Consider the following 57671-nt stretch of genomic DNA (forward strand, 5'->3'; position numbering starts at 1 on the left):
TGCACGGCTTCCATACTGCCGGAAATCAACATGCCGCACAGGCTGGCGACGATAACGGCAAAGAAACCCGTGATCCTTGGAAACAGCGAATACACGATCAGCGCGCCCAGCGGGATGTAGCCGACGATATTCACGCCGACATCGAAGCCCGTCCAGTAACGGGGCATGCGCGTGTTTTCCAGGAAAGTCAGCGGCGACAGGCCATTGCTGTGCCAGCCCGTGAACGGAAACCAGCTCGCGTAGACGATCAGGAAGACGTAGGCGAGCAGGGTCGCGCGCGACACGGGCGAGGAACGGACGGGCGGCAGCGGCGCCGCCGGGCTGGCGGGGGATGCGGGGTCGGTCATTCTTTCGGAATATTCAGCGTGCCCAGCCAGGTGAGCAGGTCGGCGGCGATGGCATCCGAGGCCGCCGCCAGCGCCTGCGCGCCGCCTTGCGCATCGGCGCTGCCGGCCGGACCGCTACGGCTGAAGGTTTTCTGGTCGATCAGGCGGTGGCCGCGGAACAGCGAGGCGCGCAGCGACACATGGCCGCTGCTTTGCGTCTGCGTGTCAAACGCTTGCGAAAAATCATCGACGTCGATGCGCAGCAGCGGGATGCCGGCGGCCGCGTCCGTGGTCGACAGCACTTTCACGCCGCTTTGCGCCACGCGCGTTTTCAGGCGCTGGCTCAGCAGTTGCAGCGGCGGCGTGTTCCAGCGGTTGTAGGCGTACGGCCGCGATTGCTGCGCATCGGCGTACAGCAGGCGGTAATACATGCGCTGGCTGTCCAGCCACGAAGGGCCGTTGGCGTCGGCGATCACCAGCACGGGCACGGCTGGCGCGGCAGCCGGTGCCGCTGCCTGCGGTGCGGCCGGGCCGAAATCATAGAACGTGGGCACGGGGCCGCGGCTGGCGCAGCCGCCCAGCAAAAAAGCGCCGGCGACGATGAGTGCGGTGAGATGGCGAGGAATAGGCATGCGGTGTTCTCCTTATTTGCCGGGCGCCGAAAAACCGGGCTCGCCCGGGCCGGGCGGGATGTCTGGGGCGCCGAACAGGATGCTCTGCGGCTGTTCATTGAGCGTGCTCATGGTGGTTTTCAGGGCGCGCATCGAGGAGCGCGCCTCGCCGCTCAGCTCGATTACCTGCGGCAAGACTTCCAGGGACACGCCATTGGCCACCGTTTCCACGGAATTGCCGACCCGGTCGACCGTGCCATTGACCTTGTCGAGCACGCCGCCGGGCGCCTGGATGTCGCTGCCGAGCTTTTTCCACGTGGCCGTCAGGTCCGACACGTTCTTGCTGGCCGTGCTGACGGCCGTCAAGGTTTGCCGCGTCTGTTCCGTCAGTTGCGGCAATTGCGTCAGGGTCGGTTCCAGCTGCTGCGGGATGGCGCCAAAGGCCTTGGCCGCCTTGCCCACTTCAGTGAAGGCGCCCAGCATGGCCGCCTGGTTGTCGGGGCTGAGCAAATTATTCACTTTATTGGTGATCTGCTCGGCCTGGTCGAGGATGCGCTTGCCCCGTTTTTCCAGCTGGTCGAGCAAGCCCGCGCGCAGGGGGATCAGCGACGGCTTGTCCTTGCTGGTGCCCAGCAGTGTCGAGCCCACGTGCTCGTCGTCGAGCTGGATGTAGGCGATGCCCGTCACGCCCTGGTAGCCCAGGGTGGCAAAGGTGGTATTCGTGACGGGGGTATCGGGCGCCACGCTGATGTGCACGAGGATTTGCCCCGCCTTTTGCGTGTCGAAGTCGATGGCGTCGACCTTGCCCACTTCTAGGCCCCGGTAGCGCACGGTCGCCTGCGGGTTCAGGCCCGGCACGGACAGGGTGGTGGCGAGCAAATACGGGACTCTTTCCACGCGGTCGCGGTTGAACCAGACGCCGAACAGGATGGCGGCCACCAGCAAGGTCAGTGTAAAAAATCCCGTCATCAGGGCATGTGATCTGTTTTCCATTACTTCTCCGCTTTCTTGTCTGTGCCGGCGTCGTCGCCTGGCTGCGCCGCCTTGTCCGCCGCCTGTTTTTCATCGAGGACGGCCAGCGCGCGCTTGCCGCGGTCGCCGAGGAAAAATTGCTTGATGAACGGGTGGTCCACTTCGATCACCTCGCGCGTGGGGCCGATGGCGATCACGTGTTTTTCCGCCAGCACGGCGATACGCGTGGACAGGGCGAACAAAGTGTCGAGGTCATGCGTGACCATGACCACCGTCAAGCCCAGTTCGCGGTGCAGCGACTGGATCAGGGCGACAAAACTTTCCGACAAGTCCGGGTCCAGGCCCGCCGTCGGTTCGTCGAGGAACAGCAGCTTCGGTTCCAGCGCCAGGGCACGCGCCAGGGCCACGCGCTTGATCATGCCGCCAGACAAGTCCGACGGCATTTTCAGCGCATGTTCCGGACCCAGGCCCACCATGTTCATCTTTAATAATACCGCGTCGTGCACCAGCGCTTCGGGCAGCACGCGCAATTCGCGCATGGGCTGGGCCACGTTGTCGAACACGGTCAGGGCCGAATACAGCGCGCCTTGCTGGAACAGCATGCCCCAGTGGTTGCGCAACTGCTGCAGCTGGTCGGAACTTGCCTTGTTGATATCTTCGCCAAAGACTTTGACGCAGCCGCGCGCCGGATGTTCCAGGCCCAGCATCTGGCGCAGCAGCACCGTCTTGCCCGTGCCGGAACCGCCCACGATGGAAAGGATTTCGCCCCGCTCGATTTCCAGGTTCAAGTCCTGGTGCACGACGGTGCGGCCGAACTTGGTCCACAGATTGGTGATTTCCACCACGGGCGCGTCGCCATGCAGATCGAACTGGCCGTTCTGGCCCTCGCTCGCCTTGCAGGCGATATCGGTGTCGTTCGCCATCAGTAGCCCACTCCATTGAAGACGATGGCGAACACGGCGTCGGCCAGGATCACCACGGTGATGGCCGTGACGACGGCGGTGGTGGTGCCGCGCCCCAGGCTTTCCGTATTGGCCTTGATGCGCAGGCCGAAGTGGCAGGAGACGAGGGCGATCAGCATGCCGAAGATCACGCCCTTGCCCAGGCCGATCATGTAGTTGGCCAGCGGCACGGCATCGGGCAGCTTCTGGATGAAGTAGCGCGCCGACAGGTTCAGTTCCACCTTGGCCGCCACCATGCCGCCGATCAGCGCGGCCGTATCCGTCCAGATGACGAGCAGGGGCATGGAAATGGCCAGCGCCAGCACTTTCGGCATGATCAGGCGGAAACCGTGCGAAATGCCCATCACCAGCATGGCGTCGAGCTCTTCCGTGACGCGCATGACGCCCAGCTGCGCCGTGATGGACGAGCCGGAGCGGCCGGCCACGAGAATGGCAGCCAGGAGCGGCCCCAGTTCGCGGATGACGCTCATGCCCAGCAGGTTGACCAGGTAGATATCGCCGCCAAAGGCGCGCAGTTGCTGCGCAGAAAGATAGGACAGCACGACGCCGATCAGAAAGCCGACCAGGGCCGTGATGCCCAGCGCCTGGAAGCCCGCATGGAAGATATTGGCGGAAATTTCACGCCACGGCCCGCGCATGGGATGGCGCGCGAAGCGGCCGATATCCTGCGTCACCTGGCCGACAAGGGCAATAAAGCCCTTCAAATGTTCGAAAAACAGCAAAATGGCCATGCCCAGCTTCATCACGGGCGTGAGGCGGTTGGCGCGCGAGGGCGGCGTTTGCAGCGGCCCCGTCTCTTCGATGCGCCGGAAAAACTCTTCCTGCGACGGCGCCAGGGTCAGTTGCGCGGGGCGCTGCTTGCCCCAGGCATTCCAGAACAGCTGGGCGCCGATATGGTCCATGCTGTCGATGGCCGACAAATCCCATTGCGCCTTGGCATCGCCCTGCAGGGGCTTGAGCTGGGCCTCGATGGCCTTGATGGCATTGTCATGCGCCAGCGCGTGCACCTGCCAGGTGCCGCTGGCAGTGACAAGGGCTCCCTGTTGGGAGCTGGTCTGGGAGAGGGTCAGTTTCGGCGATTGTACAGTCGGCATCGTGCCAGTTTAAGGGAGAATGGCGCAGACCGCCACCGCTGTTCAATCGCCCGCCCCTCAGGACGCCAGGTGGCGCGCCTGCCGCTGCGGCAGGGCGACGTCCGGGCGCACCTTGGCGTTGCTAGTACTCACTTCGCTTGGCTTGGCATGTGCGGCCGCCTGCGCGCCGCCCGCATAGTCGCTGGCCAGCAGGGCGTTGGCCTCGGCCGCGCTCATGCCGCGCGTCTGCAGCCATTGCGCCACCAGCTTGGCCAGGCGTTCCATGGCGATGCGGTGGGTGGCGTCCGTGTGGGCGTACAGCCAGTTCGAAAAGTCCATGAAGTTTTCAAACGGCGCATCGCCCAGCATCCATTGCACGGTATTGGCGAAGCGGCCCGAGTTGGCCACCAGGTCCCAGTAGCGGGCGAAGCGCACGAGGCGCTGCATGCTCATGAAATCGAGCTGTTTATTGGCCAGGATGGTGTACGGCGGGTGCGGGTCGAACACCATGCCATAGTTTTCCGTATGCCGGATGATGGGCGTGCCGCGCAGCCGCTTCAAGATGCCGAACTGGATTTCATGCGGTTTCAGGGCCACCAGCTTGTTGAAGCCGGCCGCGAAGCTCGCTTCATCCTCGCCCGGCAAGCCGGCGATCAGGTCCACATGCAAGTGGGCGTTCGATTCTTCGCACAGCCAGCGGATGTTGTCGGCCGCCTTTTGGTTGTCCTGCTTGCGGCTGACCAGCGATTGCACGTCCGGATTGAAACTCTGGATGCCGATCTCGAACTGCAGCGCGCCGGGCGGGAATTTGCTGATGCCTTCTTTCAAGGCGTCGGGCAAGTGGTCGGGCACCAGCTCGAAGTGGGCGTAGATGGGATCGTCCGGATTCGCCTCGATCTTATCTAAGAAGAACTGCATGATCTTCAAACTGGTCTTGATGTTCAGGTTGAAGGTGCGGTCGACGAACTTGAACAGGCGCGCGCCGCGCGCATGCAGCGACTCCATCTCGGCCAGGAAGTTCTCCAGGGCGAAGGGCCAGGCCGTCTTGTCCAGCGCCGACAGGCAGAATTCGCACTTGAACGGGCAGCCGCGCGACGCTTCCACGTAAATCGTGCGGTGGCGGATATCGTCGTCTGTATACAAGGAGTAGGGCAGCTGCAGTTCCGCCAGCGGCGCTTGCACGCCCGCATGGATCTTCATCAGCGGCTTCGGGCCGTTGAGGATCTCGCCGCACAGCTTGGGAAAGGTGACATCGCCCCAGCCCGTGATCAGGTAATCGGCCAGTTTGACGATTTCCTGCTCGCCCGCCTCATGCGACACTTCCGGCCCGCCCAGCACGATGATGACTTCGGGCGCCACGCGCTTGAGCATGGCCACCAGTTTCGTCGTTTCCTCGACGTTCCAGATGTAGACGCCAAAACCGATGATACGGGGCTTGTTGACGAGGATGCGCTCGACCAGTTCCGTCGTCTTGGTGCCGATGACGAATTCCTGCAGCCGCGTCTGCGCCTGCAGCGGGCCCATATTGGCCAGCAGATAGCGCAATCCCAGCGAGGCGTGGGTATAGCGGGCGTTCAGGGTGGAGAGCAGGATGGTCATGGGAGACGATGGAAACGGCGAATCCGCTATTTTACGCTGTCGCGTCAGCTGTGCGCTGCGGCTGCCAATGCCATGTTACCATTTGTCAACAATTACTAACTTGTCAATGCTGCGGCAGGCTAAAAGGGATACAAGGTGCTGGCGAAAAAAGTACTCAATAAAAAAGTCCTGGTCGGGGCACTGGCCGGCGTGGCGCTGGTGGCGGCCGCGCTGGTCGGTTACCGGGTGTTCGGCTGGGGCACGCTGGGGCCGGTCAACGGCCTGAAGCTGGATTTATCGCGGCCCGACGCGCTGGTCCGCACGAAAAGCCTGTCGGCCTTGCCGCGCGACCTGCTGACGGTGCCGCTGGCGCGCGACGTGCTGCGCGAGGATTTCCTGTTCTATTACGAGCAGAGCGAAGACCGGCTGGGCCTGAAGGGCAGCCTGCGCCGCATCGCCTATGAGCATGAACTGGGCTGGGGCGACCAGCTGCTGCGCATGGTGCTGGACCAGCCGGCGGAAGTGGCCCTGTGGCGCGATGCCGACGGCTCGCTCAAGCATTTCGCCATCGCCGTCTCGCGCAGCCAGCTGACGCGCCTGCTCGAGGAAGCGGGCAAGATCGCCTTGAAGGATACGCAGATGCGCGTGGCCGGCAGCTTGCGCGTCGATGGCGGCCAAGTGCCCGTGTATGCGCTGAACTATGCCTACCAGCGCACCTTGCTGTTCGCCGCGCACGGCCAGCGCCTGGTCATCCTGTCCCATCCCGGCATGCTGTACGGCGGCAGCGACGGCAAGGATGGCGATGGCACGGCCGAGAAAACCGTGGCCAGCCTGCTGGCGCCGGAGCCGGCGAAACAAAACGTCTTTCATGCGCAATTTCATCTCGATCCAGCCGCGCCCGAGGGCCACAGCATCGCCGTCAAGGCCGACTTCCTGTCGTTCGGCTACCAGCCCTTCTTTGGCTCGCTCGAAGCGCTGCGCTTCGATTTTCAACAGGGCGCCTGGCAATCGAAGGTGCTGCTCAATGCCGATAAACTGAAAAACGGTGCGTATGATAGCAGCGCCCTGTGGCCGCAGCTGCCGCATAATCCCAGCGCCTGTTTCAGCGTGCCGGTGGACTGGGCCGCGCTGCAGCCCGTGCTCAAGCGCCTGGGCAGCAAGACATCGGAGCCGGTGGTGCCGCTGGCCGGGCACTTGCAAGGCCCCGCCGCCGCCTGCTGGTACGGCAGTTCGCGCCTGCATACGCCCGTGTTTGTCGCCACGCGCAGTGCGCAGGCCGGCGACGACGCTGTCTATGGCAGCCTGTTCGCGGCGGCCATCGGCGGCAAGGACCCCGTGCGCAAGACCACGGGCAAGGATGCTAAAGGTGAGTTCGTTCGCTGGGAGCGCGGCGTCGCCACGGCCCTCGGTCAGTCCACGCCGGCGCTGGCCGTGGCCGGCAATACGGTTGTCTTCTCGGCCGACGGCAAGCTGGTGGACCAGGTGCTGGCCGTGCGCCGCAAGCAGGCACCGGCCGCCAGCGACCTGCTGCCCGATGGCGCGCACACGATCGGCCTGATCGCGCCGGCCTCGCTGGCCCGCCTGATCCAGCTGGAAGCCTTTGATACCCTGCCTGCGAATAACGAACCGGTCTTGCGCGCGGCCGCCAACGAACACCTGGTGCCGCGCCTGAACGCCCTGAAAAAATATCCGCCGCTGCGCATGGTGCTCAAGCGGCAGCCAGCCAGCGGCACGTCGTGGGAAACGCTGGAATGGCAGGAGACGGCGCGATGACGGTGTCGCATGGACGGCGCGCTGCGCTGGCGGTGTGCGTCGCTGCTGTCGCCGCACCCGCTTGGGCACTGCACGCGGCCGCCGGGGGGCAAGTGCAGCTGTCGCAAGCCCAGAGCCGCGCGTTTCAGGCCTGGATGCTGCGCATCGTCAACGCGCAGATCGAACGGGGACCGTCGCCGCGCTGGACGCACCGCGATTGCGCCGGCCTGGTGCGCTTTGCCGTCAACGAAGCGCTCACCGTGCATGACGCGAAATGGCTGCACGCGAACGGCATCGCCAGCGACCGGCGCTTGCCGCCCGAGCTGGAACTGGACGCGAACCAGGCAGCCCTGCGCAACCGCTGGGTGCAGACGGATGGCAAGGTCGGCCACTTCGTCACGGCGCTGGCGCTGGTGCAGCACAACAGCCGCTTCGTCGCCCGCGAGATCAGCCAGGCACTGCCCGGCGACCTGCTGTTTTTCGACCAGGGCGACGAACAGCACCTGATGGTCTGGATGGGCGCGCGCATCGCCTATCACACCGGCACCGTCACCCCCGACGACAATGGTCTGCGGACCGTCGATATCAAAGAACTCACGAGCTGGAAGGACACGCGGTGGCAACCTGTGGTCAACAATCCGAATTTCGCCGGCGTGTTCCGGCTGGCGTTTTTATCATGAAGCCGATTTTTGTCATGAAGCTGTTCCTTGCCAGCCTGCTGGCCTTGGTCCTCATTGGCGGCGCCTCTGCGCAGCAGCGCGAACCGAGCAACTACAGCACCTTCAAGGGCGAGCCCTTCTTTTTGCTGTCCGACGCCAGCTACGGCAGTCTGGATGAAGCGCGCGTGCGGCTCGAGGTGCCCGGGCGCGACATGGGGCGCATGAACCTGGAAGCGTATTCGGGCGCCGACATCATCGTCTACCGCGTGCCCGAGCCGATGGAATTCCTGAAAAAGCAGCGTAATCTGCACCGCATCCAGGTCGAGGGCAATTACCAGGGCGAGGGCCTGGCCAATACCTTGAGCTTTCTGTGGGGTAGCTGGTGGAAGCAGTCGCGCCTGGCCTGGCGCAAGCTGTTTTCCGGCGAAGCGCGCCTCGCGGTCACGAAAGAACAGCCGCAACTGGCGACGAAGGACGCGATCCGCAAGCCGACCGTGTTCGCCAATCATCCGCAGTACAAGCCGATCAAGGGCATGGAGCTGGTCGACAGCTTCCGCTATCCGATCTGGCAGGCCAAGGCCATCGCGCCGCCGAAAGGCGTCAAGCTCGATGGATCGAGCAGCGACTTCATCGTCGCTGGCGCCGGCAACGTGATGATCCCGCTGGGCAAACGCAAGCCGGGCCTGTACCTGGTCGAAGCGATCATCGGCGAGCACCGCGCCACCACCCTGGTGTTCGTGTCGGACACGGTGGCCGTCACCAAGGTCTCTTCCGGCCAGATGCTGGTATGGACGGCGCGGCGCGACAACAGCGCCGCCGTGGCCGGCGCCAGCGTGGCGTGGACGGACGGTACCGGCGTGCTGCAGTCGGCTGTCACCGGCGCAGACGGCGTCGCCTCGCTCGAACGCGGCAGCCCTGAACACACGTATGTGCTGGGCCAGGACGGCGCCGGCGGCGTGTTCGTGTCCGAGAATTTTTACTATGACAGCGAAATCTATAACACCAAGATTTATGCGGTGACCGACCGGCCCCTGTACCGTCCTGGCGACGAGGTCAACGTCAAGTTCCTGGGCCGCGAATTCACCTCGGCGCGCGCCTCGCAGGCAGCAAGCGCTGCACCGATCAGCTTGAGCGTGCTCAATCCGAACGGCACGCCGCTGCTGACGCAAACGCTGCAGCTGTCCGGCGATACGGGTGCCGACACGCGCTTCCGCCTGCCCACGGAAGCCACCGCCGGCGGCTATGAACTGCGCTTCAATTACAAGGATGGCGTGTATGGCGCGGCCTTCCGCGTGGCCGAATACGTCAAGCCGCATTTTGAAATCAACGTCCAGCCATCGAAACCGGAATTCAAGACGGGCGAGGCGGTCAAAGGCAGCATCGCGCTGCGCTACCCCGATGGCAAACCCGTAAAAAACGCGAAGATGACCTTGTCCTTGCGCGGCCAGCAAAACACCATGGTCGAGGGGGAGCTGCGCTACAGCGGCCTGTTCCCGGTGGCCTTGAAGACCGAGGAAGTGACGAGCGACGGCAGCGGCAATGTGGACTTCACCTTGCCGCCCGCCGCCGATCCGTCGCGCTACATCTTGACCGTGCTGGCAACCGATGGCGCGGCCTACCGCGTCAAGACGACGCGCGAGCTGATGATAGAGCGCTCGAGCAGCAGCTACCAGCTGAAAGCCGTGCGCCAGTTTTCCGATCCGGGACAAAACGTGCATTTCGATTTGCTGGCCGATGGCCAGGGCGCGGCGAAGCCCGTGCGCTGGGAGATGGTGCAGCTGGAAAAACAGAGCAAGACCGAAGGCGCCTTCGATCCGGCTGCCAAGGGCTGGGACGTGACATTCCCGGTCTCCGGCTCGTATCAGCTGGCGCTGCGCGACGAACGGGGCAACCTGCTGGCCGCCGCCAGCCACTGGGTGTCGGGTGACGGCGTGCAGACGACGCCGGGCAGCATCGAGATCGTGCTGGACCGCGCCCGCTACCGTCCGGGCGACACGGCCGAGGCCTTGATCACCTTCTCCGACAAGGTCGACCAGGCCCTGCTGACGCTCGAGCGCGACAAGGTCGAACACCATGGCTTGATGGCCGGCGCCGCTGATTGGTACCAGGCGAAGCGCGTGGCGCCGCGCCAGTGGAGAGTGCGCATCCCGGTAAAAGAAGAGCATGGCCCGAACATGACGTTCTCGGTGGCGTACACGCGCAATGGCGATTTCGTGTTCGAGAACGCCGGCCTGCAAGTGATCGAGCCGCGCATCGCGCTGCAGTTCAAGAGCGACAAGGAGGTCTACCAGCCCGGCGAAAAGGTCACGCTGGACGTCAAGGCCACGCTGGACGGCAAGCCCTTGAGCACCCTGGTGGCGCTGGGCGTGGTCGATGAAATGATCTATGTGCTGCAGCCGGAAATAGCGCCCGACATCGGCGACTTCTTCTACCATCCGCGCCGCAACAACGTGCGCACCACGGCCAGCCTGTCCTTCATCAGCTACGACATGGCGCAGGGCCGCACGGCCGGTACGCCCGCGCGCCACAACTACAACGAGCGCGGCGTCAAGGTGCTTGAACGCCCGCGCCGCGACAATATCGATACGGCCTACTGGGCGCCGTCGTTGAAGACCGACGCCAATGGCAATGCGCGCGTGAGCTTCACCATGCCTGACGCGCTGACCCGCTGGAGGATCACCGGCCGCGCGATGGATGAGCAGGGGCGCGTGGGCCAGCGCACCGCCTATCTGCGTTCCGACAAAAACTTCTATGCCAAGTGGACGGCGCCCGACTGGATGCGTGCCGGCGATGCGCCGCGCGCCTCGGTGGCCGTGTTCAACCAGACGGGCAAGGAGCAGGCGCTCGACGTCGTCCTCTCGGGCGGGGCGCAGCCGAAGACGGAAAAGCTGTCCGCCAAACCGGGCGTCAACTACGTCGAGTTCCCGCTCGCTGCAGGCGCTAGCGTGCCGCTGCGCCTGGAGCTGAAACAGAACGGCAAGCTGGTCGACGCGTTGGAGGCGGCCATGCAAACCCTGCCCGCCGCCTGGAGCAGCCCGCGTTCGCTGGTGCTGCCGCTCGATGGCGCGACCGGTGATATGCCGCTCAAGCTGCCGGCCGACGCGCGCAATCTCCGCGTCTCGTTCGCTCAAGGAGCAGCCAGCCAGTTCGCGCGCATTGCCGACGACCTGATCGATTATCCGTATGGCTGCGTCGAGCAGACGGCGAGCCGTTTGATTCCGCTGGCGCTGGCCACGCAAAGCCTGGGGCCGGACGCCGGCGCCCTGCAAACGCTGCTCACGGCGCAGCGCCTGCGCCTGGTCTCGATGGCCGGTCCGAATGCCGTCTTCGGCTGGTGGGGCAATGCCACGGCCGGCAATGCGCTGATGACGGCGTACGCTTATTACGCCGACTGGTACGCGGCGCGCGCGCTGCACATCGAACTGCCGCCCGAGCACTGGAACAAGCTGCTGGCCGTCTACAGCGAGCATGGCTTGAAGGATGCGATGGGCGACCGCGCGCTGGTGCTGTGGATGGCGCGCGAGATGGGCTTGCCCACGCAGACATTGGCAGCGGGCCTGGTCGACGACAGCGCCATCGCCGTCCTGGGCGGCAAGCCGCGCCAGGCGGGCGACAGTAGCAGCCTGCTGCTGGGCGGAGCCCTTGATCGCGAAGCGCAAGCGATGAGCCTTGGCCTGGTGGCGCTGGTCGCCAGCCAGAATGGCGTCGCCTTGCCGCATGGGCTGCAACTGCAAGTAGCCAGCGCCTGGCAGGTGTTGCGCGAGTCCAAAGCGCCGGTGGCGCAAGCCTTGCTGATGCTGGCCGGCGAAATACCGCCATCGCAGGCGGACGCGGTGCTGGCCGGCGTGCGCGCCGAGATGCCGACCCTGGACCGCGCGATGACGTTGATATGGGTGCAGAAGAAGCTGGGCGGCGTATCGTTCGGCAAGGGGCCGGCCGTCGCGCTGGACGGCGCCTGGCAAAAACGCGACAGCCGCAGCGGCCAGCCGTTGTGGCGTTGGCTTGACGCCAAGGGCATGCCTGACAAACTGCGTCTCGCCGCCCCGGCGCCGGCCGGCACGGTGGCTGTGGTGCAGTACGACAGCTATGCCGCCGAAGCGCAGACCTTGCCGGTCACCGTCGAAAGGCGCATCCTGCGCATGAAGGCGGGTAAGGGCGGCTACACGACGGAGCTGGTCAAGCCGGGCGAGGCGCTCAGCACGGACGCGCTGTACCTCGATGAAATCACCTTGAAAGCGGCACCGGGTGCGAAGCACCGCTTTGGCTTGCTGGAAGTGGCGCTGCCGCCCGGTGCCATGGTGGAATCGACGACCTGGGGCATGGTCATGGCGGGCGACAAGCCGGCCGCGCTGGAACGCGCGCGTCACACGGAGCGCCGCGACGGTTATGCCGTGCCGATCGAGCCGTTGGAAGGCGCCGTGACCGTGCGCCATTTGCTGCGCTTTGCGCAGAAGGGCAGTTATGTGCTGCCGCCGGCGCGCTTTTACCGCATGTACCAGCCGGAGCAGAAAGCGCTCGAGGGCGGCGGCAAGAGCACGCGCGCGTTGAAGGTCGAGTGATGCGTTTTGTGCGTCCAGCATTGATGGCGGCCACGCTGCTGGCCATGCCTGCCTGGTCGGCTTCATTGGACGTGGCCTGGTGGCGCGACGGCAAGATGGAGGTGCGCCAGCTGCGCCAGGGCGGCGCAGCGCCGCCGCCGTTTGACGGCGCGCGGCAAGTGCCGCTGGCCAGCCTGTGGAAGCTGTTCGTATATGTCTACGCGAGCGATAACAAGGTGGCGATGCCCGACTACCGCTGCGGCGGCCGCGATCCGGAAGAAGTATATTGCTGCGATGCGGGCCAGAGCATCGGCCACGATGCGGCGCTGGCGCAGTCCTGCGGCCCCTTCTTCTCGCCGAAGCGTCTGATGATCACGGCCGCGCCGTGGCGCCAATACTGGACCACCCGTTTAGGTAGCGCCCCGGCAGGCGACTTTGCCTGGCTGGCGGACCCCGCGCAGCTGGCGCCGGGGCGGCTGGTACGGCTGGACAGCCTGCTGCGCGCGTTGGACAGCATACCGGCCGCCAGCCGCGTGGACGCCGAGGCGGCGCTGTTGCGCGTCGTGCTCGATGGACGCGGTGCCGGCACGGCGCGTTGGTTCGGCAGCCAGCTGCGCGTGAAGACGTATTCCTGGCACGAGCAGCGCCGGGCAGATGAACGGATTGGCGGCGCGGCCGGCTGGCTGGCCGATGGCACCCCCATCTGGTTTGGCGGCGCAGGCGGCAGCAGCAATGTCTTTGAACAGTGGGCGCCCAGGCTGGCCGCCAGTCTGCCGCCAGTCGGTGCGGCCGACGATGGCGGTTGCGTGGTTGTCGATTACTTCAAGCGCTATCCGATCCGTGCCGTGCGCGGCGAGCGCGGCGTGGCCGTGCCCGGCCCGCTGAATGGCCGCTACCATGTTCGGTTCGAAAATGGCCAGAGCCTGGCCTTGCGCAGCAGCGGCGAGTTGATGCTGGTACAAGAGCAGGGAGGCCGCCCGCAATTGCGCGGCCGTTTCGGCGTCAATGAATATGTGGCGCGCGTGCTCGACCGCGAAGCGAGCGCGAATGAGCCGGAAGCGGCCAAGGCGCTGGCGATTGCCGCGCGCACGTATCTGCAGCAGAACGCGGTGACCGTGGCGGGCTGCCAGCAGATCGCCGACAGCAGCGCGACCCAGCGCGTCAGTACCAGCCCCGCCACGCCGGCGGCGCTGGCGATTGCGCGCTGGACCGACCAGCTGATCGTCGATGGCGTCACCGTGCGCTATCACAGCAACCAGTCGTCCGAGGGCACGATGGCGTGGAGCGAGGCGGTGCGGCAGGCCAGACAGGGTAAGCACTATGATGAATTGCTGGCGGCGGCCTATCCGGGCGGCGCGCTGAGCACCGTTGGCAATACCGGCGTGCGTTGCCGTCGCCTGGCGCAGAACGAGGATTGGCTGGCGCGATCCGTGCCGCGCTGGCAGCGCGTGCTGCTGCGCGAGGCCGGCTACGAGGCGCCGCCGCAAGCGCCGCTGGTCTGCGCCCTGTCCAGCGGCGCACCGTATTCGGAACAGTCGCGCAACCGCATCTTCATGCGCCCGCTGGCCACGCGCGAAGACCGGATCACCTTGGCCCATGAATATTTGCACCTTGGCCTGCGCCGCCATCCGCGCGGCCAGGACGAAGAATATGTCGAGCGGCTGGCCCGCCGGCTCGTCGACCTTAACCTGGAGGCCCTGTGAGTTTTTATATCCGTTGCTCGATTCCGCTAATGCTGTTGCCACTCTGGGCCCAGGCCCAGGTCACCATCGATGCACCGAAGGGCGGCTGGCGCAATTCGGCTGGCGCGCGCGAGGACTATACGCAAGCGGTCAATTATCCCGCCGCGTCGGCCAACCTGCAGCCGGGCCAGGCCGAGACGGCGCAGATACGGGGGCGTATCGCGGGCGCCGTCAAGGGCAAGCCCGCCACTTTGGTGGTCAATGGCGTGGCGATGCCGATGGAGGTGGGGGAGGATGGCAGCTACGGTCGCCCCTATGGTTTCGGCAGCGGCTCGAACAGCGTGGAAGTGCGCTCGCCCGATGGCAGAAGCCGCGCGCGGACCCAGTTTGTCGACAGCTACCAGGGCAAGACGCAAGCGCGCTTGCGTATCGTGCTGTCGTGGGACAGCGCCGGCACCGATCTTGATCTGCATGTGGTCACGCCGGACGGCGGCCACGCCTGGTACGGCAACCGCGTCCTGAAAGATGGCGGCGCGCTGGATGTGGACGTGACGACCGGCTATGGCCCTGAAATCTTTTCCAGCGCGGCACCCCTGAAGGGCAATTATCACGCGTATGTCAATTACTACGGTAGCGGCGAGAACACCGCCATGCTGACCGTCGCCCGCCTGTCGATCATCACCAATGAAGGCACGCCGCGGGAAAAGCTGCAGAGCTTCCAGGTGCCGATGCGGGCCGCCGGCGAGCTGACCTTGGTGAAATCGTTCGTCTTGCCATAAATGGCTCTTGCGGACACGCTGTCGCTTGGCTATAATTCGCCCCCTCGCTGAACGACGCATGCAAATGCCGAGTAAAGCAGGGTAAAAAAGAAGGTTGACGAATGAGCCGAAACGCTTCATACTCTTCCTTCTTCGCAGCTGACAAACACAACGCTTTGTCGATGGCGCGAAAGTAGCACCGAATACAGTTCTTTAACAATTAACAGTCGATAAGTGTGGGCATTTGATGTCAGTGCAGCGTCAATCTTCGGATTGGCGTCTAACTTAAAATATCAAATGTTCACAAGAAATAATGAAATAGGATACTTCTTCGGAAGTAGCCTGTCAGTTTTTTGAGTGAGCGACCCGTCAGCAATGACGGTGCCGGTAAAACGGCAAAGTAACAGAGATTAAACTGAAGAGTTTGATCCTGGCTCAGATTGAACGCTGGCGGCATGCCTTACACATGCAAGTCGAACGGCAGCACGGAGCTTGCTCTGGTGGCGAGTGGCGAACGGGTGAGTAATATATCGGAACGTACCCTGGAGTGGGGGATAACGTAGCGAAAGTTACGCTAATACCGCATACGATCTACGGATGAAAGTGGGGGATCGCAAGACCTCATGCTCGTGGAGCGGCCGATATCTGATTAGCTAGTTGGTAGGGTAAAAGCCTACCAAGGCATCGATCAGTAGCTGGTCTGAGAGGACGACCAGCCACACTGGAACTGAGACACGGTCCAGACTCCTACGGGAGGCAGCAGTGGGGAATTTTGGACAATGGGCGAAAGCCTGATCCAGCAATGCCGCGTGAGTGAAGAAGGCCTTCGGGTTGTAAAGCTCTTTTGTCAGGGAAGAAACGGTGAGAGCTAATATCTCTTGCTAATGACGGTACCTGAAGAATAAGCACCGGCTAACTACGTGCCAGCAGCCGCGGTAATACGTAGGGTGCAAGCGTTAATCGGAATTACTGGGCGTAAAGCGTGCGCAGGCGGTTTTGTAAGTCTGATGTGAAATCCCCGGGCTCAACCTGGGAATTGCATTGGAGACTGCAAGGCTAGAATCTGGCAGAGGGGGGTAGAATTCCACGTGTAGCAGTGAAATGCGTAGATATGTGGAGGAACACCGATGGCGAAGGCAGCCCCCTGGGTCAAGATTGACGCTCATGCACGAAAGCGTGGGGAGCAAACAGGATTAGATACCCTGGTAGTCCACGCCCTAAACGATGTCTACTAGTTGTCGGGTCTTAATTGACTTGGTAACGCAGCTAACGCGTGAAGTAGACCGCCTGGGGAGTACGGTCGCAAGATTAAAACTCAAAGGAATTGACGGGGACCCGCACAAGCGGTGGATGATGTGGATTAATTCGATGCAACGCGAAAAACCTTACCTACCCTTGACATGGCTGGAATCCCCGAGAGATTGGGGAGTGCTCGAAAGAGAACCAGTACACAGGTGCTGCATGGCTGTCGTCAGCTCGTGTCGTGAGATGTTGGGTTAAGTCCCGCAACGAGCGCAACCCTTGTCATTAGTTGCTACGAAAGGGCACTCTAATGAGACTGCCGGTGACAAACCGGAGGAAGGTGGGGATGACGTCAAGTCCTCATGGCCCTTATGGGTAGGGCTTCACACGTCATACAATGGTACATACAGAGCGCCGCCAACCCGCGAGGGGGAGCTAATCGCAGAAAGTGTATCGTAGTCCGGATTGTAGTCTGCAACTCGACTGCATGAAGTTGGAATCGCTAGTAATCGCGGATCAGCATGTCGCGGTGAATACGTTCCCGGGTCTTGTACACACCGCCCGTCACACCATGGGAGCGGGTTTTACCAGAAGTAGGTAGCTTAACCGTAAGGAGGGCGCTTACCACGGTAGGATTCGTGACTGGGGTGAAGTCGTAACAAGGTAGCCGTATCGGAAGGTGCGGCTGGATCACCTCCTTTCTAGAGTTTGCACGAATCATGTAAATGATTCACGCATCAAATGTTCACACTTATCGGCTGTTAATAAAGAAGAACAGCATTTGGGGCTGTAGCTCAGCTGGTTAGAGCACCGTGTTGATAACGCGGGGGTCGTTGGTTCGAGTCCAACCAGCCCTACCAGTTTCTGTAGTCTGGAAATACCCATAGGGGGATTAGCTCAGCTGGGAGAGCACCTGCTTTGCAAGCAGGGGGTCGTCGGTTCGATCCCGTCATCCTCCACCAAAAGTTCAAACGTAAATCAGCGCAGATGGCGCCGGGATTTAGGTTTGGTCTTTTCGAGATCAAGTGCTGTATGTTCTTTAACAATCTGGAAGAAGTAAAGATTATTTATTGATCGGTTTGCCGTAAAACGCAGATCGATGGGTAATGATTGTATGTATCAACAAACAAGCAACAACGTTGTACTTTCTTATCCCTGTAGCGCTCTTTTCGTTTGAAAGAATGAAGAGGCTAACGTTATAGGGACAAGCGAATAAGTGCACATGGTGGATGCCTTGGCGATTACAGGCGATGAAGGACGTAGTAGCTTGCGATAAGCTGCGGGGAGTGAGCAAACACACTTTGATCCGCAGATTTCCGAATGGGGCAACCCACCCTTTTAGGGTATTGCATACTGAATACATAGGTATGCAAGGCGAACGCGGCGAACTGAAACATCTAAGTAGCTGCAGGAAAAGAAATCAACCGAGATTCCCAAAGTAGCGGCGAGCGAAATGGGAAGAGCCTGTACGTGATAGTCGGACCGATAACAGAATCCTCTGGAAATAGGAGCCATAGTGGGTGATAGCCCCGTATGTGAAATCGGACCGGTGGTACTAAGCGTACGACAAGTAGGGCGGGACACGTGACATCCTGTCTGAATATGGGGGGACCATCCTCCAAGGCTAAATACTCGTAATCGACCGATAGTGAACCAGTACCGTGAGGGAAAGGCGAAAAGAACCCCGGAAGGGGAGTGAAATAGATCCTGAAACCGTGTGCATACAAACAGTAGGAGCGGACTTGTTCCGTGACTGCGTACCTTTTGTATAATGGGTCAGCGACTTACATTCAGTGGCAAGGTTAACCGAATAGGGAAGCCGTAGAGAAATCGAGTCCGAATAGGGCGATCAGTCGCTGGGTGTAGACCCGAAACCAAGTGATCTACTCATGGCCAGGATGAAGGTGCGGTAACACGCCCTGGAGGTCCGAACCCACTAATGTTGAAAAATTAGGGGATGAGCTGTGGGTAGGGGTGAAAGGCTAAACAAACTTGGAAATAGCTGGTTCTCTCCGAAAACTATTTAGGTAGTGCCTCAAGTATCACCATCGGGGGTAGAGCACTGTTATGGCTAGGGGGTCATTGCGACTTACCAAACCATTGCAAACTCCGAATACCGATGAGTGCGAGCTTGGGAGACAGACGTCGGGTGCTAACGTCCGGCGTCAAGAGGGAAACAACCCAGACCGCCAGCTAAGGTCCCAAAGATTGGCTAAGTGGAAAACGAAGTGGGAAGGCTAAAACAGTCAGGATGTTGGCTTAGAAGCAGCCATCATTTAAAGAAAGCGTAATAGCTCACTGATCGAGTCGTCCTGCGCGGAAGATGTAACGGGGCTAAGCCAGTCACCGAAGCTGCGGATATCTAGCAATAGATATGGTAGGAGAGCGTTCTGTAAGCCTGCGAAGGTGTCTTGTAAAGGATGCTGGAGGTATCAGAAGTGCGAATGCTGACATGAGTAGCGATAATGGGGGTGAAAAGCCTCCACGCCGTAAGCCCAAGGTTTCCTGTTCAACGTTCATCGGAGCAGGGTGAGTCGGCCCCTAAGGCGAGGCAGAGATGCGTAGCTGATGGGAAGCAGGTTAATATTCCTGCACCGTCGTATGATGCGATGGGGGGACGGATCGCGGAAGGTTGTCCAACTGTTGGAATAGTTGGTTTTTGGCTCATAGAAGGCACTTAGGCAAATCCGGGTGCGCAATTCAAGGGGTTGAGACGAGTGAACTTGTTCACGAAGCAATCGGAAGTGGTTCCAAGAAAAGCCTCTAAGCTTCAGTCATACGAGACCGTACCGCAAACCGACACAGGTGGGCGAGATGAGTATTCTAAGGCGCTTGAGAGAACTCGGGAGAAGGAACTCGGCAAATTGGTACCGTAACTTCGGGAAAAGGTACGCCCCGGTAGCTTGATTGGTTTACTCCATGAGGGTGAAAGGGTTGCAATAAACTGGTGGCTGCGACTGTTTAATAAAAACACAGCACTCTGCAAACACGAAAGTGGACGTATAGGGTGTGACGCCTGCCCGGTGCTGGAAGATTAAATGATGGGGTGCAAGCTCTTGATTGAAGTCCCAGTAAACGGCGGCCGTAACTATAACGGTCCTAAGGTAGCGAAATTCCTTGTCGGGTAAGTTCCGACCTGCACGAATGGCGTAACGATGGCCACACTGTCTCCTCCCGAGACTCAGCGAAGTTGAAATGTTTGTGATGATGCAATCTACCCGCGGCTAGACGGAAAGACCCCATGAACCTTTACTGTAGCTTTGCATTGGACTTTGAACCAATCTGTGTAGGATAGGTGGGAGGCTTTGAAGCGGGGACGCTAGTTCTCGTGGAGCCAACCTTGAAATACCACCCTGGTTTGTTTGAGGTTCTAACCTTGGTCCGTTATCCGGATCGGGGACAGTGCATGGTAGGCAGTTTGACTGGGGCGGTCTCCTCCTAAAGTGTAACGGAGGAGTTCGAAGGTACGCTAGATACGGTCGGACATCGTGTTGATAGTGCAATGGCATAAGCGTGCTTAACTGCGAGACTGACAAGTCGAGCAGGTACGAAAGTAGGACATAGTGATCCGGTGGTTCTGTATGGAAGGGCCATCGCTCAACGGATAAAAGGTACTCTGGGGATAACAGGCTGATTCCTCCCAAGAGTTCATATCGACGGGGGAGTTTGGCACCTCGATGTCGGCTCATCACATCCTGGGGCTGTAGCCGGTCCCAAGGGTATGGCTGTTCGCCATTTAAAGTGGTACGTGAGCTGGGTTTAAAACGTCGTGAGACAGTTTGGTCCCTATCTGCCGTGGGCGTTGGAAATTTGAAGGGGGCTGCTCCTAGTACGAGAGGACCGGAGTGGACGAACCTCTGGTGTACCGGTTGTCACGCCAGTGGCATTGCCGGGTAGCTAAGTTCGGAAGAGATAACCGCTGAAAGCATCTAAGCGGGAAACTTGCCTTGAGATGAGATTTCCCAGAGCCTTGAGCTCTTTGAAGGGTCGTTCGAGACCAGGACGTTGATAGGCTGGGTGTGGAAGTGCAGTAATGCATTAAGCTAACCAGTACTAATTGCCCGTACGGCTTGTCCCTATAACCTTAGCAGGTACAGAGGATAAGACGGTACAACGTTGCGTGTGTGTTGATACACCAATTCATTACCCCGATCTTTGCTTCTTCCAGATTCATGGCCTTGTCGTCCAACAGGAGACAAATGCCGGTACAAGTTATGCCTGATGACCATAGCAAGTTGGTCCCACCCCTTCCCATCCCGAACAGGACCGTGAAACAACTTTGCGCCGATGATAGTGCTGCAACCAGTGTGAAAGTAGGTTATCGTCAGGCTTGTTATTTGAAGCAACAGCCTTTGGCTGTGGTTTCTTGAGAAAAACCCGATCAGCAATGGTCGGGTTTTTTTTCGTCTGGCGGTTTTGCGGGGCGCCGCGGGTGGTTGTCGGCTTACGCTGCGCTAAGCCGACCTACGCCGACCTGCCCGATCCGCCGATTGACGGTCAGTGTGAGGGGGGGGCTGACCCCGGCTGTTCAGCAGGCGAAAAAAAGGCAGCGCCGCGCGCTGCCTTTGTCATTTATCACCACATGTTGTGAACGGCGGGCACCGTCATGTTCTCTTCATATTGACACTGTACGATGACGTCCATTCTCATCAAGTAACGTGTGCACCCATGCTGGCCAAGCTTAAACTCGTCAAAACTCCCAAAGGCATCGATAGCATCCTGATGCTGTCGGCCATGCTGATACTCTGGATCGGTAATTACAGCAACCTCGACCTCATGATTGCCGACAGTATGTTCGACGGTGCGCGTGGACAATTTGTCGGCGCTGACAGCGTGTGGGCGCGCAGTTTTCAGATCGGTATGATCTTGCTTGGCGCCGTCATGATCGGGCTGACCGTGTGGGACACCTTGCGTCCGTTGGCCTGGCTTGCTTCGCGTCGCAGCGCCTTGCGCGTGGTGGCGCTGTCGGCTATCTTCGTGCCGCTAAGCATCTATTTGCTCTCTTCCTTCAGCGACGTGCCCTGTCCCACGGATTTGTTGCGTTATGGTGGACTGGAGCCGTACACGCGCCTGTTGGAAACATTGCCAGCCAGCGCATCTGCCATGGCATGCCTGCCTGCTACTCAGGCGAACACTGCCTGGTGGATGCTGGCCTTGCCATTGTTCTGTCTGCCCGGGCGACCACGCACGGCGCTGCTGCTCGCTTGCGTCATGCTGCTGTGCGGTTTGGCGGCAAGCTGGCAGCAACAGTTGCAAGGTACGCAATTTTTTACACACACCTTGTGGTCTGCCTGGATTGCTTCTTTCCTGATCTATCTGCTACATCATTTGTTCCGGGCCGAGGACGCGTTGGCCTGAAACACGAAAGTACGTCACAATCTGCCTGTCGAGTTGTCGTTTCATACAAAAACAGGAGCACCATGAACGAGCAGATTGCGAGAGAAGTGGTATTGGTCCGTGCTATCGAGACGGCCGACCAGAAAAAAGAAGTCCTCAGCGAGGATGACCGCATGTATGCCAGCCGCAGTGCGCGTGAGCTTGCGCAGTGGCAAGCTTCGGGCAAGCAGGCCGAAGTCACGGGTGACGATTTCCTGCAGCAGCGTTCCGAGCTGATCCTCAAGCGCATCACCGAGCGCACTCCCGCCTTCGCTGCTTTCGCGAAGCGTCGTAACGGCATGAAAGCCCTGGCGCTGACTTTGCCCCTGCTGGCACTGCTGCTGGGCGCCGGGCTCGATCGCATCACGGATCCGCACCGTGTCGACTTGCTGTCGGCGCCCTTGCTGCTGATCATCGCCTGGAATGTGCTGGTCTACCTGGGCTTGCTGATTTGGCTATGCATCCCTTCGCACTCGCTCGGCTGGCCGAAAGCGGGGCTGGTGCGCCACCTGAGCGTAGGGCGCCTTGCCTTGCCGCGCAAACTGCCGCACGCCTTGTCTTCGGGCTTGCTCAGTTTCATGGGCGAGTGGGCGCATTTGAGCGCCAAGCTGACGGCCGCGCGCCTGGGCCGTACCATCCACTTGAGCGCTGCCATGTTTGCCATTGGCGCCGTCGCCTCGTTGTATGCGCGCGGTTTTCTGTCGCAATACGCGGCCGGCTGGGAAAGCACCTTTCTGAATGCCGGCCAGGTGCACAGCCTGCTGTCGACCCTGTTTGCGCCGGCCATTGCCCTGTTTCACTTACAAGGTTTTTCGCTGGCGGAAATCGAAGCGCTGCGCTTCCCGCAAACGACGACCGTCGAAGGCGGCGCACGCTGGGTGCATTTGTATGCGGCGACGATTTTCCTGCTGGTGGTCGTCCCCCGCCTGATCCTGGCCCTGGTCAATAATTGGCGCGCCGCGCGCCTGGCCAGGCAGTTTCCGCTGGATCTCGATCAGCCGTATTTCCGCAAGCTTAATGAAAGCATCGGTGTGGCCACGGGCGGCATGCTGCGCGTCTTGCCCTACAGCTTTACTGTCGATGAGGCACGCCACAAGGGCCTGGGGCAAATCGCCCTCATGCTGTTTGGCGAGCAGGGCCGCATGATGCTGCGTCCATCAACGTCGTATGGCGAAGAGCCGCAGGACGTCTTGCGCGACACGGACTTGAACGATCCACAAGTCAATATCACGGCCGTGCTGTTCAATCTGACGGCGACGCCGGAAAAGGAAAATCACGGGGCCTTCCTCGATTATCTGGTGCAATCGTCGGCGCGCGGCATCGCTGTCCTGATCGACGAGTCCAGCTACCTGGAGCGCGCGGGCGAGCCGGCGGATAACGGCGCGCGTCTGGCGGAACGGGTCGCCTTGTGGCAGCAGTTTTGCCAGTTCCATAAAGCCACGGCCACCGTGGTCAATCTGCTCAACCCTGCCTTGCACCCGCTCGATGCCGGTGTCGGCTTGAAAGTATCGGCAACAGCATGAGTGTGAACGTGAATAAAGATGTGCAAGATGACGCGGTGCAGATTCAGTTTGCGCTGATTTCGCACACGAATAATGGCAAGACGACACTCGCGCGTACCCTCGTGGGCGTGGATGTGGGCGAAGTGCGTGACGCCGCCCACGTAACTGTGTTTGCCGAATCGCATACCTTGTTGGCCACACCACAGGGTGATGCTTTGCAATTGTGGGACACGCCCGGCTTTGGCGACTCCGTGCGTCTGCTCAAGCGCCTGGGCCAGTCAGGCAATCCCATCGGCTGGTTTCTGCGTGAAGTGCTGGACCGTTATCGCGACCGCCCGTTTTGGCTCAGCCAGCAGGCGCTGCGCACGGCCAAGGACTCCGCCGACGTGGTGTTGTACCTGGTGAATTCCTCGGAACATCCGAAGGATGCGGGCTACTTGCCGGCGGAAATGAAAATCCTCGCCTGGCTGGATAAGCCTGTGGTGGTCTTGCTCAATCAGATGGGGCCGCCGCGTCCGGGGAATGAGGAACACGGCGAGCAGGCGCGCTGGCGCGAGCATTTGCAGCAGTATCCAATCGTGCGCGATGTCCTGGCGCTCGATGCCTTTGCCCGCTGCTGGGTGCATGAACGCGTGTTTTACGAAGCTGTGGGTAAATTGTTGCCGCAGTCGCAGCAAGCAGGCTATGCGCGTTTGTTTGCTGCCTGGCAAGAGCAGAATACGGCACGTTTCCGGCAGGCGATGCACTTGCTGGCCACGCAACTGGCGGTGGCCGGGCAGGATCGCGAAGCCATCGAGCCCGCCTCTAAGGGGCTGCTGAAATCGGCCTTGCAGGTCGTTGGCATAGGCAAGAACGCAGAGCAGCAACGCCAGGAAAAGGCCATGGCCAGCCTGGTGGCGCGGCTTAATGCGCACAGCGGTATCACCACGCGTGAGCTTTTGATCTTGCACAAACTCGACCCGACCGACGCGCATAAGATCAATAGCCGGATACGGGAGAACTTCGCCGTGCGCGCGCCGATCGACAAGGCGCAAGCCGGGCTATTGGGCGCGATGATTTCCGGTGCGGCGACAGGGCTGTCGGCCGACCTGATTTCCGGCGGCCTGACCCTGGGCACGGGCGCCCTGCTTGGCGGTGTGGTTGGTGCGTTGACGTTTGCGGGCGCAGCCTGGGGCTTTAATTCCGGAACGGACCGCAATGAGCCCACGATGCAATTTACCGATGCCTTCCTGCGCACCTTGGTGGTGGCGGGCGTGCTGCGTTACCTGGCGGTGGCGCACTTTGGCCGTGGCCGCGGCAACTTTGTCGAAAGCGAGGCGCCGGCCTTCTGGCAGGATGAAGTCGAGCAGGCGGTGGCGCGTCATGAGAGCGCATTGGTCGAGTTATGGAAAGAGGTGCGCCGCGCGAAGTCCAATGAACTGGCTGCCGAATGTGTGCAGCCCATCATCACGGCGATCACTGCCGATGTGCTGGCGCGTCTGTACCCGGACGTGACGCAGCAGATGTAAATACGAGCTTCCATCGTCTATTTCCAACAGGGTTTCCCCCATGAGCATACATAAAATCGCCGTCATCGCCGGTGACGGCATTGGCAATGAAGTCATGCCGGAGGGCTTGCGTGTAATTGAAGCGGCCGCCCACCGTTTCAATATCGACCTGCAGTTTACGACGATGGCATGGGCCAATTGCGACTATTACCTGGAACACGGGCAAATGATGCCCTCGGACTGGTTCGCGCAGCTCAAGGATTTCGACGCCATCTATTTTGGCGCCGTGGGCTGGCCGGACAAGGTGCCCGATCATATCTCGCTGTGGGGTTCATTACTGAAGTTCCGGCGTGAATTCGACGAATACGTCAATTTGCGTCCCGTGCGGCTGATGCCGGGCGTGCCATGTCCGCTGGCGAATAAAAAGCCGGGCGATATCGACTTTTATGTGGTGCGTGAAAACACGGAAGGAGAATATTCATCCGTGGGCGGGCGCATGTTCGAGGGGACAGAACGCGAAATGGTGCTGCAGGAATCCGTGTTTACGCGCAAAGGCGTCGATCGCATCCTGAAGTATGCGTTTGAGCTGGCCCAAAGCCGGCCTAAAAAACACCTGACATCGGCGACCAAGTCGAATGGTATCGCCATCAGCATGCCATTCTGGGATGAGCGGGTCGAAGCGATGGGGCCGAGCTTTCCCGATGTGCGCTGGGATAAATACCATATCGACATCCTGGCGGCCCGCTTTGTATTGAGCCCCGAGCGTTTCGACGTGGTGGTCGCATCGAACCTGTTTGGCGATATCCTGTCCGACCTGGGCCCCGCGTGCACGGGAACGATTGCGATTGCACCGTCGGCCAATATCAATCCGGAGCGCACATTCCCCTCCGTCTTTGAGCCGGTGCACGGTTCAGCGCCTGATATCTATGGCCAGAATATTGCCAACCCGATCGGCATGATCTGGTCGGGCGCCATGATGCTGGACTTCCTCGGCAATGGCGACGCTCGGTACACGGCAGCACATGACGCGATTGTGCACGCCATCGAGCGGGTGCTCGAGCATGGTCCGCGTACGCCGGATATGGGCGGCAGCGCCAGTACGACCGATGTGGGCATGGCGGTTGCCGAATTGCTGAAATAAAGCTTGCCGCCCGTGGGCGGCTTTGCTATAGTTCGCCTCCCCAATGAGACGCAGTCAAATGCGGCAGTTGAGGATCACCGGAAACGGCGATGAGCAGGAAAAGAAGGAGTTGACGGATGTAGTGAAATGCTTCATACTCTTTCTTCTTCGCAGCTGACAAACACAACGCTTTGTCGATAGCGCGAAAGCAGTAATCGAATACAGTTCTTTAACAATTAACAGTCGATAAGTGTGGGCATTTGATGTAGTGCAGCGATAATCTTCGGATTGTCGTAATACTTAAAATATCAAATGTTCACAAGAAATAATGAAATAGGATACTTCTTCGGAAGTAGCCTGTCAGTTTTTTGAGTGAGCGACCCGTCAGCAATGACGGTGCCAATAAAATGGCAAAGTAACAGAGATTAAACTGAAGAGTTTGATCCTGGCTCAGATTGAACGCTGGCGGCATGCCTTACACATGCAAGTCGAACGGCAGCACGGAGCTTGCTCTGGTGGCGAGTGGCGAACGGGTGAGTAATATATCGGAACGTACCCTGGAGTGGGGGATAACGTAGCGAAAGTTACGCTAATACCGCATACGATCTACGGATGAAAGTGGGGGATCGCAAGACCTCATGCTCGTGGAGCGGCCGATATCTGATTAGCTAGTTGGTAGGGTAAAAGCCTACCAAGGCATCGATCAGTAGCTGGTCTGAGAGGACGACCAGCCACACTGGAACTGAGACACGGTCCAGACTCCTACGGGAGGCAGCAGTGGGGAATTTTGGACAATGGGCGAAAGCCTGATCCAGCAATGCCGCGTGAGTGAAGAAGGCCTTCGGGTTGTAAAGCTCTTTTGTCAGGGAAGAAACGGTGAGAGCTAATATCTCTTGCTAATGACGGTACCTGAAGAATAAGCACCGGCTAACTACGTGCCAGCAGCCGCGGTAATACGTAGGGTGCAAGCGTTAATCGGAATTACTGGGCGTAAAGCGTGCGCAGGCGGTTTTGTAAGTCTGATGTGAAATCCCCGGGCTCAACCTGGGAATTGCATTGGAGACTGCAAGGCTAGAATCTGGCAGAGGGGGGTAGAATTCCACGTGTAGCAGTGAAATGCGTAGATATGTGGAGGAACACCGATGGCGAAGGCAGCCCCCTGGGTCAAGATTGACGCTCATGCACGAAAGCGTGGGGAGCAAACAGGATTAGATACCCTGGTAGTCCACGCCCTAAACGATGTCTACTAGTTGTCGGGTCTTAATTGACTTGGTAACGCAGCTAACGCGTGAAGTAGACCGCCTGGGGAGTACGGTCGCAAGATTAAAACTCAAAGGAATTGACGGGGACCCGCACAAGCGGTGGATGATGTGGATTAATTCGATGCAACGCGAAAAACCTTACCTACCCTTGACATGGCTGGAATCCCCGAGAGATTGGGGAGTGCTCGAAAGAGAACCAGTACACAGGTGCTGCATGGCTGTCGTCAGCTCGTGTCGTGAGATGTTGGGTTAAGTCCCGCAACGAGCGCAACCCTTGTCATTAGTTGCTACGAAAGGGCACTCTAATGAGACTGCCGGTGACAAACCGGAGGAAGGTGGGGATGACGTCAAGTCCTCATGGCCCTTATGGGTAGGGCTTCACACGTCATACAATGGTACATACAGAGCGCCGCCAACCCGCGAGGGGGAGCTAATCGCAGAAAGTGTATCGTAGTCCGGATTGTAGTCTGCAACTCGACTGCATGAAGTTGGAATCGCTAGTAATCGCGGATCAGCATGTCGCGGTGAATACGTTCCCGGGTCTTGTACACACCGCCCGTCACACCATGGGAGCGGGTTTTACCAGAAGTAGGTAGCTTAACCGTAAGGAGGGCGCTTACCACGGTAGGATTCGTGACTGGGGTGAAGTCGTAACAAGGTAGCCGTATCGGAAGGTGCGGCTGGATCACCTCCTTTCTAGAGTTTGCACGAATCATGTAAATGATTCACGCATCAAATGTTCACACTTATCGGCTGTTAGTCAAAGAAGAAACAGTAGTCGTAGAAGTTCCGCGTTGGGGCTGTAGCTCAGCTGGTTAGAGCACCGTGTTGATAACGCGGGGGTCGTTGGTTCGAGTCCAACCAGCCCTACCAGCTAATTAGTAAAATCTCAGGGGGATTAGCTCAGCTGGGAGAGCACCTGCTTTGCAAGCAGGGGGTCGTCGGTTCGATCCCGTCATCCTCCACCAAAGTTTTACCCGAAAGTGCAAACGTAAGCCGGTCAGTGAGTCAGGTTTAGGTTTGATCTTTTAGCGATCAAAGCTGTTTCGTTCTTTAACAATCTGGAAGAAGTAAAGATTATTTATTGATCGGTTTGCCGTAAAAAGCAAATCGATGGGTAATGATTGTATGTATCAACAAACAAGCAACAACGTTGTACTTTCTTATCCCTGTAGCGCTCTTTGATCACCTCGGTGATCAGAGGCTAACGTTATAGGGACAAGCGAATAAGTGCACATGGTGGATGCCTTGGCGATTACAGGCGATGAAGGACGTAGTAGCTTGCGATAAGCTGCGGGGAGTGAGCAAACACACTTTGATCCGCAGATTTCCGAATGGGGCAACCCACCCTTTTAGGGTATTGCATACTGAATACATAGGTATGCAAGGCGAACGCGGCGAACTGAAACATCTAAGTAGCTGCAGGAAAAGAAATCAACCGAGATTCCCAAAGTAGCGGCGAGCGAAATGGGAAGAGCCTGTACGTGATAGTCGGACCGATAACAGAATCCTCTGGAAATAGGAGCCATAGCGGGTGATAGCCCCGTATGTGAAATCGGACCGGTGGTACTAAGCGTACGACAAGTAGGGCGGGACACGTGACATCCTGTCTGAATATGGGGGGACCATCCTCCAAGGCTAAATACTCGTAATCGACCGATAGTGAACCAGTACCGTGAGGGAAAGGCGAAAAGAACCCCGGAAGGGGAGTGAAATAGATCCTGAAACCGTGTGCATACAAACAGTAGGAGCGGACTTGTTCCGTGACTGCGTACCTTTTGTATAATGGGTCAGCGACTTACATTCAGTGGCAAGGTTAACCAGATAGGGAAGCCGTAGAGAAATCGAGTCCGAATAGGGCGATCAGTCGCTGGGTGTAGACCCGAAACCAAGTGATCTACTCATGGCCAGGATGAAGGTGCGGTAACACGCCCTGGAGGTCCGAACCCACTAATGTTGAAAAATTAGGGGATGAGCTGTGGGTAGGGGTGAAAGGCTAAACAAACTTGGAAATAGCTGGTTCTCTCCGAAAACTATTTAGGTAGTGCCTCAAGTATCACCATCGGGGGTAGAGCACTGTTATGGCTAGGGGGTCATTGCGACTTACCAAACCATTGCAAACTCCGAATACCGATGAGTGCGAGCTTGGGAGACAGACGTCGGGTGCTAACGTCCGGCGTCAAGAGGGAAACAACCCAGACCGCCAGCTAAGGTCCCAAAGATTGGCTAAGTGGAAAACGAAGTGGGAAGGCTAAAACAGTCAGGATGTTGGCTTAGAAGCAGCCATCATTTAAAGAAAGCGTAATAGCTCACTGATCGAGTCGTCCTGCGCGGAAGATGTAACGGGGCTAAGCCAGTCACCGAAGCTGCGGATATTGTTCTGTGATTTATCACAGATATATATGGTAGGAGAGCGTTCTGTAAGCCTGCGAAGGTGTCTTGTAAAGGATGCTGGAGGTATCAGAAGTGCGAATGCTGACATGAGTAGCGATAATGGGGGTGAAAAGCCTCCACGCCGTAAGCCCAAGGTTTCCTGTTCAACGTTCATCGGAGCAGGGTGAGTCGGCCCCTAAGGCGAGGCAGAGATGCGTAGCTGATGGGAAGCAGGTTAATATTCCTGCACCGTCGTATGATGCGATGGGGGGACGGATCGCGGAAGGTTGTCCAACTGTTGGAATAGTTGGTTTTTGGCTCATAGAAGGCGCTTAGGCAAATCCGGGCGCGCAATTCAAGGGGTTGAGACGAGTGAATTTATTCACGAAGCAATCGGAAGTGGTTCCAAGAAAAGCCTCTAAGCTTCAGTCATACGAGACCGTACCGCAAACCGACACAGGTGGGCGAGATGAGTATTCTAAGGCGCTTGAGAGAACTCGGGAGAAGGAACTCGGCAAATTGGTACCGTAACTTCGGGAAAAGGTACGCCCCGGTAGCTTGACTGGTTTACTCCAGAAGGGTGAAAGGGTTGCAATAAACTGGTGGCTGCGACTGTTTAATAAAAACACAGCACTCTGCAAACACGAAAGTGGACGTATAGGGTGTGACGCCTGCCCGGTGCTGGAAGATTAAATGATGGGGTGCAAGCTCTTGATTGAAGTCCCAGTAAACGGCGGCCGTAACTATAACGGTCCTAAGGTAGCGAAATTCCTTGTCGGGTAAGTTCCGACCTGCACGAATGGCGTAACGATGGCCACACTGTCTCCTCCCGAGACTCAGCGAAGTTGAAATGTTTGTGATGATGCAATCTACCCGCGGCTAGACGGAAAGACCCCATGAACCTTTACTGTAGCTTTGCATTGGACTTTGAACCAATCTGTGTAGGATAGGTGGGAGGCTTTGAAGCGGGGACGCTAGTTCTCGTGGAGCCAACCTTGAAATACCACCCTGGTTTGTTTGAGGTTCTAACCTTGGTCCGTTATCCGGATCGGGGACAGTGCATGGTAGGCAGTTTGACTGGGGCGGTCTCCTCCTAAAGTGTAACGGAGGAGTTCGAAGGTACGCTAGATACGGTCGGACATCGTGTTGATAGTGCAATGGCATAAGCGTGCTTAACTGCGAGACTGACAAGTCGAGCAGGTACGAAAGTAGGACATAGTGATCCGGTGGTTCTGTATGGAAGGGCCATCGCTCAACGGATAAAAGGTACTCTGGGGATAACAGGCTGATTCCTCCCAAGAGTTCATATCGACGGGGGAGTTTGGCACCTCGATGTCGGCTCATCACATCCTGGGGCTGTAGCCGGTCCCAAGGGTATGGCTGTTCGCCATTTAAAGTGGTACGTGAGCTGGGTTTAAAACGTCGTGAGACAGTTTGGTCCCTATCTGCCGTGGGCGTTGGAAATTTGAAGGGGGCTGCTCCTAGTACGAGAGGACCGGAGTGGACGAACCTCTGGTGTACCGGTTGTCACGCCAGTGGCATTGCCGGGTAGCTAAGTTCGGAAGAGATAACCGCTGAAAGCATCTAAGCGGGAAACTTGCCTTGAGATGAGATTTCCCAGAGCCTTGAGCTCTTTGAAGGGTCGTTCGAGACCAGGACGTTGATAGGCTGGGTGTGGAAGTGCAGTAATGCATTAAGCTAACCAGTACTAATTGCCCGTACGGCTTGTCCCTATAACCTTAGCAGGTACAGAGGATAAGACGGTACAACGTTGCGTGTGTGTTGATACACCAATTCATTACCCCCAATCTTTGCTTCTTCCAGATTCAGGCTTTGTCGTCCAACAGGAGACAAACGCCGGTACAAGTTATGCCTGATGACCATAGCAAGTTGGTCCCACCCCTTCCCATCCCGAACAGGACCGTGAAACAACTTTGCGCCGATGATAGTGCTGCAACCAGTGTGAAAGTAGGTTATCGTCAGGCTTGTTATACGCAGTAAGAGAAAAACCCGTCAAGCAATTGGCGGGTTTTTTTTCGTCTGTGCTTTTGTGTCGGTGGCTGTCGGCTTACGCGCGCGGCGCTAAGCCGACCTACGCCGACCCCCATGGCGATAGTACAAGCCCCTGAGTTTGCGGCATGGAGGGTCTGACCCCGGCTGTTCATCAGCTGCCAATGCAACAGACGAAAAAAAGGCAGCGCTGCGCGCTGCCTTTGTCATTTATCAAACCAATTAAAAGTGATAAGCGACTTTGACGTTCATGTAATTGACGCCGCTGTTCGGTTTCTTGTAGCCGCCGTTCGAGAAATGCTGGATTTTCGCAGCGACTTCCCATTTGTTATTGAAGACATACCCGATGCCGATATGGTCGCCGAACTGGAAGTGGGTCGACAGGCGGTTATCGTCGTTATCGTACAGCTTGGACAGCATGTGCACGCCAATGCCGCCTTCCGCGTAGAAGCCCAGCTTATTCGTGTTTTCAAAGCGGAAGACAGGGGTAAAGCCCAGGTCCCACAGTTTTTGATGCTGGCCAGGAACGTTGCGATAGCTCTTGCCATCCCAACCGCCGATGCTGGCATCCCAGTAACCGCTCAGCTGCGTGCCATTCGATACAAACCAGGCTTTATCCCAGTTCGAGGTCACGCCAGCACGCAACATCTGCACTTTGACGCCCTTGGCATATTCGCCGTAGACGGAGTCGATCAGTTTGTCGTCGGCGGCAAAGCCGGCGTTGGCCGCCATCAGCGCGGTAACGGCGGCGATGGATTTGAGGAGATTCTTCTTGAAGAACATAGAGGCTTTCATCGTAAAATTGGCCGTTAGGCTTGTCTTGTTTGTACAGGCACCTTGCTTTGCATGCCGCTCTCGCCACTTGTTGATCTCAGGGGTTCAATTGACATTCTCTACAAAAATCGCATTTCTTGGTATCGGTCTGATGGGGGATCCGATGGTCCGGTGCCTGCTACGCGCTGGATATTCTGTCACAATTTGGAATCGCACGCACAGCAAGGCCGAAGTCCTGCGTGCGGCAGGGGCGCAGCCGGCCGTTTCCGTGGCTGAGGCGGTCAATGGCGCGGACGTGGTCATCTCGATGCTGGAAGCCGGTCCCATCGTGGCGCAGGTGCTGCAAGAAGCGCTGCCGGCCCTGGCAACTGGCGCGATCTGGATCGACATGAGTTCCACCAGACAATCAGAAGCCCAGCAATTCCATACCACTCTGCACGCCGCTGGCCATGGCTTCATCGATGCGCCCGTGTCGGGCGGCGTCGGCGGAGCGCAGGCGGGTACCCTGGCCATCATGGCCGGCGCCAGTGCCAGCGATTACGCGCGGGTTGAATCGATTCTGGCGGCCATGGGGCGCCCGACTCTGGTGGGGCCGGCCGGCAGCGGCCAGGTTGCCAAGCTGTGCAATCAGCTGATCGTCGGCGCGACATTGACTATCGTGGCGGAAGCCTTGCTGCTGGCCCAGGCGGCCGGCGCCGATGCGAGCGCCGTACGCGCCGCTATTCGTGGCGGTTTTGCCGAGAGCAAGATTTTGGAGGTGCATGGCCAGCGCATGCTGGAGCGCAACTTTGTTGCCGGTGGCCAGGTGAAGAGCCAGATCAAGGATATGCATAACATCCTCGCGGCGGCCGAGGCGGCCCACGTCACCTTGCCGGTGACGCAACTGGTGACGCAGCGCTATGAAACCCTCGCCACCAGCCACCCGACGGCAGACCATGCGGCGGCCTTGCTGGCCCTGGAAGCGTTGAATCCGGGCCAGCGTTTGGGCACTGGTCAGGATAAGCTGAGCTGAATCAAGCGACGGGCAGGCTCGCTTCGGCCAGCTTGACCCAGAAACTGGCGCCGATCGGTAGCAGATTGTCGTTGAAGTCGTAGCTACCGTTGTGCAAAACGCACGGTCCCAGGCCGTGGCCGCCATCGCGGTGCTCGCCATCGCCATTGCCGATGAAGATGTAACAGCCGGCCTTTTCCTGCAGGAAAAACGCGAAATCTTCCGCGCCCATCGTTGGTTCGACATTCGCGTTGACCTTGTCCGCGCCCACTACGCTTTTCATCACGTCGACGGCAAACGCCGTTTCCTTCGCATGGTTGACCAGCGGCGGATAGTTGCGCTTGAAGTGGAAATCGACTTCCGCGCCAAATGCGGCGGCCGTGTGCACGGCGATGTCGCGCATGCGCTCTTCGATCAGGTCCAGCACGGGCGTGGTAAAGGTGCGCACGGTGCCGACCAGGCTGGCGTCATCGGGAATCACGTTGGTGGCGCTGCCCGCATGGATTTGCGTGATCGACAGCACGGCCGTGTCGAGCGGACTCTTGTTGCGCGTGATGACGGTTTGCCAGCTCTGGGCGATTTGCACAGCCACCATCACGGGGTCGATGCCCTTGTGGGGCTGGGCCGCATGCGCACCCTTGCCTTTGACGGTGACGTGGAATTCATTGCTCGACGCCATCATCGGGCCTTCCACCACGCTCAGGGTGCCCGTTTCCGCGCCTGGCCAGTTGTGCATGCCGTAGATGGCATCCATGGGAAAGCGGGTAAACAAGCCGTCTGCTATCATTTCGCGCGCGCCGGCACCGCCTTCTTCCGCCGGCTGGAAGACGAGGTAGACGGTGCCGTCGAAGTTGCGGTGTTGCGCCAGGTAATGGGCCGCCCCCAGCAGCATGGCCGTGTGGCCGTCGTGGCCGCAGGCGTGCATCTTGCCCGGGTGGCGCGAGGCATGCTCGAAGGTATTCATTTCCTGCATGGGCAAGGCATCCATATCGGCGCGCAGGCCGATGGCGCGTGTCGAGGTACCATTTTTGATGGTGCCGACCACGCCAGTGCGGCCCAGGCCGCGCACCACGGGAATGCCCCATTCCGTCAGTTTGGCGGCGACTACGTCCGAGGTGCGCTGTTCTTCGTAGCACAGCTCGGGGTGCGCATGCAGGTCGCGGCGGATACCTTGCAGTTCGGATTGAAACGCCAAGATCGGATCAACTAGTTTCATGGGACTCTCCTGTGGATGCTGGCACGCAGCAATGTATGGCGCGCCGGACCGCGCTTGTTTGATCAAAAACAGACGCGGCTAATAATGCATTGTAGCCCTTGTTTGCGGGGTAAATCCAGCGCACGGACCAGCTTGCCCTGACGCCAACAGCAAGCGCGCGGAATGGTTTACAGTATCGCCTTCCCCCAACGTTTTTGGATTACCCGATGACCACCACCCAAGTGCGCGCCGCCTGCCCGCTCGATTGCCCCGATACCTGCGCCTTGCTGGTCACCGTGACCGATGGCGTGGCCACCGCCGTCAAGGGCGATCCCGACCACCCGACCACGGCTGGCGTGCTGTGCACCAAGGTATCGCGCTTCACGGAACGCACCTACCATGCGGACCGGCTGCTGCATCCGCTGCGCCGCGTGGGCAAGAAGGGGGAAGGCAAGTTCGAGCGCATCAGCTGGGAAGAAGCATTGCAGACCATCGCCGCCCGCCTGAAACCGATCGCCGCACGCGATCCGCAGGCGATCTTGCCGTACAGCTACTGCGGCACCATGGGCCTGGTGCAGGGCGAATCGATGTCTTCGCGTTTCTTCAACCAGCTCGGCGCTTCCCTGCTGGACCGCACCATCTGCGCCTCGGCCGGCGCCACGGGCTACCGCTACACGGTGGGCGCCAGCATCGGTACGGACCTGGAGCAGTTCCAGAACGCGAAATTGATCATCATCTGGGGCGGCAATCCCATCGCCTCGAACCTGCACTTCTGGATGCGCGCGCAAGAGGCCAAGCGCAACGGCGCCACCCTGATCGCCATCGACCCTTACCGTTCGCTGACGGCAGAAAAATGCCATCAGCATATCGCTTTGCTGCCGGGCACCGATGCGGCCCTGGCGCTGGGTTTGATGCATGTCTTGATCACCGAAGACCTGGTCGACCATGATTACATCGAACGCTACACGGTCGGCTACGATGCCTTGAAACAGCGCGCTTTGGCGTGGCCGCCCGAGCGCGCGGCCGAGGTGTGCGGCATCACGGCCACCGAAGTGGTGGAACTGGCGCGCCTGTACGGCCATGCTTGCCGTTCCGGCGAGGGCGCCGCCATCCGTGCCAACTATGGCGTGCAGCGCGTGCATGGCGGCGGCATGGCCGTGCGCAATATCGCCTGCCTGCCGGCCCTGACGGGTGCCTGGCGCCATCCGGCCGGCGGCATGCAGCTGTCGAGCTCGGGTTCCTTCCCCGTCAACCGCAAGGCCTTGCAGCGCCCCGACTTATTGAAAGGCACGCCGCGCACCATCAACATGAGCACCATCGGCGACGATCTGCTGAAAACCACGTCGCCCGAGTTCGGCCCGCAAGTCGAGGCCGTGATCGTCTACAACTCGAATCCGCTGGCGGTGGCGCCCGATTCGTCGAAAGTGGCGCAGGGTTTTGCCCGCGAAGATTTGTTTACGGTCGTGCTCGAGCACTTCCAGACCGATACCGTCGATTACGCCGACATCGTGCTGCCCGCCACCACGCAGCTGGAACATGTCGATGCGCATTCCACCTACGGCCATTTGTACATGATGGCGAACAATGCGGCCGTGGCGCCGCTGGGCGAAGCGAAGGCGAATACGGAAATCTTCCGCCTGCTGGCCCAATACATGGGCTTTGATGACCCGTGCTTCCAGGAAAGCGACGATGCGCTGGCGGCCAAGGCCTTCGATGCGACGGATGCCCGTGCCGTGCATTTCGACTGGGAATCGCTGAAACGCACGGGCTGGCAAAAGCTGGCCATGCCCGAGGCGCCCTTTGCCGAGGGTGGTTTCCCCACGCCATCGGGCAAGTGCGAGTTGTATTCCAGCGCCATGGCGCTGGCGGGACTCGATCCCTTGCCGACCTATATCGCGCCGCACGAATCGCCAGCGAGCAATCCCGCGCTGGCGGCGCGTTTCCCGCTGGCCATGATTTCGCCGCCGGCGCGCAACTTCCTCAACTCCACTTTTGTGAACGTGAAAAGCCTGCGCGCGGCCGAGGGCGAGCCGCACCTCGACATCCACCCGGACGACTGTACCGCGCGCGGCATCGCGGCCGGCGACATGGTGCGCATCTTCAATGACCGCGGCAGCTTTGTCGCCAGGGCCAGGGTCACGGACAAGGCGAGGAAAGGCCTGGTGGTGGGTTTGTCCGTGTGGTGGAAGAAACTCGCCAGCGACGGCAAGAACGCCAATGAAGTGACCAGCCAGCGCCTGACGGACATGGGCCGCGCGCCCACCTTTTATGACACGCTGGTCGAAGTGGAAAAGGTTGCCTGACATGGCGCGCTGGCCGGCCCGGCTGCTTGTCGGCATGCTGTGCCTGCCGCTGGGCGGCTGCACGCAGCTGCGCTACTACACGCAGGCGGCGCAGGGGCAATATGCGCTGTGGTCCGGCGCGCGCCCCATAGGTGACTGGCTCGATGACCCGGCCACCGAACCGCGCCTGAAAGTGCGCCTGGCCAAGGCGCAGCAGATCCGCCGCTTTGCCGTCAGCGAACTGGATTTGCCGGACAATGGCAGCTACAAGAATTACGCGGCCCTGCGGCGCCCATTCGTGCTGTGGAACGTGGTTGCCACGCCGGAACTGTCGCTGCAGCCGCTGCAATGGTGTTTTCCCATCGCCGGCTGCGTGAGTTACCGCGGCTATTACAGCAAGGATGAGGCGCTCGCGTATGCCGACGAGCTGCGCGCCCAGCATTACGACGTGCAGGTGGGCGGCGTGCCCGCGTATTCCACCCTGGGCTGGTTCGACGATCCCCTGCTGTCGACCTTTATCAACTACAACGATGCGGAACTGGCGCGCCTGATTTTCCATGAACTGGCGCACCAGGTGGTGTACGTGCCCGGCGATTCGGCCTTCAACGAATCGTTTGCCAGCGCCGTGGAAGAGGCGGGCGTGCAGCGCTGGCTGGCGCGCGAGGGCAATGACGCGATGCGCGCGTCGTACGCCCAGTATGCGGCGCGGCGCCAGGATTTTCTGGCCCTGCTGCTGACATACCGGGGGGAACTGGACGCCGTGTATGCGAGCGACGCCAGCGATGCGGACAAGCGCGCGCGCAAGGCGCAGGTGTTTGCAGCATTGAAAGACGCGTATCAGGTGCTCAAGCAAAACTGGGGCGGTTTTGCCGGTTACGACCGCTGGTTCGAGCAGCCATTGAGCAATGCGCACCTGGCTTCGGTGTCTACCTACAATGAATTTTTGCCTGCCTTCAAAAAATTGCTGGAAGAAAAAAAGAACTTTCGTGCTTTTTATGCTGCAGTGCACACAATGGCCCAGCTCAAGAAGCCCGAGCGCAGGCATGCGCTGGAACAATTGTCCAGCCCCTGACCCGTAAAGATTGTCCAGTACGCCGAGGCAAGCGATTCGGTAACAGCGTATTTATCGTGCTGCAATGCAGCATAAAAAGGCCTTAGAGTTGCTGCTCGAATACTGTTGAAAGCGCTTGCATGGAAGCGCGGCGCCCGATAGCATCGCATTAGTAGCATAGAGCAATTGCTCGTCAGAATGCTCAAACTGACTGCAGGACGACAGAATCCGCAGCGATGATCCGCGTCGGCAAGATGCGCCGGCTCCCCCACGATTATTCGAGACAAGAGGCACAGGATGGAAAAAATTTGGCTGAAGTCGTATCCTCCCGGCGTCCCCGCCGACATCGATCCTGATCAATATCGTTCGCTGGTGCATTTGCTGGAAGAAGCGTTTCAAAAATATGCGGATCGCAATGCCTATGTCTGCATGGACAAATTTCTCACCTATGCCGAACTCGATACCTATTCGCGCCAGCTGGGGGCCTTTCTGCAAAGCCGTGGGCTGAAGAAGGGGGCCAGGGTGGCCCTGATGATGCCGAACGTGCTCCAGTATCCGGTGGCGATCGCGGCCGTGCTGCGCGCCGGCTACACGGTGGTCAACGTCAACCCTTTATATACGCCGCGCGAACTTGAGCACCAGCTCAACGATTCGGGCAGCGAAGCGATCATCGTGCTGGAAAATTTTGCCCATACGGTCGAGCAAGTATTGAGCAAGACGGCCGTCAAGCACATCGTCGTCGCCAGCATGGGCGAAATGCTCGGTGGCTTGAAGGGCATGATCGTCAATTTTGTCGTGCGCAACGTCAAGAAGATGGTGCCCGCGTATTCCTTGCCGAACGCCATGCGTTTCAAGCAGGCGCTGGCGCTGGGCAGCCGCATGAAGCTCACGCCCGTCGAGCTGAGCATCAACGATCCCGCTTTCCTGCAATATACGGGCGGTACGACGGGCGTGTCGAAAGGCGCGACCTTGAGCCACCGCAATGTGATCGCCAATGTGCTGCAAAGCGAAGCGTGGTCGGGCGCGGCGCTCGACCAGAACAGCAAGGAACAGATGATCGTCGTCTGCGCCTTGCCGCTGTACCATATCTTTGCCCTGACGGCCTGCGCGATGTGGGGCACGCGCGTGGGCGCCCTGAATATCCTGATCCCGAATCCGCGCGATATTCCGGGCCTGATCAAGGAACTGGGCAAGTACAAGTTCAACCTGCTTCCGGCGGTCAATACGCTGTATAACGCACTGGTCAATCATCCCGATTTTGCCAAGCTCGATTTCTCGGGCTTGAAGATCGCCAATGGCGGCGGCATGGCGGTGCAGCAAGCCGTCAACGACAAGTGGCTGCAGGTGACGGGCGTGTCCATCATCGAAGGCTATGGCTTGTCGGAAACGTCGCCGGTTGCCACCTGCAACCGCGCCGACAGCACGGCGTTTTCCGGCACCATCGGCTTGCCCGTGCCATCGACCGATATCGCCATCCTCGACGATGACGGCAAGGAAGTGCCGCTGGGCCAGACGGGCGAGATCGCCATCCGTGGCCCGCAAGTGATGAGCGGCTACTGGAACCGTCCCGATGAAACGGCCAAGGTCATGACACCGGACGGCTATTTTAAATCGGGCGACGTGGGCATCATGGACGAGCGCGGCTACGTGAAGATCGTGGACCGTAAGAAAGACATGATTCTCGTCTCCGGCTTCAATGTGTATCCGAACGAAGTCGAAGCCGTCATCGCGGCCCATCCGGGCGTGCTCGAGTGCGCGTGCGTGGGCGTGCCCGATGAACACTCGGGCGAAGCCGTGAAAGTATTTGTCGTGCGCAAGGATCCGAACCTGACCCAGGCCGTGCTGGCCGCGTATTGCAAGGAGCAGTTCACGGGCTACAAGCGGCCGAAATACATCGAATTCCGCGATGAACTGCCGAAGACCAACGTCGGCAAGATTTTGCGTCGCGCCTTGCGCGATGAAACGAAGATAGCAGCATAAACAGTGTGGATGCGCCAGGAGGCGCATCCCTTTTACAGATAAAGATGAGGCGAGATGGACAAGATTTGGTTGAAGTCGTACCCGGACAGCGTGCCCGCAGAGATTGATTGCACGCAATACCGTTCCGTCACGCATTTGCTGGAAGAGTCGTTCCAGAAATATGCGGACCGCAATGCTTTCGTGTGCATGGATAAATTCCTGACCTACCGCGAGCTCGACCAGTTGTCGCTGCAGATGGGCGCCTGGCTGCAAAGCAAGGGGCTGCAACGGGGCGCGCGCGTGGCGATCATGCTGCCGAACGTGCTGCAATATCCGGTCGCCATGGCGGCGATCCTGCGCGCAGGCTACACGGTGGTGAACGTCAATCCGCTGTACACGCCGCGCGAACTGCAGCACCAGCTGGTCGATTCGGGCAGCGAAGCGATCATCGTGCTGGAAAACTTCGCCACGACGGTCGAACAGGTGTTGCCGCATACCCAAGTCAAGCATGTGATCGTCGCCACCATGGGCGACTTGCTGGGCGGCTTGAAGGGCACCATCGTCAACTTCGTCGTGCGCAAGATCAAGAAAATGGTGCCTGCGTTCTCCTTGCCGAACGCCATCAGTTTCAACAAGATGCTGGCCGAGGGTGCACGCTTGAGCCTGACGCCGGTGCAGCAGGGGCATGACGATATCGTCTTCCTGCAATACACGGGCGGCACGACGGGCGTCTCAAAAGGCGCGATGCTGTTGCACCGTAACGTGATTGCCAACGTACTGCAAAACGAGGCGTGGATGGCGCCCGTGATGACGCCTGAAATGCGCGCCACTTCGATGGGATTCATGTGCGCCTTGCCCCTGTATCACATCTATTCGCTGACGGTTAGCGCCCTGATGGGCATGCGCCTGGGTGGCATGTGCGTGCTGATTCCCAACCCGCGCGACATCCCTGGTTTCGTCAAGGAATTGAGCAAGCACAAGATCGTCGTCTTCCCGGCCGTCAATACCTTGTACAACGCGCTGCTGAACAATGCGGACTTCGCCAAGCTCGATTTCTCCAGCTACAAAGTGTGCAATGGCGGCGGCATGGCCCTGCAACGCAACGTGGCCGAACGCTGGCTGAAACTGACGGGCTGCCCGCTGATCGAAGGCTATGGCATGTCGGAAACATCACCCGTGGTGACGGGCAACCGCGTCGATATCACGGAATTCACGGGCACCATCGGCTTGCCTTTCCCGTCGACGGAAGTGGCGATTCTGAATGATGACGGCGTGGAAGTGCCGCTGGGCGAGCCCGGCGAAATCGCCGTGCGCGGCCCGCAAGTGATGGCGGGATATTGGCAGCGTCCGGACGAGACGGCCAAGTCGATGACGGCCGACGGCTACTTCAAGACGGGCGACGTGGGCGTCATGGACGAGCGTGGCTATGTGAAGATTGTCGACCGCAAGAAAGACATGATCATCGTCTCCGGCTTCAATGTGTATCCGAACGAGGTGGAAGACGTGGTCGCGTCCTGCCCTGGTGTGCTCGAATGCGCCTGCATCGGCGTGCCGGACGCCAACGCGGGCGAAGCTGTGAAAGTGTTTGTCGTGCGCAAGGACCCGAACCTGACGGTGGAGCAGATCCGCGAGCATTGCAAACATGAATTGACGGCTTACAAGAAACCGAAATACATCGAGTTCCGCGATGAATTGCCGAAGACGAATGTCGGCAAGATCTTGCGCCGTCAATTGCGCGACGAAAAGAAAGTAGCTTAATTCGCCGCCAAGGCCGTGTCCGCAGCTACGGCTTGCCGTGGCCTGGCGGGCAGGCCGAAACAGGGGCGCAGCCAGTGCACCTTGCTGATCAGCAGCGACGTTGCCAACCAGCAAGTCGCCACCGTGCCAGCCAGTATCAGCAACGGTTCCAGCACGGGCCCCAGTTTTAACGGCACCAGCCAGTAAGCCAGCAGGATAATCGCGCTCTGGTGCAGTAGGTACCAGGGAAACACGGCCTGGCGCGCCCATGGCAGCCAGGCAAAAGGTTGATTCAGCAAGGTGTGCGACCAGCCCAGGATGGCGCAGATGGCCAGCCACATGTACAGATTGCGCAGGGGCCAGGAGCCGAACGCGGCCCAGGTCAGCAGGTTCTCCGAATATATCTGGTCGAAAAACATATACACGGCAAACGCGCCCAGGCCCAGCCACAGCGTATGCCAGCGCAAGCGCGCCAGTTCCGCCCACAATCCCTTGTCATTGCCCAGCCACCAGCCATACAGGAACAGCGTGAAATACATGGCGTGCGCATACCAGTCGCGCACCAGCGCATGGGTTTCCGGATAGCGCATTTTGAGGAAGACCATGGCCGCCAAGGGTGGCAGGGCAGGCAGGACGAGCAGATGCCATCCGCGCAAGCGCTGGAACCGGGGGCGCAGCGCCGCCAGCAGCGGCTGCAGCGCCACCAGTACGATGATGTACCGCAGCAAGTACACGAGATACCACAGGTGGTTCCAGGTAAAGCCATATTGCCAGCCATCGAAGGCGCCTGCCGGCCAGGCATGGCCGCCAAAGTAATGCAGCAGGAACCGCCCATATCCAGGCTCGACCAGGCCCTTGCTGACCCCTTCGCAATACGGCTGGATGGGAATGATGACGGCCATGCCAAACAGCAGCGGCGGCAGCAGCCGCTTGATCCTGCGCCACAGGAAGGCGCCGCGCGAGGCCTGCGTCATCATGGCGCACGAGATGCCGGAGATGAGGAAGACGATTTCCATGCGCCAGCGGTTGAGGAAGATCAGCGGCATGTTCAAGGCATCGGTGGCGTAGCTGCTGTGCATGTGAAAGTGCCATCCATCCATGTACAGCAGGGCAGTGTGATAGACAATCAGCAGGCTGAAGACGAGAAAGCGCAAGGCGTCGATATCGTGACGGCGGGAGGCTATGGTCATGATCGTGGGCGAGTGGTGAAGGAAGCCTCAGCATAGGCAGCGACGGGGCAGCGTGCCAGCGAAATGGGACCAGCGGACGGCTGGCTGGGACGAATGGATCGCCTGGGACGGGTGTGGGACCTTACAATCATGTAACTCATTCAAGCCCCGAAACCATGCACATCGCTTCCACTGACCTGTTGCAACGTTATCAACGCTGGCGCCGCGTGGCCGAGCCGGGATTCTGGATCGTGCTGTATCTGCTGCAGGCCAGCGTCAACAGCTGGCTGGTCTGGCTGGACCTGCAGCGCGCCGGCGTCAATACGCCATTCTGGGAAGTGGCCGTGTGGGAGTGGAGCAGCAATCTGGTGCTGCTGGCGCTGGTGCCCGTGGTCGTGCTGGCGGGACAGTACCGGCCGCTGCAGCTGGTGTTCCAGCGCCAGAACCTGCGCTGGCACCTGGCCGCGTCGGTCGCCTACAGCCTGGTGCATGTGGCGGCCATGGTGGCCTTGCGCAAGCTGGCGTACTGGAGCGCCGGCAGCGCTTACGATTTCGGTCATTGGTGGCGCGAGTTGCCGTATGAATACCTGAAAGATGTGCGTGCTTACTTCCTCGTCCTGCTGGCCGTGGGCTTTTACCAGTTGCTGCTGATGCGCTGGCAAGGCGAGGCGACCTTGCTGGGCGAGCCCGATGAAGGGCCCGCCGTGGAACCGGTGCAGCAGCCGGAGCGGTTTCTGGTGCGCAAGCTGGGCAAGGATTTTCTGTTGCCGGCTCTTGAGATCGAATGGATACAGGCTTGGGGCAACTATGTGAACCTGCATGTGCGCGGGCACGATTATCCGCTGCGTTCGACCATGGCCGCCATCGAGCGCCGCCTGGACGGCAAGCGCTTTGTGCGCGTGCACCGCAGCTATATCGTCAACCTCGATTTCGTGCAGACCATCATACCGCTGGAATCGGGCGACGCGCGCGCCGTGCTGTCCACGGGCGGCGAAGTGCCCGTCAGCCGGCGTTACCGCGACGCCTTGAAAAGCGTAGCTTAGCTGCGTTGCAGGCCCGCCTTGCCGTCCTGCACGGTGAAGCTGGCCAGTGTCGCGATGCCGGATGTGCTGTCGCGTACATTTTCCAGGCCCTGGAACAGAGCCGTGCTTTTTTCTGGCGTGATCTCCAGCAACATATAGCCGCGCTTGTCGCTGCGTCCGTAGCGGATGTGCGGGTTCATCGCCACGTACTGGTCGGTGCGCGCCTGCGGGCGGGAACTCGACGTGATCGAGGTGCCGCAAAACTCGGTCGCCAGCACGGGATTATCCTTGCCGGTGGGCCGCATGGCGTTGCGGCTCAGTTCCGTCGCATAAAAGGTGTGCACGTCGCCCGACAACACCAGCGGATTGCTGGCCTTGCTGCTGCGCAATGCGTCGAGCAGATGCTGGCGCGCCATGGGATAGCCGTCCCAGCCATCGGTCCAGACGCGCTCTTCGCCGGGCCGCACGATGGGTACCTGACTCGATTGCGCCATCAGGGTTTGCTGAGCCAGGATATTCCAGCGCGCCGGGGAATCATCGAGACCGGCTTGCAGCCAGCGCTGCTGTTCCTCGCCCAGCATGGTGCGGTCGGGCTTGAGCAAGTCGGGACAGTTGCGCGTGGTGACGGAATTGGAGCCGCCACGGCCCGGTTTGGCGCAGGCGTGGTAGGCGCGGTATTGCCGGTCGTCCAGCACGTGGAAGCGCGCCAACCGGCCCCAGTCGTAGCGCTGGTAGATGCGCATGTCGACAAAGCCGCGCCGCCCCAGCGGCAGCAGGCGCAGCGGCATGTGCTCATAAAACGCCTGGTAGGCGGCCGCGCGGCGCTGCAGGAAGGTGGGCGTGAGCAACTCGTCGCGGTCGTTGCCGTAGTCGTTGGCCACTTCATGGTCGTCCCAGGTGACGATCCACGGCGCGGCCAGGTGCGCGCCCTGCAAGTCGCGGTCGCTCTTGTATTGCGCGTAGCGGGCGCGGTACTCGTCCAAGGTAAAACTTTCGTGCGTGCGCACGGCCCGGCTCGGGTGCTGCAGCTGGTACGGCCCCCACTCATAAATGTAATCGCCGAGGAAGGCCACCAGGTCGGGCGCCGCCGCCGCGATGTGCCGGTGCGCCGCATACGCGCCGAATTCCCAGTGCTGGCATGAGGCGACGGCCAGTTTCAGCGAGGCAGGCATGGAGCCGGGCTCGGGCGCCGTGCGCGTGCGGCCCACGGGGCTGACGGCGTCACCCAGCATGAAGCGGTACCAGTACCAGCGTCCGGGCGCCAGACCGCCCGCGTCGACGTGCACGCTGTGCGCGAGGGCGGGCGTGGCGGTCGCTTGCCCCTTGGCGGCGATGCGCCGGAAAGCCTCGTCTTCGGCCACTTCCCAGCGCACGTTCAGGGCGATGGCGGGCGTGGCGGCTGCTTGCAGCGGGTCGTAGCAGATGCGCGTCCACAGCACGACGGCGTCCGGCAAGGGCGAGCCGGAAGCGACGCCGAGCGCAAACGGATAGCCGGTGCCATTGAGGCGCGTGGCGGCGCTGGCGCTGGAGCCGGACAGCACGCTGCCGGCCGCGGCCAGTGCCGTGATGCGCGCAGCGCTCAGCAAGAAGATGCGGCGCTGGCTATCCATGGTGTGGAATGATTACGACAATCAAGACGCCAATAAGGTCTCGATGGGCGGCACCTTGCGCGGCTTGCGGTCGGAGTCCGTCGCCACGTAGATCAGGGTCGCTTCCGTGACTTTCACGATGCAGGCCTGCAGGCGGTTGCGCTCGGCATACACCTCGACATTGACGGTGATCGACGTATTGCCCACCTTGACGATGTCGGCGTAGAAGGACAGCAGATCGCCGACGAAGACGGGGTTTTTGAAGACAAAGGAATTGACGGCGATGGTGGCGACACGGCCGTTGGCGCGCCGCGTGGCCGGCAGGGAGCCGGCGATATCGACTTGCGCCATGATCCAGCCGCCGAACACGTCGCCGTACACATTGGCGTCGGACGGCGCGGGCATCATGCGCAGTTCGGGCATTTTTCCGGCGGGCAGGCCGGAGGCGAGGCAGTTGTCGGGACGGTCTGGGGAGGTGCTCATCTTTTATTCTCATGAAAGGCTACAATTGCTGCGATTGAACCATAAAAAGCCGACCTTCGCCATGCGCCGTTCCCAGACTCCCCCTCCGCCCCGCTCGCCAGCTTCCGCCAGCCACAGCGATTTCGCCACCATCAAGACCTTGCTGCCCTACCTGTGGGTCTACAAATGGCGAGTATTGCTGGCGCTGCTATGCCTGGTGGGCGCCAAGCTCGCCAACGTGGGCGTGCCCCTGATCCTGAAAAAACTCGTCGATGCCATGACGATCACGGCCGCGCATCCGCAAGCGCTGCTGGTGCTGCCCGTCGGCTTGCTGGTGGCGTACGGCTTGCTGCGCCTGTCGACCACCTTGTTTACGGAACTGCGAGAATTCCTGTTCGCCCGGGTCACGCAGCGGGCCGTGCGCACCATCGCCCTGCAAGTGTTCCGCCACCTGCATGCGCTGTCCCTGCGTTTCCATTTGAACCGCCAGACGGGCGGCATGACGCGCGATATCGAACGGGGCACCCGCAGCGTGGGCTCGCTCATTTCCTACACCCTGTTCAACATCCTGCCGACCCTGGTGGAAATCACCCTCGTGCTCGGCTACCTGGTCTTGCATTACGATATCTGGTTCACCGTGATCACGGCGGTGGCGCTCGTGTCGTACATCGCGTTTACCGTGCTGGTGACGAACTGGCGCACGCACTTCCGCCGCACCATGAACGACCTCGATTCGAAGGCGAATACCAAGGCCATCGATTCGCTGATCAACTATGAAACCGTGAAATATTTCGGCAACGAGGATTACGAGGCGAAGCGCTACGACGAAGGCTTGCAGCGCTACGAATCGGCCGCCGTGAAATCGCAGACCTCGTTATCCCTGCTCAATACGGGCCAGTCGCTGATCATCGCCACGGCCGTCACCTTGATTTTGTGGCGCGCCACCGTGGGCGTGATCGCCGGCACGATGACCCTGGGCGACCTGGTGCTGGTGAATGCCTTCATGATCCAGCTGTACATTCCCCTCAATTTCCTGGGCGTCATTTACCGCGAAATCAAGCAAAGCCTGGCCGACATGGAGCGGCTGTTTTCCTTGCTGAACGAGAACCGCGAAATCGCCGATACGCCGGACGCCAAACCGCTCGTCACGCGGGGCGCGGCCGTGCGTTTCGACCACGTGGATTTCAGCTATGAAGCCAAGCGGCAAATCCTGTTCGACGTGGATTTCCAGATCCCCGCCGGCACCACGACGGCCGTGGTGGGCCACAGCGGCTCGGGCAAGTCGACCTTGTCGCGTTTGCTGTTCCGCTTCTATGAAGTCGACGGCGGCGGCATCACCATCGATGGCCAGGACTTGCGCAATATCACGCAGGACTCCCTGCGCGCGGCCATCGGCATCGTGCCGCAGGATACGGTGCTGTTCAACGACACCATCGAATACAACATCGCCTACGGCAAGCCGGGCGCCAGCAAGGAAGCCATCGTGGCGGCGGCCAAAGCCGCATCGATCCATGATTTTATTGAAAGCTTGCCAGATGGTTACAGCTCCATGGTGGGCGAGCGGGGTTTAAAACTGTCGGGCGGCGAAAAGCAGCGCGTGGCGATTGCACGCACCTTGCTGAAAGACCCGGCCATCCTGATCTTCGATGAAGCGACCTCGGCACTTGACTCGAAGGCGGAACAGGCGATCCAGTCGCAGCTGAAGGAAATCGCCAAAAACCGCACCACGTTGGTGATTGCGCACCGCCTGTCGACGGTGGCCGACGCCCAGCAAATCCTCGTGCTCGACCATGGCCGCATCGTCGAGCGGGGCACGCATCCGCAATTGCTGGCGGCGGATGGCCTGTACGCGCAGATGTGGCAACGCCAGCAGGCGAATAGGGATGATGAGGCGGAAGAGGACGAGTTGGCGGGGCTGGCGCCGGCAAAATAAATCGGGAATGGGAAATCAGTAGGAAAAATGCTACAGCCGCGCCCCTTCAGGCGCGCGTATAGCGCCTATTTGAGGGCAATCGCAGAAAACGGCTGGTCCGGCGCTGAAAATGAAATAAAATTAATTCCATTGGTGGCGTCTGCACCACAGTTGTTTCGTTCGGAATCGATTCCGTTTGTCCGCCCAGGAGAATTTATGAAATTGACCAAAATCATCGCCACGCTGCTCAGCGTCGGTGTCATCAGCAGCATGTCGCCAGTCCAGGCTCAGGAATTGACCGGCACCTTGGCCAAGATCAAGAAAGCCGGTTCCGTCACCCTCGGCGTGCGCGACGGCTCCGTGCCCTTCTCCTATCTCGATGACAAGCAGCAATACCAGGGTTATTCGATCGACCTGTGCATGAAAGTCGTCACGGCCCTGCAGAAACACCTGGGCATGAGCGAACTGAAAGTGGTGATGAGCCCCGTCACTTCGGCCAACCGCATCCCGCTGATGGCCAACGGCACCATCGACCTCGAATGCGGCTCGACGACGAACAATCTGGAGCGCCAGCAGCAGGTGGCGTTCGCCCCCACCATGTTCGTCATCGGCAACCGCGTGCTGTCGAAAAAATCCTCGAACATCAAGACCCTGGAAGACTTGCGCGGCAAGACCCTGGTCGCTACGGCCGGCACGTCGACCATCAAGCAGATGACGATTTTGAACAAGGAAAAGAACCTGGGCATGACGATTGCCGTCGGCAAGGATCATCCCGAGTCGTTCCTGATGCTGGAAACGGGTCGCGCGGTGGCCGAAGCCAACGACGACATCTTGCTGGCGTCGCAGGTGGCCAACTCGAAGAACCCGAACGACTACGAAATCACCAAGGAAGCGCTGTCTGTCGAACCGTACGGCATCATGCTGCGCAAGGGCGATCCGGCCTTCAAGAAAGTGGTCGACGATGCGCTGATCCGCCTGTACAAGAGCGACGACATCAACCGCATTTATGCGAAATGGTTTACCTCGCCGATCCCGCCGAAAAACATCAACCTGAAATTCCCGATGCCGCCGCAACTGAAGGCCGTGTTTGCCAATCCGACCGACTCCGGTGACCCGGCCGCATATGCGGCCGTACCGGAAGCGCAGAAGACTTCGGACAAACGGAAAAAGTAAAGATTGCGTAACAAACCGGGAGGCGCAAGCCTCCCGATTTATTTGCGGGACGGGTGGCCGGCTGGCCGCTGTCCTCGGGCTGCATGCGAAGGATGATCATGAATTACAACTGGAATTGGCGCATCTTCTGGGAGATTTCTCCCGATGGCGTGGGCACGTATATGGACACCTTGTGGTCCGGCCTGGTCTGGACCCTGGCCACGGCCGGTGCGGCATGGATCATGGCATTGATATTGGGCCTGGTGGTCGGCACCATCCGCACCCTGCCGAATAAATGGCTGGTGGGCATAGCCAATGCCTACGTTGAATTGTTCCGCAACGTGCCGCTGCTGGTGCAAATGTTCCTCTGGTATTTCGTCATGCCGGAATTGCTGCCGCCCGACCTGGGCGCCTGGGTCAAGTCGCTGCCGAATGCACCATTCGTCACGGCCGTGCTGTGCCTGGGATTCTTTACTTCGTCGCGCGTGGCCGTGCAGGTGACGACGGGCATCGAGGCGCTGCCGCGCGGGCAGAAACTGGCCGGCACGGCGCTGGGCCTGACCCTGCCGCAAACCTACCGTTTCATTTTGCTGCCGATGGCCGCGCGCGTCATCCTGCCGCCGCTGACCAGCGAATTTTTGAACATCATCAAGAACAGTTCCGTGGCGCTGACCATCGGCCTGATCGAGCTGACGGCCAGCGCGCGCGCCATCCAGGAGTTTTCCTTCCAGGTGTTCGAGGCGTTTTCGGCCGCCACCATCATCTACGTCGTCGTCAACCTGCTGGTCGTGGTGCTGATGCACCTGATCGAGAAAAAGGTCGCCATCCCCGGCTTCATCGTCGCCGGCGCCAAGACGGGAGGACACTGATATGTTCGGTAATTTCGATTTCGACGTCATCTCTCGCTCGTGGGTCTATCTGTTCCAGACCGGCATGGTGTTTACCCTGAAACTGACGGCGCTGGCCATGGTGGGCGGCATCGTGCTGGGCACCTTGCTGGCGCTGATGCGCCTGTCCGGCAACCGCATCATCTCCGGCGTGGCGTCGAGCTACGTCAACCTGATACGCTCGATCCCGCTGGTGCTGGTGATCTTCTGGTTCTACTTCCTGGTGCCGTATATCGCCGCCTGGATCATCGGCGCCAACGAGCCCGTGAAAGTGGGCGCGTTTTCTTCCGCGCTGATCACCTTCATCATGTTCGAGGCGGCCTACTATTGCGAGATCATGCGCAGCGGCATACAGTCGATCCCGCGCGGCCAGGTGTGGGCGGGACAGGCGCTGGGCATGAACTACCGGCAAACCATGGGCAGCATCGTGCTGCCGCAAGCGTTCCGCAACATGATCCCCGTGCTGCTGACGCAAACCATCGTGCTGTTCCAGGACGTGTCGCTCGTGTACGTGCTGTCGATTCCCGATTTCGTCGGCGCCGCCTCGAAAATCGCGCAGCGCGACGGCCGCCTGGTGGAAATGTACGTGTTTGTCGCCGTCGTGTATTTCGTGCTGTGCTATGCCTTGTCGTTCCTGGTAAAACGCCTGCAGAAACGCGTCGCCATCATTCGCTAACCGTAAAAGAAAGAACAAGATGATTGAACTCAATAACGTCAGCAAATGGTATGGCCAGTTCCAGGTACTGACCGACTGCACCACCAACGTCGCCAAGGGTGACGTGATGGTCATTTGCGGCCCGTCCGGCTCCGGCAAGTCGACCCTGATCAAAACCGTCAACGGCCTGGAGCCGATCCAGCAGGGGCGGATCATCGTCGACGGCATCACCGTCAACGATCCGAAAACGAATCTGTCGAAACTGCGCGCCCGCATCGGCATGGTGTTCCAGAATTTTGAGCTGTTCCCGCATCTGTCGATCCGCGAAAACCTGACCATCGGCCAGATCAAGGTGCTGGGCCGCAGCGCCGACGAAGCCAATGCCAAGGGCTTGAAATACCTGGACCGCGTGGGCCTGCTGTCGCAGCAGGACAAGTTCCCCGGCCAGCTGTCGGGCGGCCAGCAGCAGCGCGTGGCCATCGCCCGCGCACTGTCGATGGACCCGATCGCCATGCTGTTTGACGAGCCGACATCGGCGCTCGATCCGGAGATGATCAACGAAGTGCTCGACGTGATGGTGGGCCTGGCGCAGGAAGGCATGACGATGATGGTCGTCACGCACGAAATGGGTTTTGCCCGGCGCGTGGCGAACCGCATCGTCTTCATGGACCAGGGCAAGATCATCGAGGATTGCAGCAAGGATGACTTCTTCAACACGACGCGCTCGGACCGCGCGCGCGATTTCCTCGCCAAGATCATCCATTAATTTTTCATCACCTTGAAGTTGAGTACGCATGCCTGACATGAAACACATCGCCGGCGCCATGCTGGCGCTGGGCTTGCTGGCCCATGCCCACGCGGCCGACAAGATCGCCGTCGACATCGCCTTGCGCGGCGCCACCCTGATCGACGTTGCCGCTGGCCTCGCCGTCAAGGGCAAGACCGTGCTGCTCAAGGGCGACAGCATCGTCGCCGTCGTCGATGACGCGCAGCTGCGCAGCTACGCGCCGAAGCAGACCATCCGCCTGCCCGGCAAATATCTGATGCCGGGCCTGTGGGATACGCATGTGCATTTCGGCGGCGGCCCCGAGCTGATCGACGAGAACAAGCAGCTGCTGCCTTTGTACCTGGCGCACGGCATCACCACGGTGCGCGACTGTTCGGGCGACTTGCCCGACACGGTGCTGGCATGGCGCCGGCAGATCAACGCAGGCCAGCTGGAAGGTCCGACGATCTTTACCTCTGGCGCCAAGCTCGAAGGCCTCAAGCCGCTGTGGAAGGGCACCATTGAAGTGGGCACGCCGCAGGAAGTGACGCGCGCGCTGGACGGCCTGCAGGCGCAGCAAGTGGACTTCGTGAAGATCACGGAAAACACCCTGAAGCCGGAGCTGTACCTGGAAGCCTTGCGCCAGGCGCGCGAACGGGGCATGCGCACCTCGGGCCATATTCCCGTGCAGCTCACATTGGAGCAGATGGCCGATGCGGGCCTGGGCACGATCGAACATCAATCCTACCTGCTGCGCGCCACGACGCCGCGCGAACAGGAGCTGACGGACAAGGAGGCCATGCGCGAAAGCCTGCAAAGCTACGACGAGGCGACGGCGCGCAAGGCCTTCAGCTACCTGGCCGCGCGCGGCACGGCCATCGTGCCGACCCTGTGGGGTTCGCGCGTAACGGCGTATCTGGACCGCGAAGACCACACGCACGATCCTGCCCTGCAGTACATCGGCAAGGGCTTGCGCGCCACCTACGACTGGCGCGTGCAGCGCGCCGCCAAGGATGGCCCGGATGCGATCGCCCAGCGCCACGCGCAGTTCGAGCAATCGGCCAAGCTGCTGCCCATTTTGCAGCAGCAGGGCGTGAGCATCATCGCCGGCACCGATGCGGGCTTCTTGAATTCCTTCGACTATCCGGGCCAGGCCCTGCACGATGAAATCGGCCTGTATGTGCAGTACGGCCTGACGCCGCAGCAAGCCTTGCAGTCGGCCGTCATCAACGGTCCCCGCTTCCTGGGCAAGCTGGAGCGCTACGGCAGCGTGGCGGCCGGCAAGGCGGCCGATTTGCTGGTGCTCGACGCGAACCCGCTGCAGGACATCGGCGCCACGCGCCGGATTCGCCTGGTGGTCAGCCGTGGCCAGGTATACGACCGCGCCAAGCTGGACCAGATGCTGGCCGAGATCCGCGCCTGGGGGGCGAAGCAGGAGACTGCGCCGGCCAAGTCCTGATGCTCTTCATTCTTTTAGTTAAAACGGCCGGGTGATACCGGCCGTTCTGCCGTTTCCCCGCCAGCATGCGCGGGCTCTCCCGGCCGGCGGGACGGTCCTGCGGCTGGTAAAATGGCGCTATCCGCAATGACCGCCTGAGAGCAGCCGCCATGTCCACACTCGATCACACCCCAGCCGCCGTTCCATCCTCCATCACCATCACCCGTCCGGATGACTGGCATTTGCACCTGCGCGACGGCGCCGTCATGGCCAGCGTGCTGCCGCACAGCGCGCGCCAGTTCGGCCGCGCCATCGTCATGCCGAACCTCAAACCCCCGGTTACCACCACGGCCGATGCCAGCGCCTACCGCGAGCGCATCCTGGCCGCCGTGCCGGAAGGCGTGAACTTCGATCCGCTGATGGTGCTGTACCTGACGAACAACACCTTGCCCGACGAAATCCGCCGCGCGCAGGACAGTGGCATCGTGCAGGCCGTGAAATTGTATCCGGCCGGTGCCACCACGAATTCCGACCTGGGCGTGACGGATTTGAAGAATTGCTACAAGGTGCTCGAAGTGATGCAGGAAGTGGGCATGCCCTTTCTCGTGCACGGCGAAGTGACGGATCCGGAAATCGACATTTTCGACCGCGAAGCCGTCTTCATCGAGCGCGTGATGCGCCCGCTGCGCAGCGCCTTCCCGGCCCTGTCCGTCGTGTTCGAACACATCACCACCAAGGATGCGGCGCAGTATGTGGCCGAAGCGGAAGGCCCGATCGCCGCCACCATCACGGCGCATCATCTGCTGTACAACCGCAACGAGATTTTCAAGGGCGGCATCCGTCCCCATTACTACTGCCTGCCTATCCTGAAGCGCGAAGAGCACCGCCTGGCACTGATGACGGCCGCCGCCAGCGGCGACGAGCGCTTCTTCCTCGGCACGGATTCGGCGCCGCACGCGCAAGGCGCCAAGGAAATGGCTTGCGGCTGCGCCGGTTGCTATACGGCCCTGCACGCGATGGAAATGTATGCGGAAGCATTCGAACGGGCCGGCGCGCTCGATAAGCTCGAAGCGTTCGCCAGCTTCCACGGCCCGGCCTTCTACGGCGTGCCGCGCAACACGGACACCATCACCCTGCGTCGCGAAAGCTGGACCTTGCCGGCCTCGCTGCCGCTGGGCGACAGCCACGTCATTCCGCTTAACGCGGGCGAGCAGATCAACTGGAAAATGGTCTAAGCGTTCATGCTGCCATCGATAGACTGGACCCGTCCCTGGTTTGCCACGGTGCTGCCGGCGCGACGGCAGCTGGACCTGCAGCGCGACACGGTGATCGTCGCGCTGAATGGCCGGGCGCGGGCGCTGGACTTGCGCAATCCCACCGGCCTGCCGCTGTGCTTTGTGCCGCAAGCGGACCTGCCCGAAGGCGTGGCCTACGAGGAGTTCATCGGCGCCACGGGCGGCGTGCCCACGCGCGACAATCTGCACGATTTTTTCAATGCGCTCGTGTGGCTCACTTTCCCGCGCATCAAGCGGCAATTGAATGCGCTGCAGGCGGCGCAGATCGCCCTGTCCGGCGTGGGAAAATCGCGCGGTCCCGCGCGCGACGGCGCGACGATTTTTGACGAGAATTCCGCCTTGCTGGTGCTGCGCGACAGCGATGCCGGGCGCGCACTGGAAGCGGCGCTGCGCGGGCACGACTGGCGCAGCGCATTTATCGCGCAGCGCGAGAAATTTGGCGCGGGCGGCGACGCCGAAGTCTGGCTGTTCGGCCACGCGCTGATGGAAAAACTGGTGGCGCCGCGCAAGGCCATTACGGCGCACACGCGCGTGATCTTTGCCGGCGACGCCTATTTCACGCTGGACGATGTCGCACGCCGCGCCTGGCTCGACGAGCGGGTGGCGCAAGACCTGGCGCAGCAAGGCCTCACGACGGCCGACTTCACGCCGCTGCCGGTGCTCGGCTTACCCGGCTGGTGCGAAGGCCAGGACGACGATTTTTACAATGACGCGGCGGTGTTCCGCCCGAAGCGCAAGGCAGCAGGCGCAGAAAGAGAGTAGAGCATGGAGCATACCGTCCGCTGGGGCATCCTCGGCACTGGCAAGATCGCCCGCGCGATGGCCAATGGCTTGCGCGACGCGCCTGGTGCGCAGCTGGCGGCGGTCGCCTCGCGCAGCAGCGCCGGCGCGCAAGCCTTCGGCACCGAATTCGGCATCGAGCGTTGTCACGGCTCCTACCAGGCGCTGGCGGACGATCCTGGCGTGGATGTGATCTACATCGCCACGCCGCACACCCTGCATGCGGAAAACGCCCTGATGTGCCTGGCCGCCGGCAAGCACGTCGTGTGCGAAAAGCCGTTCACGATGAACGCGCGCGAAGCGCAGGCCGTGGTCGATATGGCGCGCGAGAAAAAGCTGTTTTTGATGGAAGCCATGTGGAGCCGCTTTCTGCCCGCCGTGCAGGAAGCGCAGCGCATCATCGCCAGCGGCGAAATCGGCGTGCTGCGGCAAGTGCAGGCCGATATCGGCTTCGTCGCCCATTTCCCGCCCGAGCACCGCATGTTCAATCCTGAACTCGGTGGCGGCGCGCTGCTCGACGTGGGCATCTATCCGCTGTCGATGGCGGCCTTCTTCCTCGGCCCGGTATCGCAGCTGCAGGCGCTGGCCGAGATGGGCGCCACCGGCGTCGATGAACAGGTGGTGTTTTCCTTGCTGCACGCGGGCGGCGGCACCTCGTCCTGCGCCTGCAGCCTGCGCGCGCAGACGCCGACGGAAATGACGATTTCCGGCAGCCTGGGCCGCATCCGCCTGCCCAGCCGTTTTTACAAGCCCGACCACCTGATCGTCGAAGCGATGGATGGCGCACGCCGCGTCGTCGCCGCACCGCACCTGGGCAACGGCTACGCGCACGAGGCCATCGAAGCGATGCGCTGCATCCGCGCCGGCCTGCTGGAAAGCCCCGTCATGCCGCACGCCGACAGCGTGGCGCTGATGCACAACCTCGACACCATGCGCGGCCAGATCGGCCTCGTCTACCAAGCCGACCAGGCGAGAACAGGAACCCCATGACATCGCACACATCGCGTCCCAGCCTGAAAACCGTCCTCATCGCCAGCGGCGTCGTGCTGACCCTCGCGATGGGCGTGCGCCACGGCCTGGGCTTCTGGATGCAGCCGATCTCGCAAGCGAACGGCTGGACGCGCGAAACGTATTCGCTGGCGCTGGCCATGCAAAACCTGATGTGGGGCGTCTTCGGCCCGTTCGCCGGCATGGCGGCAGACCGTTTCGGCACCATGCGCGTCGTCATCGTCGGCGCCATCAGCTACATGGCCGGCCTCGTGTGGATGGCGCTCGTGACGCAGCCCACGCTGTTCATCGTCGGCTCGGGCATCTTCATCGGTCTGGCGCTGGCCTGCACGGCCTTTGGCGCCATCAGCGGCATCATCGGCCGCAGCGCGCCGCCCGAGCAGCGCTCGTGGGCCTTCGGCATTTCGTCGGCGGCCGGCTCGTTCGGCCAGTTCCTGATGATGCCGGTCGAGCAGCAGCTGATCTCCGCCGTGGGCTGGCAAAACGCCTTTTATGTGCTCGCCGCGCTGGTGCTGCTGGCCATGATCCCGATGGCCTTCTACCTGCGCGAGCCGCCCGTCTCGCACGCCAGCGGCCCGCAGCAAAGCATCGGTGCCGCCTTCAGCGAAGCCATCGCCAGCCGTTCGTTCTGGCTGCTGCTGGCCGGCTATTTTGTCTGCGGTTTCCAGCTGGTCTTCATCGGCGTGCACTTGCCGGCCTACCTGAAGGACCAGGGCCTGATGAACCCGAACATCGCCGTCACGGCGCTGGCCCTGATCGGCCTGTTCAACATCGTCGGCTCCTACTATGCGGGCAAACTCGGTGGCAAGATCGCCAAGCGCTACCTGCTGTCGGCCATCTACGTGACGCGCGCCGTGGTCATCACCGTGTTCCTGCTGGCGCCATTGTCGGCATGGTCCGTGTACCTGTTCGCCGCCGGCATGGGCGTGCTGTGGCTGTCGACCGTGCCGCTGACGAACGGCATCATCGCCGGCATCTTCGGCGTGAAGCACCTGTCGATGCTGGCCGGGATGGTGTTCTTCTCGCACCAGGTGGGCAGTTTCCTCGGCGCGTGGCTGGGCGGCTACCTGTACGAGCACCAGGGCAGTTACCACATCGTGTGGATGATCACCATCGGCCTGGGCTTGCTGGCCGCGCTGATCAACCTGCCCATCGACGAGCGCGCCGTCAAGCGCGTGGCGGTGGCCGCGTAATGGCCAGCTGGCGCACATGGCTGTGGCGCCTGGCTGGCGCCGCGCTGCTGGCTCTCGTCTTCCTCGCCTATCTGCGCCCCGACTTCATGCTCGACCTGGCGAACCGCTTCTGGATGTGCATGTAGGCTGCGCGGGCGCAAGGCCGTTTGCGAAAAGCGGGATTACGCTGGAAGTCGGATTACACTGAAAGTCGGATTACGCTACGCTAATCCGACCTACCCGACCTATTGCGGTGTCTTTTCGCGTAGGTCGGATTAGGCCGCAGGCCGTAATCCGACAACACCCCGAAATAAGCAATACCGATGACGCTCAGGCCGCAGGCCGTAATCCGACAACACCCCGAAATAAGCAATACCGATGACGTTCAGGCCGCAGGCCGTAATCCGACAACACCCGAAACCATGCGATATCGACGCGCATTCCAGCCTGGCGGCAGCTTTTTCTTCACGGTGGTGACGGCACACCGCCGGCCCGTCTTTACTTCGGAAATTGCCATGGCTTTGCTCAGGGACGCTTTCCGCGCCGTGCGCCAGAAGCGGCCATTCGCTATCGACGCCATCGTCATCTTGCCCGATCACTTGCATTGCATCTGGACTTTGCCTGAAGACGATGCCGACTTCATGACGCGCTGGCGATTGATCAAGACGTGGTTCAGCAAGCATGCAGGATTGAAAGACGTTTGGCAGCATCGCTACTGGGAGCATGTGCTACGCGACGAGCGCGACTTTATAAAGCATGTCGATTACATCCATTACAACCCCGTCAAGCATGGCTTGGCGAGTAAAGTCATCGATTGGCCGTATTCCAGTTTTCACCGGTATGTGGAGCACGGCATGTGTGCAGAGGATTGGGGCGGGGATGTCGTAGACATGACAGGTGTTGGGCGGGAGTGAAATGTTGTCGGATTACGTCAGAAGTCGGATTACGCTACGCTAATCCGACCTACCCGACCTATGGCGGTGTCTTTTTGCGTAGGTCGGATTAGCGCGCAGCGCGTAATCCGACAGCACCTGAAAGCAATACCGGATTACACCTTCAAAAACTCTTCCTTGCCACCCAGCCAGCGCGCCA

General features: G+C 60.4%; 39 protein-coding genes, 4 tRNA genes and 6 rRNA genes (2 of these 49 cut by a window edge). 37 read left to right on the plus strand and 12 right to left on the minus strand.

Features of this window, described 5'->3' with window-relative positions:
* The 6 genes in view from OX462_RS01505 to OX462_RS01530 are tightly spaced (at most 57 nt apart) and all read right to left on the minus strand, a layout consistent with a single transcriptional unit that may run on beyond the window.
* Positions 1-347: the start of a VanZ family protein gene (locus OX462_RS01505; protein ID WP_070224753.1), read on the minus strand. The gene continues 841 nt to the left of window position 1, outside the view; the window shows 347 of its 1188 coding nt (coding positions 1-347); it begins with the start codon at positions 345-347; the stop codon falls past the left edge of the window.
* Positions 344-958: an ABC-type transport auxiliary lipoprotein family protein gene (locus tag OX462_RS01510; protein ID WP_070224752.1), complete on the minus strand. Its 615-nt coding sequence runs from the start codon at positions 956-958 to the stop codon at positions 344-346. Before OX462_RS01510 ends, OX462_RS01505 begins: the two co-directional genes overlap by 4 nt.
* A 12-nt stretch (positions 959-970) precedes the next feature.
* Positions 971-1930, minus strand: a complete 960-nt coding sequence (locus OX462_RS01515; protein WP_070224751.1) for an MlaD family protein — start codon at positions 1928-1930, stop codon at positions 971-973.
* On the minus strand, positions 1930-2832 hold the full coding sequence (locus tag OX462_RS01520; protein ID WP_409027615.1) for an ABC transporter ATP-binding protein: 903 nt from the start codon (positions 2830-2832) through the stop codon (positions 1930-1932). The genes OX462_RS01515 and OX462_RS01520 overlap by 1 nt, the downstream gene beginning before the upstream one ends.
* Complete coding sequence (locus tag OX462_RS01525; RefSeq protein ID WP_070224749.1) at positions 2832-3965, minus strand: MlaE family ABC transporter permease; 1134 nt, start codon at positions 3963-3965, stop codon at positions 2832-2834. The genes OX462_RS01520 and OX462_RS01525 overlap by 1 nt, the downstream gene beginning before the upstream one ends.
* 57 nt (positions 3966-4022) lie before the next feature.
* Positions 4023-5543 carry a B12-binding domain-containing radical SAM protein gene (locus OX462_RS01530; protein WP_409027616.1) on the minus strand — a complete coding sequence of 507 codons (1521 nt, stop codon included), beginning with the start codon at positions 5541-5543 and terminating at the stop codon, positions 4023-4025.
* A gap of 135 nt (positions 5544-5678) precedes the next feature.
* Here OX462_RS01530 and OX462_RS01535 point away from each other — a divergent pair, with 135 nt between their 5' ends.
* From OX462_RS01535 to rrf (OX462_RS01625), 19 genes are all read left to right on the plus strand, one after another.
* Positions 5679-7295, plus strand: a complete 1617-nt coding sequence (locus OX462_RS01535) for a DUF2138 family protein (RefSeq protein WP_409027617.1) — start codon at positions 5679-5681, stop codon at positions 7293-7295.
* Positions 7292-7954 carry a DUF1175 family protein gene (locus OX462_RS01540; RefSeq protein WP_409027618.1) on the plus strand — a complete coding sequence of 221 codons (663 nt, stop codon included), beginning with the start codon at positions 7292-7294 and terminating at the stop codon, positions 7952-7954. The genes OX462_RS01535 and OX462_RS01540 overlap by 4 nt, the downstream gene beginning before the upstream one ends.
* A complete protein-coding gene (locus tag OX462_RS01545; protein ID WP_409027619.1) occupies positions 7951-12492 on the plus strand; it encodes an alpha-2-macroglobulin family protein in 4542 nt (1513 codons plus the stop codon). Before OX462_RS01540 ends, OX462_RS01545 begins: the two co-directional genes overlap by 4 nt.
* Positions 12492-14174, plus strand: a complete 1683-nt coding sequence (locus tag OX462_RS01550; protein ID WP_409028715.1) for a DUF2300 domain-containing protein — start codon at positions 12492-12494, stop codon at positions 14172-14174. Before OX462_RS01545 ends, OX462_RS01550 begins: the two co-directional genes overlap by 1 nt.
* Positions 14175-14203: 29 nt before the next feature.
* Positions 14204-14932 (plus strand): YfaP family protein, encoded by a 729-nt coding sequence (locus OX462_RS01555; RefSeq protein WP_409027620.1) that lies wholly within the window; start codon positions 14204-14206, stop codon positions 14930-14932.
* A gap of 391 nt (positions 14933-15323) precedes the next feature.
* Positions 15324-16854, plus strand: a 16S ribosomal RNA gene (locus OX462_RS01560).
* 82 nt (positions 16855-16936) lie between these two features.
* A tRNA-Ile gene (locus OX462_RS01565) sits at positions 16937-17013 on the plus strand.
* A 26-nt stretch (positions 17014-17039) separates the two neighbouring features.
* Positions 17040-17115 (plus strand) — tRNA-Ala (locus OX462_RS01570).
* Positions 17116-17355: 240 nt separating this feature from the next.
* Positions 17356-20231 (plus strand): 23S ribosomal RNA (locus tag OX462_RS01575).
* A 139-nt stretch (positions 20232-20370) separates the two neighbouring features.
* Positions 20371-20483 (plus strand): 5S ribosomal RNA (gene rrf, locus OX462_RS01580).
* Together the 16S, 23S and 5S rRNA genes with 2 tRNA genes alongside form the textbook arrangement of a ribosomal RNA operon.
* Before the next feature lie 338 nt (positions 20484-20821).
* Positions 20822-21511, plus strand: a complete 690-nt coding sequence (locus OX462_RS01585) for an acid phosphatase (protein WP_409027621.1) — start codon at positions 20822-20824, stop codon at positions 21509-21511.
* Positions 21512-21573: 62 nt separating this feature from the next.
* Complete coding sequence (locus OX462_RS01590) at positions 21574-23052, plus strand: DUF2868 domain-containing protein (RefSeq protein ID WP_409027622.1); 1479 nt, start codon at positions 21574-21576, stop codon at positions 23050-23052.
* A complete protein-coding gene (locus tag OX462_RS01595; protein ID WP_070223770.1) occupies positions 23049-24539 on the plus strand; it encodes a DUF3482 domain-containing protein in 1491 nt (496 codons plus the stop codon). Before OX462_RS01590 ends, OX462_RS01595 begins: the two co-directional genes overlap by 4 nt.
* 40 nt (positions 24540-24579) lie before the next feature.
* Entirely contained in the window at positions 24580-25659 is a 1080-nt protein-coding gene (locus OX462_RS01600) for a tartrate dehydrogenase (protein ID WP_409027623.1), read from the plus strand.
* A gap of 406 nt (positions 25660-26065) precedes the next feature.
* Positions 26066-27596, plus strand: a 16S ribosomal RNA gene (locus OX462_RS01605).
* Between the two features lie 100 nt (positions 27597-27696).
* Positions 27697-27773 (plus strand) — tRNA-Ile (locus OX462_RS01610).
* A gap of 19 nt (positions 27774-27792) precedes the next feature.
* Positions 27793-27868 (plus strand) — tRNA-Ala (locus OX462_RS01615).
* Between the two features lie 248 nt (positions 27869-28116).
* A 23S ribosomal RNA gene (locus tag OX462_RS01620) occupies positions 28117-31006 on the plus strand.
* Positions 31007-31145: 139 nt separating this feature from the next.
* Positions 31146-31258, plus strand: a 5S ribosomal RNA gene (gene rrf / locus OX462_RS01625).
* A gap of 247 nt (positions 31259-31505) precedes the next feature.
* Here rrf (OX462_RS01625) and OX462_RS01630 read toward each other — a convergent pair.
* Positions 31506-32078, minus strand: coding sequence for an acyloxyacyl hydrolase (locus tag OX462_RS01630; RefSeq protein WP_227742064.1), 573 nt, complete (start codon positions 32076-32078; stop codon positions 31506-31508).
* Positions 32079-32184: 106 nt separating this feature from the next.
* On the opposite strand from OX462_RS01630, the gene OX462_RS01635 reads away from it, so the two are divergent.
* Positions 32185-33069: an NAD(P)-dependent oxidoreductase gene (locus OX462_RS01635; RefSeq protein ID WP_257218199.1), complete on the plus strand. Its 885-nt coding sequence runs from the start codon at positions 32185-32187 to the stop codon at positions 33067-33069.
* Between the two features lies 1 nt (position 33070).
* Here OX462_RS01635 and OX462_RS01640 read toward each other — a convergent pair whose 3' ends face one another.
* Complete coding sequence (locus tag OX462_RS01640) at positions 33071-34264, minus strand: M20 aminoacylase family protein (protein WP_409027624.1); 1194 nt, start codon at positions 34262-34264, stop codon at positions 33071-33073.
* A gap of 206 nt (positions 34265-34470) precedes the next feature.
* On the opposite strand from OX462_RS01640, the gene OX462_RS01645 reads away from it, so the two are divergent.
* The 4 genes from OX462_RS01645 (at position 34471) to OX462_RS01660 (ending at position 41293) form a co-directional block, all read left to right on the plus strand.
* Positions 34471-36546 carry a molybdopterin-containing oxidoreductase family protein gene (locus OX462_RS01645; RefSeq protein ID WP_409027625.1) on the plus strand — a complete coding sequence of 692 codons (2076 nt, stop codon included), beginning with the start codon at positions 34471-34473 and terminating at the stop codon, positions 36544-36546.
* Between the two features lies 1 nt (position 36547).
* Positions 36548-37597, plus strand: a complete 1050-nt coding sequence (locus OX462_RS01650) for an aminopeptidase (RefSeq protein ID WP_409027626.1) — start codon at positions 36548-36550, stop codon at positions 37595-37597.
* A gap of 276 nt (positions 37598-37873) precedes the next feature.
* Positions 37874-39556 (plus strand): long-chain fatty acid--CoA ligase, encoded by a 1683-nt coding sequence (locus tag OX462_RS01655; protein WP_070220716.1) that lies wholly within the window; start codon positions 37874-37876, stop codon positions 39554-39556.
* A 54-nt stretch (positions 39557-39610) separates the two neighbouring features.
* Positions 39611-41293, plus strand: a complete 1683-nt coding sequence (locus tag OX462_RS01660; protein WP_070311537.1) for a long-chain-fatty-acid--CoA ligase — start codon at positions 39611-39613, stop codon at positions 41291-41293.
* Here the strand turns inward: OX462_RS01660 and OX462_RS01665 are convergent.
* The gene (locus OX462_RS01665; RefSeq protein ID WP_409027627.1) at positions 41290-42462 is read right to left on the minus strand and encodes an acyltransferase family protein; all 1173 of its coding nucleotides are present in this window, start codon (positions 42460-42462) and stop codon (positions 41290-41292) included. The two genes, OX462_RS01660 and OX462_RS01665, sit on opposite strands and share 4 nt — an antisense overlap.
* A gap of 155 nt (positions 42463-42617) precedes the next feature.
* On the opposite strand from OX462_RS01665, the gene OX462_RS01670 reads away from it, so the two are divergent.
* Complete coding sequence (locus OX462_RS01670; protein ID WP_099411287.1) at positions 42618-43484, plus strand: LytTR family DNA-binding domain-containing protein; 867 nt, start codon at positions 42618-42620, stop codon at positions 43482-43484.
* Here OX462_RS01670 and OX462_RS01675 read toward each other — a convergent pair.
* A complete protein-coding gene (locus OX462_RS01675; protein WP_409027628.1) occupies positions 43481-45073 on the minus strand; it encodes an alkaline phosphatase D family protein in 1593 nt (530 codons plus the stop codon). The genes OX462_RS01670 and OX462_RS01675 overlap by 4 nt on opposite strands.
* A 21-nt stretch (positions 45074-45094) precedes the next feature.
* A complete protein-coding gene (locus OX462_RS01680) occupies positions 45095-45460 on the minus strand; it encodes an acyl-CoA thioesterase (RefSeq protein ID WP_226939493.1) in 366 nt (121 codons plus the stop codon).
* Positions 45461-45596: 136 nt separating this feature from the next.
* On the opposite strand from OX462_RS01680, the gene OX462_RS01685 reads away from it, so the two are divergent.
* From OX462_RS01685 to OX462_RS01740, 12 genes are all read left to right on the plus strand, one after another.
* Entirely contained in the window at positions 45597-47447 is a 1851-nt protein-coding gene (locus OX462_RS01685) for an ABCB family ABC transporter ATP-binding protein/permease (RefSeq protein ID WP_409027629.1), read from the plus strand.
* A 195-nt stretch (positions 47448-47642) separates the two neighbouring features.
* Positions 47643-48599, plus strand: a complete 957-nt coding sequence (locus OX462_RS01690; protein WP_070220709.1) for an amino acid ABC transporter substrate-binding protein — start codon at positions 47643-47645, stop codon at positions 48597-48599.
* 98 nt (positions 48600-48697) lie between these two features.
* On the plus strand, positions 48698-49447 hold the full coding sequence (locus tag OX462_RS01695; RefSeq protein ID WP_070220783.1) for an amino acid ABC transporter permease: 750 nt from the start codon (positions 48698-48700) through the stop codon (positions 49445-49447).
* Position 49448: 1 nt separating this feature from the next.
* Positions 49449-50141, plus strand: a complete 693-nt coding sequence (locus OX462_RS01700; RefSeq protein WP_409027630.1) for an amino acid ABC transporter permease — start codon at positions 49449-49451, stop codon at positions 50139-50141.
* Between the two features lie 19 nt (positions 50142-50160).
* Complete coding sequence (locus tag OX462_RS01705) at positions 50161-50886, plus strand: amino acid ABC transporter ATP-binding protein (protein WP_070220705.1); 726 nt, start codon at positions 50161-50163, stop codon at positions 50884-50886.
* A 28-nt stretch (positions 50887-50914) separates the two neighbouring features.
* The gene (locus OX462_RS01710; protein ID WP_409027631.1) at positions 50915-52345 is read left to right on the plus strand and encodes an amidohydrolase family protein; all 1431 of its coding nucleotides are present in this window, start codon (positions 50915-50917) and stop codon (positions 52343-52345) included.
* 149 nt (positions 52346-52494) lie between these two features.
* Positions 52495-53559 carry a dihydroorotase gene (gene pyrC, locus OX462_RS01715; RefSeq protein WP_409027632.1) on the plus strand — a complete coding sequence of 355 codons (1065 nt, stop codon included), beginning with the start codon at positions 52495-52497 and terminating at the stop codon, positions 53557-53559.
* Between the two features lie 6 nt (positions 53560-53565).
* Entirely contained in the window at positions 53566-54381 is an 816-nt protein-coding gene (locus OX462_RS01720) for a DUF3025 domain-containing protein (RefSeq protein WP_409027633.1), read from the plus strand.
* A 3-nt stretch (positions 54382-54384) separates the two neighbouring features.
* The gene (locus OX462_RS01725) at positions 54385-55389 is read left to right on the plus strand and encodes a Gfo/Idh/MocA family protein (protein ID WP_409027634.1); all 1005 of its coding nucleotides are present in this window, start codon (positions 54385-54387) and stop codon (positions 55387-55389) included.
* Positions 55386-56600, plus strand: coding sequence for an MFS transporter (locus OX462_RS01730; protein ID WP_409027635.1), 1215 nt, complete (start codon positions 55386-55388; stop codon positions 56598-56600). Before OX462_RS01725 ends, OX462_RS01730 begins: the two co-directional genes overlap by 4 nt.
* Entirely contained in the window at positions 56600-56725 is a 126-nt protein-coding gene (locus OX462_RS01735; protein ID WP_255206293.1) for a hypothetical protein, read from the plus strand. The genes OX462_RS01730 and OX462_RS01735 overlap by 1 nt, the downstream gene beginning before the upstream one ends.
* Before the next feature lie 177 nt (positions 56726-56902).
* Positions 56903-57493 (plus strand): REP-associated tyrosine transposase, encoded by a 591-nt coding sequence (locus tag OX462_RS01740; protein WP_409027636.1) that lies wholly within the window; start codon positions 56903-56905, stop codon positions 57491-57493.
* A gap of 134 nt (positions 57494-57627) precedes the next feature.
* Here the strand turns inward: OX462_RS01740 and recG are convergent, their stop codons facing one another.
* A protein-coding gene (recG, locus tag OX462_RS01745; RefSeq protein WP_409027637.1) for an ATP-dependent DNA helicase RecG crosses the window boundary here: on the minus strand, positions 57628-57671 show its 3' portion. It continues 2059 nt past the right edge of the window; only the last 44 of its 2103 coding nucleotides appear in the window; its start codon lies beyond the right edge, outside the window; the stop codon is at positions 57628-57630.

The sequence above is a fragment of the Janthinobacterium aestuarii genome, from assembly GCF_046113285.1.
In the GTDB taxonomy this organism is placed as follows: Bacteria; Pseudomonadota; Gammaproteobacteria; order Burkholderiales; family Burkholderiaceae_D; genus Janthinobacterium.

Bases quoted from the DNA above. Each gene is read 5' to 3' on its own strand.
- OX462_RS01525 (WP_070224749.1), bottom strand. From the start codon at position 3,965: ATGCCGACTGTACAATCGCCGAAACTGACCCTCTCCCAGACCAGCTCC.
- OX462_RS01550 (WP_409028715.1), top strand. From the start codon at position 12,492: ATGCGTTTTGTGCGTCCAGCATTGATGGCGGCCACGCTGCTGGCCATG.
- OX462_RS01695 (WP_070220783.1), top strand. From the start codon at position 48,698: ATGAATTACAACTGGAATTGGCGCATCTTCTGGGAGATTTCTCCCGAT.
- OX462_RS01520 (WP_409027615.1), bottom strand. From the start codon at position 2,832: ATGGCGAACGACACCGATATCGCCTGCAAGGCGAGCGAGGGCCAGAAC.
- OX462_RS01630 (WP_227742064.1), bottom strand. From the start codon at position 32,078: ATGAAAGCCTCTATGTTCTTCAAGAAGAATCTCCTCAAATCCATCGCC.
- OX462_RS01655 (WP_070220716.1), top strand. From the start codon at position 37,874: ATGGAAAAAATTTGGCTGAAGTCGTATCCTCCCGGCGTCCCCGCCGAC.
- OX462_RS01595 (WP_070223770.1), top strand. From the start codon at position 23,049: ATGAGTGTGAACGTGAATAAAGATGTGCAAGATGACGCGGTGCAGATT.
- OX462_RS01705 (WP_070220705.1), top strand. From the start codon at position 50,161: ATGATTGAACTCAATAACGTCAGCAAATGGTATGGCCAGTTCCAGGTA.
- OX462_RS01730 (WP_409027635.1), top strand. From the start codon at position 55,386: ATGACATCGCACACATCGCGTCCCAGCCTGAAAACCGTCCTCATCGCC.
- OX462_RS01710 (WP_409027631.1), top strand. From the start codon at position 50,915: ATGCCTGACATGAAACACATCGCCGGCGCCATGCTGGCGCTGGGCTTG.
- OX462_RS01735 (WP_255206293.1), top strand. From the start codon at position 56,600: ATGGCCAGCTGGCGCACATGGCTGTGGCGCCTGGCTGGCGCCGCGCTG.
- OX462_RS01740 (WP_409027636.1), top strand. From the start codon at position 56,903: ATGACGCTCAGGCCGCAGGCCGTAATCCGACAACACCCCGAAATAAGC.
- OX462_RS01690 (WP_070220709.1), top strand. From the start codon at position 47,643: ATGAAATTGACCAAAATCATCGCCACGCTGCTCAGCGTCGGTGTCATC.
- OX462_RS01700 (WP_409027630.1), top strand. From the start codon at position 49,449: ATGTTCGGTAATTTCGATTTCGACGTCATCTCTCGCTCGTGGGTCTAT.
- OX462_RS01545 (WP_409027619.1), top strand. From the start codon at position 7,951: ATGAAGCCGATTTTTGTCATGAAGCTGTTCCTTGCCAGCCTGCTGGCC.
- OX462_RS01540 (WP_409027618.1), top strand. From the start codon at position 7,292: ATGACGGTGTCGCATGGACGGCGCGCTGCGCTGGCGGTGTGCGTCGCT.
- OX462_RS01725 (WP_409027634.1), top strand. From the start codon at position 54,385: ATGGAGCATACCGTCCGCTGGGGCATCCTCGGCACTGGCAAGATCGCC.
- OX462_RS01675 (WP_409027628.1), bottom strand. From the start codon at position 45,073: ATGGATAGCCAGCGCCGCATCTTCTTGCTGAGCGCTGCGCGCATCACG.
- OX462_RS01510 (WP_070224752.1), bottom strand. From the start codon at position 958: ATGCCTATTCCTCGCCATCTCACCGCACTCATCGTCGCCGGCGCTTTT.
- OX462_RS01515 (WP_070224751.1), bottom strand. From the start codon at position 1,930: ATGGAAAACAGATCACATGCCCTGATGACGGGATTTTTTACACTGACC.
- OX462_RS01685 (WP_409027629.1), top strand. From the start codon at position 45,597: ATGCGCCGTTCCCAGACTCCCCCTCCGCCCCGCTCGCCAGCTTCCGCC.
- OX462_RS01590 (WP_409027622.1), top strand. From the start codon at position 21,574: ATGAACGAGCAGATTGCGAGAGAAGTGGTATTGGTCCGTGCTATCGAG.
- OX462_RS01660 (WP_070311537.1), top strand. From the start codon at position 39,611: ATGGACAAGATTTGGTTGAAGTCGTACCCGGACAGCGTGCCCGCAGAG.
- OX462_RS01555 (WP_409027620.1), top strand. From the start codon at position 14,204: ATGCTGTTGCCACTCTGGGCCCAGGCCCAGGTCACCATCGATGCACCG.
- OX462_RS01600 (WP_409027623.1), top strand. From the start codon at position 24,580: ATGAGCATACATAAAATCGCCGTCATCGCCGGTGACGGCATTGGCAAT.
- OX462_RS01680 (WP_226939493.1), bottom strand. From the start codon at position 45,460: ATGATGCCCGCGCCGTCCGACGCCAATGTGTACGGCGACGTGTTCGGC.
- OX462_RS01640 (WP_409027624.1), bottom strand. From the start codon at position 34,264: ATGAAACTAGTTGATCCGATCTTGGCGTTTCAATCCGAACTGCAAGGT.
- OX462_RS01585 (WP_409027621.1), top strand. From the start codon at position 20,822: ATGCTGGCCAAGCTTAAACTCGTCAAAACTCCCAAAGGCATCGATAGC.
- pyrC (WP_409027632.1), top strand. From the start codon at position 52,495: ATGTCCACACTCGATCACACCCCAGCCGCCGTTCCATCCTCCATCACC.
- OX462_RS01670 (WP_099411287.1), top strand. From the start codon at position 42,618: ATGCACATCGCTTCCACTGACCTGTTGCAACGTTATCAACGCTGGCGC.
- OX462_RS01665 (WP_409027627.1), bottom strand. From the start codon at position 42,462: ATGACCATAGCCTCCCGCCGTCACGATATCGACGCCTTGCGCTTTCTC.
- OX462_RS01530 (WP_409027616.1), bottom strand. From the start codon at position 5,543: ATGACCATCCTGCTCTCCACCCTGAACGCCCGCTATACCCACGCCTCG.
- OX462_RS01720 (WP_409027633.1), top strand. From the start codon at position 53,566: ATGCTGCCATCGATAGACTGGACCCGTCCCTGGTTTGCCACGGTGCTG.
- OX462_RS01645 (WP_409027625.1), top strand. From the start codon at position 34,471: ATGACCACCACCCAAGTGCGCGCCGCCTGCCCGCTCGATTGCCCCGAT.
- OX462_RS01650 (WP_409027626.1), top strand. From the start codon at position 36,548: ATGGCGCGCTGGCCGGCCCGGCTGCTTGTCGGCATGCTGTGCCTGCCG.